At 70.9% G+C, this 57,027-nt stretch carries 48 protein-coding genes and 1 riboswitch (1 of these 49 only partly in view); of the genes, 13 read left to right on the top strand and 35 right to left on the bottom strand.

From position 1 onward, the window contains the following. Nucleotides 1-161, top strand: the 3' portion of a protein-coding gene (locus ACFW5B_RS12800; RefSeq protein WP_386437574.1) for a dihydrofolate reductase family protein. The gene continues 484 nt to the left of window position 1, outside the view; the window shows 161 of its 645 coding nt (coding positions 485-645); its start codon lies beyond the left edge, outside the window; its stop codon occupies nt 159-161. 57 nt (nt 162-218) lie between these two features. On the opposite strand, the gene tsaD is transcribed toward ACFW5B_RS12800, so the two are convergent. From tsaD to ACFW5B_RS12785, 3 genes are all read right to left on the bottom strand, one after another. Next, nucleotides 219-1,295, bottom strand: a complete 1,077-nt coding sequence (gene tsaD / locus ACFW5B_RS12795) for a tRNA (adenosine(37)-N6)-threonylcarbamoyltransferase complex transferase subunit TsaD (protein ID WP_386437571.1) — start codon at nt 1,293-1,295, stop codon at nt 219-221. Between the two features lie 57 nt (nt 1,296-1,352). Then, nucleotides 1,353-1,490: a hypothetical protein gene (locus ACFW5B_RS12790; protein ID WP_386437568.1), complete on the bottom strand. Its 138-nt coding sequence runs from the start codon at nt 1,488-1,490 to the stop codon at nt 1,353-1,355. 82 nt (nt 1,491-1,572) lie between these two features. Then, entirely contained in the window at nt 1,573-2,157 is a 585-nt protein-coding gene (locus ACFW5B_RS12785; RefSeq protein WP_386437565.1) for a helix-turn-helix domain-containing protein, read from the bottom strand. Between the two features lie 115 nt (nt 2,158-2,272). Here ACFW5B_RS12785 and def point away from each other — a divergent pair, with 115 nt between their 5' ends. After that, nucleotides 2,273-2,935, top strand: coding sequence for a peptide deformylase (gene def, locus ACFW5B_RS12780; protein WP_386437562.1), 663 nt, complete (start codon nt 2,273-2,275; stop codon nt 2,933-2,935). A gap of 122 nt (nt 2,936-3,057) precedes the next feature. On the opposite strand, the gene ACFW5B_RS12775 is transcribed toward def, so the two are convergent. From ACFW5B_RS12775 to ACFW5B_RS12760, 4 genes are all read right to left on the bottom strand, one after another. Then, the gene (locus ACFW5B_RS12775; RefSeq protein ID WP_386437815.1) at nt 3,058-3,756 is read right to left on the bottom strand and encodes a pyridoxamine 5'-phosphate oxidase family protein; all 699 of its coding nucleotides are present in this window, start codon (nt 3,754-3,756) and stop codon (nt 3,058-3,060) included. A gap of 264 nt (nt 3,757-4,020) precedes the next feature. After that, nucleotides 4,021-4,254 carry a hypothetical protein gene (locus tag ACFW5B_RS12770; protein ID WP_386437560.1) on the bottom strand — a complete coding sequence of 78 codons (234 nt, stop codon included), beginning with the start codon at nt 4,252-4,254 and terminating at the stop codon, nt 4,021-4,023. A gap of 154 nt (nt 4,255-4,408) precedes the next feature. Continuing rightward, nucleotides 4,409-5,971, bottom strand: coding sequence for an FAD-dependent monooxygenase (locus ACFW5B_RS12765; RefSeq protein ID WP_386437557.1), 1,563 nt, complete (start codon nt 5,969-5,971; stop codon nt 4,409-4,411). Between the two features lie 291 nt (nt 5,972-6,262). After that, nucleotides 6,263-6,883, bottom strand: coding sequence for a TetR/AcrR family transcriptional regulator C-terminal domain-containing protein (locus ACFW5B_RS12760; protein WP_386437554.1), 621 nt, complete (start codon nt 6,881-6,883; stop codon nt 6,263-6,265). A 203-nt stretch (nt 6,884-7,086) separates the two neighbouring features. On the opposite strand from ACFW5B_RS12760, the gene ACFW5B_RS12755 reads away from it, so the two are divergent. Continuing rightward, nucleotides 7,087-7,629, top strand: coding sequence for a YciI family protein (locus tag ACFW5B_RS12755; protein ID WP_386437551.1), 543 nt, complete (start codon nt 7,087-7,089; stop codon nt 7,627-7,629). A 58-nt stretch (nt 7,630-7,687) separates the two neighbouring features. Here the strand turns inward: ACFW5B_RS12755 and ACFW5B_RS12750 are convergent, their stop codons facing one another. Next, nucleotides 7,688-9,145 (bottom strand): amidase, encoded by a 1,458-nt coding sequence (locus tag ACFW5B_RS12750; RefSeq protein WP_386437548.1) that lies wholly within the window; start codon nt 9,143-9,145, stop codon nt 7,688-7,690. A 156-nt stretch (nt 9,146-9,301) separates the two neighbouring features. On the opposite strand from ACFW5B_RS12750, the gene ACFW5B_RS12745 reads away from it, so the two are divergent. Continuing rightward, nucleotides 9,302-9,946 carry a TetR/AcrR family transcriptional regulator gene (locus ACFW5B_RS12745; RefSeq protein ID WP_386437545.1) on the top strand — a complete coding sequence of 215 codons (645 nt, stop codon included), beginning with the start codon at nt 9,302-9,304 and terminating at the stop codon, nt 9,944-9,946. 49 nt (nt 9,947-9,995) lie between these two features. Continuing rightward, the gene (locus ACFW5B_RS12740; protein ID WP_386437542.1) at nt 9,996-10,430 is read left to right on the top strand and encodes a hypothetical protein; all 435 of its coding nucleotides are present in this window, start codon (nt 9,996-9,998) and stop codon (nt 10,428-10,430) included. Nucleotides 10,431-10,491: 61 nt separating this feature from the next. Here the strand turns inward: ACFW5B_RS12740 and ACFW5B_RS12735 are convergent, their stop codons facing one another. Continuing rightward, a complete protein-coding gene (locus ACFW5B_RS12735; protein WP_386437539.1) occupies nt 10,492-11,166 on the bottom strand; it encodes a class I SAM-dependent methyltransferase in 675 nt (224 codons plus the stop codon). A gap of 710 nt (nt 11,167-11,876) precedes the next feature. Beyond that, nucleotides 11,877-12,105, top strand: a riboswitch (cobalamin riboswitch). Between the two features lie 162 nt (nt 12,106-12,267). Between ACFW5B_RS12735 and metE the strand changes: the two genes are divergently transcribed. Then, nucleotides 12,268-14,586, top strand: coding sequence for a 5-methyltetrahydropteroyltriglutamate--homocysteine S-methyltransferase (gene metE / locus ACFW5B_RS12730; protein WP_386437536.1), 2,319 nt, complete (start codon nt 12,268-12,270; stop codon nt 14,584-14,586). A gap of 221 nt (nt 14,587-14,807) precedes the next feature. Continuing rightward, entirely contained in the window at nt 14,808-15,782 is a 975-nt protein-coding gene (locus ACFW5B_RS12725; protein ID WP_386437533.1) for a DMT family transporter, read from the top strand. A gap of 257 nt (nt 15,783-16,039) precedes the next feature. Here the strand turns inward: ACFW5B_RS12725 and ACFW5B_RS12720 are convergent, their stop codons facing one another. The 12 genes from ACFW5B_RS12720 to ACFW5B_RS12665 form a co-directional block, all read right to left on the bottom strand. After that, entirely contained in the window at nt 16,040-16,711 is a 672-nt protein-coding gene (locus ACFW5B_RS12720) for a DUF5825 family protein (protein ID WP_386437530.1), read from the bottom strand. A gap of 49 nt (nt 16,712-16,760) precedes the next feature. Further along, nucleotides 16,761-18,695 carry a RiPP maturation radical SAM C-methyltransferase gene (locus ACFW5B_RS12715; RefSeq protein ID WP_386437528.1) on the bottom strand — a complete coding sequence of 645 codons (1,935 nt, stop codon included), beginning with the start codon at nt 18,693-18,695 and terminating at the stop codon, nt 16,761-16,763. Nucleotides 18,696-18,951: 256 nt separating this feature from the next. Further along, nucleotides 18,952-20,787 carry a S9 family peptidase gene (locus ACFW5B_RS12710; RefSeq protein WP_386437526.1) on the bottom strand — a complete coding sequence of 612 codons (1,836 nt, stop codon included), beginning with the start codon at nt 20,785-20,787 and terminating at the stop codon, nt 18,952-18,954. After that, the gene (locus ACFW5B_RS12705) at nt 20,784-22,055 is read right to left on the bottom strand and encodes an MFS transporter (protein WP_386437523.1); all 1,272 of its coding nucleotides are present in this window, start codon (nt 22,053-22,055) and stop codon (nt 20,784-20,786) included. The genes ACFW5B_RS12710 and ACFW5B_RS12705 overlap by 4 nt, the downstream gene beginning before the upstream one ends. Nucleotides 22,056-22,548: 493 nt before the next feature. After that, a complete protein-coding gene (locus tag ACFW5B_RS12700) occupies nt 22,549-22,926 on the bottom strand; it encodes a DUF2267 domain-containing protein (RefSeq protein WP_386437520.1) in 378 nt (125 codons plus the stop codon). A 165-nt stretch (nt 22,927-23,091) separates the two neighbouring features. After that, nucleotides 23,092-24,297, bottom strand: coding sequence for a Rieske 2Fe-2S domain-containing protein (locus ACFW5B_RS12695; protein ID WP_386437517.1), 1,206 nt, complete (start codon nt 24,295-24,297; stop codon nt 23,092-23,094). A gap of 162 nt (nt 24,298-24,459) precedes the next feature. Further along, on the bottom strand, nt 24,460-25,665 hold the full coding sequence (locus tag ACFW5B_RS12690; RefSeq protein ID WP_386437514.1) for a cytochrome P450: 1,206 nt from the start codon (nt 25,663-25,665) through the stop codon (nt 24,460-24,462). A 208-nt stretch (nt 25,666-25,873) separates the two neighbouring features. Continuing rightward, nucleotides 25,874-26,026 (bottom strand): hypothetical protein, encoded by a 153-nt coding sequence (locus ACFW5B_RS12685; RefSeq protein WP_386437511.1) that lies wholly within the window; start codon nt 26,024-26,026, stop codon nt 25,874-25,876. Between the two features lie 106 nt (nt 26,027-26,132). Next, nucleotides 26,133-26,861 carry a hypothetical protein gene (locus ACFW5B_RS12680; RefSeq protein ID WP_386437508.1) on the bottom strand — a complete coding sequence of 243 codons (729 nt, stop codon included), beginning with the start codon at nt 26,859-26,861 and terminating at the stop codon, nt 26,133-26,135. Next, nucleotides 26,858-27,436 carry an RNA polymerase sigma factor gene (locus ACFW5B_RS12675; protein ID WP_386437505.1) on the bottom strand — a complete coding sequence of 193 codons (579 nt, stop codon included), beginning with the start codon at nt 27,434-27,436 and terminating at the stop codon, nt 26,858-26,860. The genes ACFW5B_RS12680 and ACFW5B_RS12675 overlap by 4 nt, the downstream gene beginning before the upstream one ends. Nucleotides 27,437-28,205: 769 nt before the next feature. Continuing rightward, nucleotides 28,206-29,321, bottom strand: a complete 1,116-nt coding sequence (locus ACFW5B_RS12670; protein ID WP_386437502.1) for an IPT/TIG domain-containing protein — start codon at nt 29,319-29,321, stop codon at nt 28,206-28,208. 406 nt (nt 29,322-29,727) lie between these two features. After that, entirely contained in the window at nt 29,728-30,207 is a 480-nt protein-coding gene (locus tag ACFW5B_RS12665; protein WP_386437499.1) for a hypothetical protein, read from the bottom strand. 652 nt (nt 30,208-30,859) lie between these two features. Here ACFW5B_RS12665 and ACFW5B_RS12660 point away from each other — a divergent pair. Genes ACFW5B_RS12660 through ACFW5B_RS12650 form a run of 3 tightly spaced genes read left to right on the top strand, consistent with a single transcriptional unit; the run spans nt 30,860 to nt 36,351 of the window. Further along, nucleotides 30,860-32,332: a Dyp-type peroxidase gene (locus ACFW5B_RS12660; RefSeq protein ID WP_386437496.1), complete on the top strand. Its 1,473-nt coding sequence runs from the start codon at nt 30,860-30,862 to the stop codon at nt 32,330-32,332. A 6-nt stretch (nt 32,333-32,338) separates the two neighbouring features. Then, the gene (locus ACFW5B_RS12655) at nt 32,339-34,468 is read left to right on the top strand and encodes an FAD-dependent oxidoreductase (protein WP_386437493.1); all 2,130 of its coding nucleotides are present in this window, start codon (nt 32,339-32,341) and stop codon (nt 34,466-34,468) included. Beyond that, nucleotides 34,465-36,351: an alpha-keto acid decarboxylase family protein gene (locus ACFW5B_RS12650; RefSeq protein ID WP_386437490.1), complete on the top strand. Its 1,887-nt coding sequence runs from the start codon at nt 34,465-34,467 to the stop codon at nt 36,349-36,351. The genes ACFW5B_RS12655 and ACFW5B_RS12650 overlap by 4 nt, the downstream gene beginning before the upstream one ends. Nucleotides 36,352-36,524: 173 nt before the next feature. Here the strand turns inward: ACFW5B_RS12650 and ACFW5B_RS12645 are convergent, their stop codons facing one another. From ACFW5B_RS12645 to ACFW5B_RS12595, 11 genes are all read right to left on the bottom strand, one after another. Beyond that, nucleotides 36,525-37,838, bottom strand: coding sequence for an ATP-binding protein (locus tag ACFW5B_RS12645; RefSeq protein ID WP_386437487.1), 1,314 nt, complete (start codon nt 37,836-37,838; stop codon nt 36,525-36,527). Continuing rightward, on the bottom strand, nt 37,835-38,506 hold the full coding sequence (locus ACFW5B_RS12640) for a hypothetical protein (protein WP_386437484.1): 672 nt from the start codon (nt 38,504-38,506) through the stop codon (nt 37,835-37,837). The genes ACFW5B_RS12645 and ACFW5B_RS12640 overlap by 4 nt, the downstream gene beginning before the upstream one ends. A 174-nt stretch (nt 38,507-38,680) precedes the next feature. Further along, entirely contained in the window at nt 38,681-41,479 is a 2,799-nt protein-coding gene (locus ACFW5B_RS12635) for an ABC transporter substrate-binding protein (protein WP_386437481.1), read from the bottom strand. A 367-nt stretch (nt 41,480-41,846) separates the two neighbouring features. Further along, the gene (locus tag ACFW5B_RS12630) at nt 41,847-43,568 is read right to left on the bottom strand and encodes an acyl-CoA dehydrogenase family protein (protein ID WP_386437478.1); all 1,722 of its coding nucleotides are present in this window, start codon (nt 43,566-43,568) and stop codon (nt 41,847-41,849) included. Nucleotides 43,569-43,698: 130 nt separating this feature from the next. Beyond that, complete coding sequence (locus ACFW5B_RS12625; protein ID WP_386437475.1) at nt 43,699-44,256, bottom strand: PadR family transcriptional regulator; 558 nt, start codon at nt 44,254-44,256, stop codon at nt 43,699-43,701. Nucleotides 44,257-44,318: 62 nt separating this feature from the next. Continuing rightward, nucleotides 44,319-44,870 carry a DinB family protein gene (locus ACFW5B_RS12620; protein WP_386437472.1) on the bottom strand — a complete coding sequence of 184 codons (552 nt, stop codon included), beginning with the start codon at nt 44,868-44,870 and terminating at the stop codon, nt 44,319-44,321. A 111-nt stretch (nt 44,871-44,981) separates the two neighbouring features. Then, nucleotides 44,982-45,401 carry a hypothetical protein gene (locus ACFW5B_RS12615; RefSeq protein WP_386437469.1) on the bottom strand — a complete coding sequence of 140 codons (420 nt, stop codon included), beginning with the start codon at nt 45,399-45,401 and terminating at the stop codon, nt 44,982-44,984. A gap of 3 nt (nt 45,402-45,404) precedes the next feature. Next, complete coding sequence (locus ACFW5B_RS12610; protein WP_386437466.1) at nt 45,405-45,791, bottom strand: hypothetical protein; 387 nt, start codon at nt 45,789-45,791, stop codon at nt 45,405-45,407. Nucleotides 45,792-45,832: 41 nt separating this feature from the next. Next, complete coding sequence (locus ACFW5B_RS12605) at nt 45,833-46,534, bottom strand: hypothetical protein (RefSeq protein WP_386437463.1); 702 nt, start codon at nt 46,532-46,534, stop codon at nt 45,833-45,835. Nucleotides 46,535-46,611: 77 nt separating this feature from the next. Beyond that, complete coding sequence (locus ACFW5B_RS12600) at nt 46,612-46,992, bottom strand: hypothetical protein (protein WP_386437460.1); 381 nt, start codon at nt 46,990-46,992, stop codon at nt 46,612-46,614. A 344-nt stretch (nt 46,993-47,336) separates the two neighbouring features. Beyond that, nucleotides 47,337-50,246 (bottom strand): AAA family ATPase, encoded by a 2,910-nt coding sequence (locus tag ACFW5B_RS12595; RefSeq protein WP_386437457.1) that lies wholly within the window; start codon nt 50,244-50,246, stop codon nt 47,337-47,339. A 417-nt stretch (nt 50,247-50,663) separates the two neighbouring features. Between ACFW5B_RS12595 and ACFW5B_RS12590 the strand changes: the two genes are divergently transcribed. Further along, nucleotides 50,664-51,092 carry a DUF779 domain-containing protein gene (locus tag ACFW5B_RS12590; protein ID WP_386437455.1) on the top strand — a complete coding sequence of 143 codons (429 nt, stop codon included), beginning with the start codon at nt 50,664-50,666 and terminating at the stop codon, nt 51,090-51,092. Nucleotides 51,093-51,259: 167 nt separating this feature from the next. Here the strand turns inward: ACFW5B_RS12590 and ACFW5B_RS12585 are convergent, their stop codons facing one another. The 3 genes from ACFW5B_RS12585 to ACFW5B_RS12575 all read right to left on the bottom strand — a co-directional run bounded on the left by ACFW5B_RS12585 (nt 51,260) and on the right by ACFW5B_RS12575 (nt 54,163). Beyond that, nucleotides 51,260-52,207 carry a hypothetical protein gene (locus ACFW5B_RS12585; protein ID WP_386437812.1) on the bottom strand — a complete coding sequence of 316 codons (948 nt, stop codon included), beginning with the start codon at nt 52,205-52,207 and terminating at the stop codon, nt 51,260-51,262. A gap of 195 nt (nt 52,208-52,402) precedes the next feature. Next, nucleotides 52,403-52,921, bottom strand: a complete 519-nt coding sequence (locus ACFW5B_RS12580) for a lytic polysaccharide monooxygenase auxiliary activity family 9 protein (RefSeq protein WP_386437452.1) — start codon at nt 52,919-52,921, stop codon at nt 52,403-52,405. Between the two features lie 225 nt (nt 52,922-53,146). After that, nucleotides 53,147-54,163 carry a LacI family DNA-binding transcriptional regulator gene (locus tag ACFW5B_RS12575; protein WP_386437449.1) on the bottom strand — a complete coding sequence of 339 codons (1,017 nt, stop codon included), beginning with the start codon at nt 54,161-54,163 and terminating at the stop codon, nt 53,147-53,149. Between the two features lie 365 nt (nt 54,164-54,528). On the opposite strand from ACFW5B_RS12575, the gene ACFW5B_RS12570 reads away from it, so the two are divergent. Together ACFW5B_RS12570 and ACFW5B_RS12565 are read left to right on the top strand one after the other, a co-directional pair. Then, on the top strand, nt 54,529-55,476 hold the full coding sequence (locus tag ACFW5B_RS12570) for a nucleoside hydrolase (RefSeq protein WP_386437447.1): 948 nt from the start codon (nt 54,529-54,531) through the stop codon (nt 55,474-55,476). Next, nucleotides 55,473-56,966, top strand: a complete 1,494-nt coding sequence (locus tag ACFW5B_RS12565) for an MFS transporter (RefSeq protein WP_386437444.1) — start codon at nt 55,473-55,475, stop codon at nt 56,964-56,966. Before ACFW5B_RS12570 ends, ACFW5B_RS12565 begins: the two co-directional genes overlap by 4 nt. Nucleotides 56,967-57,027: the final 61 nt, after the last annotated feature.

Genomic DNA, 57,027 nt, shown 5'->3' with positions numbered 1-57,027 from the left:
ACGCAGATCTCGTCGACACCCTGCATGTGGTGGTCTCGCCGCTGGAGCTGGGCTCCGGAGTACGGCTCTGGGAGTCACCCGATGAGCTGCTCGACCGTTTCCACCTGGACGTCGTGCCCAGCCCTAGCGGCGTGACACATCACCTGTTCTGGCGAAGGTGATCCGAGAGCCACCCCACACGGTCCGACGTACCGATAACGTGCCGGCCGGCGCCCGAGTCACCTTTGCACGGCGTGCACCGCGGCCCCTCGCGCGACCGGGTGCAGCGCCGCGTACTCCAGAGGCGCCGAGGGATCGATGGAGACATCGAGCGGCGCCGGCTCGGCTCCCGCCCGTACCAGCAGGTCCCCGATGGCGGCGATCATCGCGCCGTTGTCCGTGCACAGCCGCAGCGGCGGCACCCGCAGTGTGAGGCCCGCCGCCGCGCAGCGCTCCTCCGCCAGGGCCCGCACCCGGGAGTTGGCGGCCACCCCGCCCACCACCACGAGCGTGCCGACACCGTGATCGACGCAGGCGGCCACGGCCTTACGCGTCAGCACATCGGCGATCGCCTCCTGCAACGACGCCGCCCCGTCCGCCACCGGAAGCGGCTGGCCCTGATGCCGCTCGGCCCACCGCGCCGCGGCGGTCTTCAGCCCGGAGAAGGAGAAGCCGTAGGGATCGTCTCGCGGCCCGGTGAGCGGGCGCGGAAGCCCGACGGCACGGGAATCGCCCTCGCGCGCGGCCCGGTCGACGGCCGGACCGCCCGGATACGGCAGTCCGAAGACCCGCGCCACCTTGTCGAAGCACTCGCCGGCCGCGTCGTCCCACGTGTCACCGAGGTGCACGATCGGCTCACCGGCCAGGTCCCGCACGAGCAGCAGCGAGGTGTGCCCGCCGGAGACGATCAGCACCACACACGGGTCGGGCAACGGGCCGTGTTCCAGCGTGTCCGCGGCGACGTGCCCGGCAAGGTGGTGCACGCCGTACAGCGGAACACCCAGCGCGTACGCCAGCCCCTTGGCGCCGGCCAGCCCGACCTGCAGCGCACCGGACAGCCCCGGCCCGGTCGTCACCGCGACCGCCCCGATGTCGGACATCCGCAGCCCGGCGTCCTCCAGGGCCCGGTCCACGACCGGGCGGAAGGACTGGACATGGGCCCGCGCCGCGATCTCCGGCACCACCCCGCCGAACCGCGCATGCTCGTCCATGCTCGACGCGACCGCCTGCCCCAACAGCCGCCCGCCGCGCACCAGCCCGGCGCCGGTCTCATCGCAGGACGACTCGATCCCCAGCACCACGGGGGTCCCGGCCACGACGCTCTCCTCTCGCACAGCGGAGCCTTAATACTCCTCAATCCGCAACTGCACAGTCTATGCAATAAGGATGCCGGCGCTGCTCCGCAGGGCGAAGGCCGACTCCGGGCGGCGCAGGCACGCGAACAACACCCCGGCGCTCGGTCGGATCGCGCTGCCCATGCGGATCTGCTCGAACTTCTCCGAGATCATCATCTGGCCGTTGTGGGTGGGGTTCCCAGTGGCCGACGCCCCGTGGCCGACGAGTACGGGGCGTTCCGCGGGGCACGCGCCTGTCTCAGCCCTGGTCCTCCTCGTCCGTCCCGTGGGGAAGCAGGGGGAACAGGCGGGTGATGAGGGCCACCGGCCGAGCATCGGCCGGCCGGGCCAGGGGGCGTTGTTCGCGGTCTCCGTAGGGGGCGAGCGCGCGGCGGATGACGTCCGCTACCCGGCTCATCTCTTCGGGGGTCAAGTAGGCGACGGCGCTGAAGGCTTCGTCGTGACGCCATTCGGCCGGTGCTTGGTCGCGCCGGGCGAGCCATCGCTGCCAGCTCTCATCCTCCAGCCCCCGGGCCAAGTCACCGAACTTTCCCTCCGCCGGGGCAACGGTGGCGGGGGTGGTGGGGCTGTGCCGGCTGAGGCGCCAGGGGCGTGCGCGGCCCCCTCGGTGCGGGGCTTCCTCGATGTGGCCGTGGCGTGCGAGCTGCCGCAGATGGAACGAGCAGAGCCCGGAGCTGTAGCCCAGTTCGGCGGCGGCTTCGGTCGCCGTGACGGTGCCGACCTCGGCGAGCAGGTCCAGCAGGGCCGTGCGGACCTCGTGCGCACGCAGTTCGTCGCCGGCGCCCCGTGTCCGGGGCCGGGAGTTGAGATCATTCTCAGTCACTTTGCAAAGTCTGCTACTTTGCAAAGGCCTTGGCAAGCGGTTGGTTCTCGCTGAGGGGCAGCAGGCCGCGGTGACGTCCGCGGCGTTCGCGGCATGTGCAGAAGGGGAGACAGCGATGCCTGTTCGTCACGACCGGACGCATCCCATGGACCGGCGAGTCCGTGTCCAGGGCCAACCCGTCGACTCATATCCCGCTCTCTCGCCGGAGGCGGAACGGGGTTCGGTGCGCCGGGTCACGGTGGTGGGTGAGGAGGTGCTGAGCCGACCCTGCCGCGAGGTGACCGAGTTCGGGACTCCGGAGCTGTCGACGCTGATCGACGACATGTTTCTGACGATGTACGTGGCCGACGGCGCCGGCCTGGCCGCCAACCAAGTGGGCGTCGGTCTGAGGCTGTTCGTGTACGACTGCCCGGACGACCACGGCATCCGGCATCTCGGCCACATCATCAACCCTGTGCTGGACCTGCCAGAACCCGGTAGCCGCCGGCTGGTTGACGACTTCGAGGGCTGCCTGTCCGTGCCCGGCGCCACCGTGACGGTTCCCCGTACCGATCGTGCCGTGGTCCGCGGATTGGACAAGGACGGCAACCCGCTCGTCATCGAGGGGACGGGTTACTTCGCCCGATGCCTGCAGCACGAGACGGATCACCTCCTGGGCCACACCTATCTCGACCGGCTCTCCAAGCGGGACCGCAAGGACGCATGGCGGCAGATGGAAGACCGCCGGGATGACGTGTTCGCACAACGCGCGGTCAAAGCTGCCAGCTTGGGGCGATGAGACGCGGCGATTGCCGCGACGGTCAAGCACAGCCCTCCCCCACCCCACCTGCACTCGCACGCACGCTCACGCCCACACTCAGACTCAGACTTCAGATCAGCCTGCCCCCACGCTCACGGGCATCAGGACGGGAAAGCAGAAACACCCTGTCGGTTCGTGAGGTGGGGTGGTGCCGTGATGTGGGCGGGGAGGGTTGGATCGGGCTCCAGGTCACCCCAATGAGCTCGGAGGGGGAGGACGCCTGCCCATAGCCCGAGTTCGGCGTCGGGGGTGTCCGCGTCGTCCGGGGCTCCGGTACGGATCTTCACGGAGGCCTCGTCGAGGGAGAGGGCCAGCAATGCCGTGGCAGCGAGTTCCTTGCGGGTGGGCTGCCGGGCATAGTCCCACTGGCCCGGAGTTGCCTGTTCGGTGAGGCAGCGGAGACCGGCCCACTTCTCCTCGGGGTCCGTGACCAGCCGGGGAATGCCGAAGATCATGGCGCTGCGGTAGTTGACGCCGTGCTCGAAGACGGAGCGGGCCAGGACCAGGCCGTCGATGTGCGTCACGGTGACACATACCTCGGCGGTGGGCGAGGCGACCAGACTGCGGCCGGCCACGGAGCCGTGGAAGTACAGCGAGGTGCCGTCGGAGCCGAAGACGGTGGGTATGACCAGCGGGTTGCCGTCGACGGTCACCCCGAGGTGGCAGACAAAGCCGGCCGCCAGGATGGTGTCGAGGTCGCTCCGGTCGAGACTGCCCTGCTCTCGCAGGCGGCGGTGGCGCGTACGGTCCGTCTGTGAGAGGGGCCGGGCGGGCGGCCGACCGGGCGCGGAGTGACTCATGGCCTTGGCCTCGCAATGGCGTTGAGGGGTGACGACGTCTGCGGAGAGCAACGTCGACTCCTTGCCCCTGCCACGCGACGGTGATCAACCGGCCCGGGCGTCGTCGGCCACTCACCACCCCAAAATCCTACCGATTCGATTGCGAGGAGGGTACCCTTCGGTGAAATTGGTTGCCAGGCGCCGATCATTCAACGAATTCCGCACCCGCCACCCAACCGGCGCTTCCGCATGAGGGAATCGGCGTGAGCCCTGAGCGCCGATCCACTACGACGCGTACGTGCAGCCTTGCCCGCCGTAATACCACTCGTACTGACCCATCACCCATGGGTCCGCCGTGATCGTGAAGGTGCCGCGCGGGGCGGGACAGTGGAACGTCGTGGTCACGCCGCCAGGGCCTGACGCGGCTCCGGGCGACGCCGTGGCCGCGGAGGCGATACCGGCGCCTCCGGCGCTGAGCAGTGCGGTAACGAACGCTATCGCGATGATCTTCTTCATCATGTCTCCCGATCCCATCGCGTGCGGGAACTGCCTCTGGGGACGATACACGCAACCCCCCAATTCGGAACAAGGCGGGATTTTCTCTGATATCCGGGTGGGTGTGGCGGGCCGGCGACCGCCGACCGGGGAGCCGGGCCACCGGGGATTGCACAGCTCACCCTCCCAGGATGTCGCGCACGACGGCCGCGTACCCCTTGGCGCGACGGTGTGGATCGTGGTCCGTGCTGGCCCAGGCGATGCGGGCGTCCGGTCGGATCAGGACGCTGGTGATGTGGTGCCACGGCTCGGCCGCGAAGTCGCGGTCGACGACGGCGGCATGGTGCGCGATGTCGTCGGGCGCCGCGGTTTCGGTGCGCGGCGTGTGCCTGCCGTCGAGGTCGAGCAGCACCATCTTGCCGTCGTGCAGCAGGGAGTGCGGGGCCGTTGCCGTGGTCGCGTCCATGGCCTTGTCCCTGGTCATGTCCGCGCACAGCGTGAGTCCGGCGAGGCGGGTGCCGGCCATGGGGTGGGCGGGGGTGCCGTCGGCTTCGGGGGAGGTGGCGTAGCGCGGGTCGCCGAAGCCGGCTACGCGCTGGGCCCACAGCCGGTTGGTCTCCGGTTGCGCCAAGGCTTCGGAGAAGGCGTCGCGCAGGGCCACCGCCTCCAGGGTGTCGGCGGCGAACAGTGCGGTCTGAGCGCGGGTGTTCTCCATGACGGCGGCCGCCGCGGGGCGCCGTTCGGTGTCGTAGCTGTCGAGCAGGGTGGCCGAGGCGCGTCCGCGGACCGCCGCGGCGAGTTTCCAGCCGAGGTTGGTGGCGTCCTGGATGCCGACGTTCATGCCCTGCCCGCCGGCCGGGAAGAACATATGGGCCGCGTCTCCGGCGAGCAGAACCCGTCCGGAGCGGTAAGTAGCCGCCTGCCGGGTGGCATTGCCGTACCGGGAGAGCCACTGGGGCGCATGCATGCCCAGGTCGTGACCGACCACCGCGCGCGTCTGCGCCCGCGCCTCCTCCAGCGTCAGAGGCTCGCCGGCGCCACGGTGCATGGTGGCCGTGGAGACTCCCGCGATCCGGTACAGCCCGTTGTCCAGCGGGGCCGAGAGCACCACACCCGCCGGGCCGCGCGCCATGAGCGGCTCCTCGGGAGGGTTCTCCAGGGCGACGTCGGCCAGCCAGCCGGTCAGTGTGGCACCGGAGCCGGGGAAGTCGATTCCGGCGGCGGCACGGACGATGCTGCGGGTTCCGTCGCACCCCACCACCCAGCCGGCCCGCAGAGTCCCTTGCCACCCATCGGCGCGGACGACGAGATCGACGCCCTCGCCGTCCTGGGTCAGCGAGATCAGTTCCTGACCGCGTCGCACCTCCGCCCCCATCGACGTGGCCCGCTCTTCGAGGAGTTGCTCGGTGACGTACTGGCCCAGCGCCAGCGAGAACGGGTGAACGGCTCCCACGCGGCGGAAGTCCAACCTGGTACCGGCGGCACCGAAGTGTCCGGTGGGCGCCGGGGTCCCGTGCTCGATGAAGCGCTCGGCGACACCGCGCGTCGCGAAGGTGTCCAACGTGCCCGCCTGCATACCGACGGCGCGGGAGCGGGGATCGCGCGCCACGGCCTTCTCCAGAACGAGTACCGAGACGCCGTGCAGCCGTAGTTCGGCGGCGAGCCAGAGTCCGACCGGCCCTGCGCCCACCACGATCACGTCGGCGTCCGTCCGGGCTGCGATGCGTATGGCATGACTCATTGCGTCGCCTCACTCCTCTTGTCCAGTGGATAAGAAGAGCCTGGCACTTCACGACGCTCCTTGTCCAGTGGACAAGGGGAAGGGTCTGGGGCCGGTGGCGCGCATCCGGGAACACCCTTGGGGCAAACCCAACTCCCCGCGACGAACCGCCCTTTGGGGTTGGGTATGCGGACACGGCGGCTCTCTGCCGTCCCGGCCGGCCGGACAGAGGCAGCGGAACGGCAGCTGTACGACAGGGGGTTCACGACCGGGCCCACGTTGCGCAGGGGTCGATGCGCACCAACACCCGCCTCAGTCAGCCGCGTTGAGCAAAGAACGAAGCCCGAAAGCAAATCGCTCGTCGAAGTCGGCAGCCATCAGGTGTGCCGAGATCTCGGCGTCGGAAAGGGTGGGGTACGCGCCGTCGGCGATCGTGTCCCGCAGAACGTCGGACCGTACGGGCTCGTGGGCCTGCTGCTCAATGGTCAGGCCGAGCACGAAATAGAAGAGGGACCAGTGCAGCCAGACCGCTTTCTGCGGGGTCCTGCCGAGTTCCTTCAGGGCGCCGATGGAGGCATCGGCGAAGGTCAGCGCCTGCGGTCCGGTGTTGACGAGGCCGCTGAGCAGGCGGGCGCCATCACGATGTGCGAGCAGGGACTGCCGCAGGCACCCCCACAGTGCGGCCAGCCGCTCACAGGGCTCGGCCGGCAGCTGCGTTTCGGCGCCGGAATCGGTAACGGACGCGATGGCGGAGCCGATGATGCGCTCGGCCAGCAGCCCGAGAAGCCCCTGCTTGTTGCCGATGTGCCAGCGCACGGAGTTGTGCCGGACGCCCAGGCGGTCAGCGACGGCTCGCAGGCTGAGCGCCTCCAGGCCGTCGTCGTGGAGTACGGCCAAGGCGGCGTCGGTGATTGATTCCTTGGTGACGACCATGCACTCGACTCCTGTACGAAATGACCGTTGTCCACTGTACAGCTGACTGGCCCTCCGGGCCGGGCGAGCGGACCGGACGCGGGCAGACCGGGTGGGCCGGGGCGGAAGGCCGCCCGAAGCCCCCACCAACCTCCGCAACCTTCCGCCGACCTCCGCAGCAAAACCCACTCGACCTGACCGCCCCCTCAGGAAATCCTGTAGGCATGGAGTTCTTCTGCTACCACCGCGACCGGTCCGGCTCCGAAGCGCTGCGCGACGAGCTACTGGAAGAGCACTGGTCCTATATGGACCGGTACACCGAAGAGTTGATCGCCCGGGGCCCGACCCTCGACGGCGAGACGGCCACCGGCAGCGTGCACCTCGTCAACCTGCCCGGTCCGGTCGCCGCCCGCGCGTTCGCCTTCGACGAGCCGAATTACCAGGCCGGTGTCTACCGGGACGTCATGCTGCGGCGGTGGCGCAACATACTCGGGCGCACCATGTGGGACTTCCCCGGCGGCCGGACGGGCGGCAACCGGTATCTGGTGCTGGGCCTCGGGTCGGGCCAGGCCGCCGACCTCACGGTGCCGCCCGGCCGGGACGACCTGATCGCCTACGGGCCCCTGCTGTCGGACAACGGCGCCGCCTGGCTGGGCACGGCGGCGCTGCTCCGGGCGCCGGACCCGGACGCGGCGCGCGCCGTACTCACCCAGGACCGGTACGCCGGCATCGAGGTGCACCACTGGGAATTCGGCGGGCGGCGGTGAGGGCGCGGGGGCGTCCGGGCCGAGGCCAGGGCGAGTTCGGCCCGCGACCAGCGCACGTTCAGCAGGAGCCGGCCCAGACGGCGGGGGTGCGGTGGGACCACGGAGCGGCCTGTTCGAGCTGGGCGGCGAGGCGGAAGAGCGTGTCCTCGCGGCCGTAGGCGGCGGCGAATTGCATGCCGATGGGGAGGCCGGTGACGGGGTCGGCCGCCAGCGGTACGGACATGGCCGGGGTTCCGGCGACGTTGAAGCCGGCGGTGAAGGGGGACCGGTCGAAGAGGCGGTCGACCCAGCCGAGGCCGTCGAGCTCCTCGACCCCCTCGGCGTAGACGCCCAGGCGCGGCGGCAGTTCGGGGAGTGTGGGGGTGAGCAGCACGTCGTAGCGGGTGAAGTGAGCCCCGATGCTGCGGGCGACGGTGTTGCGTACGCCGAGCGCGCTGACGAAGTCGGCGCCGGTGACCCGGCGGCCCCAGGCGTAGCTGGCGAGCATCTCGGTCTGGACGGTGGACGGGTCTATCGGCCGGCCGGAGGCGGCGGCCAGGGCGTCGGCCCAGGGGACCAGGTTGGCCGTCCAGAGCCGGGCATTGGCCAGCACGAACTGCTCCCAGCTCACCCCCAGGTCGAGCGTGGCCTCCTGCACGTGGTGGCCGAGCGAGGCGAGGAGTTCCGCGGCGCGGGACAGGGCGTCGAGCACCGGGCCCTCGGTGTGGCGTCGGCCGCCGCCCTGGGCGATGACGCCGACGCGCAGGCTGCCCGGGTCGCGGGTGATCTCCTCGGCGTAGGGGCGGCAAGGCGGTGCGGCGAAGTACGGGTCACCACTCTCCGGGCCCTGTATCCGGTCGAGCAGCGCCGCACTGTCGCGCACCGTACGGCTGACGCCGCCCTGCACGGCCAGGCCGTTGAAGATCTCGTCGGCGTCGGGCCCCATGGACACCCGCCCCCGGGTGGGCTTCAGCCCGAACAGACCGGTGCCGGCGGCCGGGATACGGATCGAGCCCGCCGCGTCCGTGCCGTGCGCGATCGGCACGACGCCGGCCGCGACCGCGGCCGCTGAACCGCCACTGGAGCCGCCCGGCGAGCGGTCGAGGTCCCAGGGGTTGCGGGTCGGCCCGTACAGCACGGCCTCGGTGGTGATGCCGTAGGCGAACTCCGGGGTCGTGGTGCGGCCGATGGTCGCCAGCCCGCTCTCCCGGAAGCGCCGCATCAGGTGCGAGTCCGCCGGTGCGACAGTGCCCTCGGCGAGCCTGCTGCCCAGCTCCACCCGCTTGCCGGCCACGGTCACGCCCAGGTCCTTGACCAGAAAGGGCACCCCGGCCAACGACGCCGAGCCGGCGGGCGTCTCCCCCGCCCCCTCCCCACGCTCCGCGGGCCAGGTCTCCACGACCGCGTTGATCAGCGGATTGACGGCGTCGACCGCCTCCAGCGCGGCCGTCTCCAGCTCGGCGCCGGTCACCTCACCACGGGCGACCAGCTCGGCCAGCCCCACGGCGTCATGGGTCACGTACTCCGACAACTTCATGAGAACTCCTCTGCCTTGCGGCACATGCCATGCGTCAGCGGCATGCGGTACCGGACGGTCTCATGCGATACCGATCGGTATCGCACAGGACTGTCCGGTACCGTAGCGTGAGAGCGGCGCAGCCGAAAGACGGGGAGCCAGGCGGGAGGGTCGGGCATGGCGGACACGGTGCGGCCGGGCCGCGCGGAGCGGGTGGCCAAACTGCCGCCCCGCGAGCGCATCCTCGATGCGGCCGAGGAGTTGTTCCACTCCGAGGGGATCAGGGGCGTCGGCGTCCAGGCCGTCGCGGAGAAGGCGGGGACCACCAAAGCCGCGCTGTACCGGCACTTCGGCACCAAGGACGAACTGGTGGCGCAGTGGCTGCGCATCGTCGCGGCCGACTACAGCTCGGCGTTCGACACGATCGAGGAACGGTGGCCGGACGATCCCCGGGCGCAGATCAAGGGCGTGGCCGCATTCGTCGCCGACACCCTGTCGGCGCTCTCGCACCGCGGCTGCCCCTTCGTCAACTCCATTGCCGAACTGCCCGATCGCTCCCACCCCGCGCGTCAGGTGATCGAGGCACACAAGGCGCGGCAACTCCGCCGCCTCACCGCCATGTGCGCCGCCGCCGGCCTCACCGACCCCGAAGGGGCCGCGGCGGAACTCACCTTCGCCCTGGAGGGAGCCCAGGTCAGCGCGCAGAACGGCAGCGTGGCCCACATCGGCGAACGGCTCACCACCTTCGTCGAGTCGGTCCTGACCTGGCACGGGGCGAAGGATGCACCACGCCCCTCCGGATCTCGGCCGCGCCGAAGTTGAGCGGCGCCTTTCAATACCCTCGCCCGCCGCGGCACGTACGGTACCGGCGATGACCGACACACCGACCGCTGCACTCCCGCGCGCCGTACGGGGAGTGAGGGTGCACTCCCGGCAGACGATCGGGGCGTGCGCACCCACCTACGGACGCGTGGAGCTGGACTTCGAGCCGGTACCGGCGGGCGTCTCCTCGTCCGTCGAGTTCACGTGCACCGCTGAGCCCGAACCGTCACCGGAGTACGAACGGGCCCTCATCCAGGGCGTGTTGCGCGAGCTGGCCGCCGCGGGCTCCGGCGCGCCCGACCCCCACCCGGGTGCTCCGGTGCGCGCCCGGGTCCTCGTGCGCGCCATGTCCTGGCACTGGGTCGACAGCTGCGAGACGACCTTCACACGCCTCGGCGCCCTCGCGGTCCGGGAAGCCTTGAGCTGTGTGGCTGAGGACCGCGAACCGCGACTGGTGGACACCAGGGCCAGACTCACCTCCTGACCCCCTCGGCCGAGATGAGGAACGTACGCTCCTCAGGCCCCGGGCGAGGAACGCACGCTCCTCAAGCCCCCGACGCAAAAGGGCGCCGCCACACGAGCGTGTACCGCCAGAACAGCCGACGGCGCAGCCGCACACCGGGCAGGGCTTCTCGGGCCCCATCGGCGATCTCGGCGAAGGTCATATCCGCCGGGCGGGTCAGGGCCGTCATCGAGACCGGGCGGCAGGGCTCCCGGCGACCCCTGTTCTTGAGCAGGCCCGTGACGGCGTTCAGCGGGGCGGCGACGCCGCCGAGCAGATAGTCGGCGGCGGTTTGCGCTCGGCAGAGACCCAGGACAACCAGAGTTCCCCCAGGCGCCAGGTGCCGGCCGAAGACGCCGAGCGCCTCGGTGAAGGGCAGATGATGGAGGGTGGCGACGCAGGTGATGACGTCGTAGGAGCGTGCGGGGATGCCGGTCAGGGCGTCCGCGACCGTGAACGTCACCGGGGTCACCGGCGGGGTCAGCTGCTGCGCGCGGGAGACGATCACCGGGTCGGAGTCGATCGCCTGGACCTCATGGGCGCGGACGGCCAGGCGCCGGGCCAGATCGCCGCTGCCGCAGCCGACATCCAGGGCGCAGTCGTAGCGCTTGGGGAGTTGCCGCAGGATCCACCGGTGGTAGTGAGCGTTGTGGTCCCAGGGGTGGGCGGCATTGAACCGGTCGAGCGCGCGGATGACTCGCTGCGGTAAGGGCGTCATGCGCCCAGTCCACCAAACTTCACGCCTTCTGCGGGCTGCGCGCTCAACCTCACGCGCCCGGACGCACTCCGCAGGAGGCGGCAGCCTTCACCGCGGAACTCGGTGAGGGGGGCCAGCCGAACCCCGGTCGCCGGCCACGCCCACCTGGCCGAGGAACACAGCCACTGCCTTCCCCTTCTGCTGCGCCTGGTGGAGCCCCGATTCCTGCAACTCATGCAACGGGTGGTGCCGTTGGCCCTCGACCGCTACGGCCTCGACCAGGCTGTCGGGCATCCCCGCCTGCTGGAGCTGGGTGTGCATCGCGTCGTCGCTGATCTACTCGACGGTGATCTGTCGACCGGTGGCAGCGGTCAGGATGGCGCCGACCTGGCGCCAGGTCAGGTCGGCCGGCCCATGAACCGCTTGCACACAGCGTCCGGACCAGGTGGGCGACAGCAGACGGGGGGATCGCGCAGCAGGACACGCGGCCGGACCCCGGCGCGGAGCAGAGTGGCGACAACATGGCGGCCGACGTTTCCCGTGGGGGTGGTGACAGCGGTCTGCACGGCCTTCTTCCTCTCGTCGGTGACACGACTGCAGGTTAGGAACCAAAGGGGCCGGAGCCTGTCCTACTCTCCGGACACCTGCGGGCGTCGCTCTCGACCGGAAGCCCGTGTCCCATCTCACACCCCGTCACGCCCCCGAAGCCGCCCGACACCCACGTCGCGTTCTACGCTGGCCGGGTAACTGGTTCGCCCCGTCTGCCAGGCGGGTTGCGTCGTAAGAGGGAACCCGGTGGGAATCCGGGACTGCCCCGCAGCGGTGAGTGGGAACGACCGCCGTCATACGCACTGGATCCGGGTCGCGGATCTGGGAAGCGACGGTCAGTAGGTGTCCGCCGGAAGAGACCGGCAGGCGTGCTCACGAGTCCGAAGACCTGCCCGTTGCCCGTGCGCGCCCATGCGTGGACGGAGATCCCGGTGACCTCGAGGGCGGGTCGGCGTACATATCAGGTGGACACGTGCGTCGTGAGCGCGCCGTGGTTCCGCCCGGTCGTCATCCCTTCGCGCTTCTCGTTCCGTTCCCGGGACCTGCAGGAAACACTTCGCGAAGGAGAGTTCCGTGACAGCAAAGCCCGCAGCCGCGGCAGCCCTGGCCACCGTGTACGGCTATCCCCGCCAGGGGCAGAACCGGGAACTGAAGAAGGCCGTGGAGGGGTACTGGAAGGGCACGGTCAGTGCCGATGTCCTTGAGGGGACCGCCCGCGCGCTCCGTCGGTCGCACTGGCGGCAGTTGGCCGGCGCCGGTATCCAGGAGGTACCCACCGGGGACTTCTCGTACTACGACCATGTGCTGGACACCAGTGTCATGGTCGGGGCCGTGCCGCACCGGCACCGGGATGCGGTCGCGGCCGACGCCCTGGACGGCTATTTCGCGATGGCGCGGGGGACGCAGGACCTGGCGCCGCTGGAGATGACCAAGTGGTTCAACACCAACTACCACTACTTGGTACCGGAGTTGGGTCCCGATGTCGTCTTCGGTGCGCATTCCGGGAAGCAGGTGGCGGAGCTCAGGGAAGCGCTGGCGCTCGGTCTCGACGCGCGGCCGGTTCTGGTCGGGCCGGTCACCTATCTGCTGCTGGCGAAGCCCGCTCCGGGCGTGGCCGCGGACTTCGAGCCGCTGACGCTGCTCGACCGGTTGCTGCCGGTCTACGCCGAGGTCCTCGCGGATCTGCGGGCCGCCGGCGCCGAGTGGGTGCAGCTCGATGAGCCCGCTCTCGTCCAGGACCGCAGTCCGGCCGAGCTGAACGCCGCCGGGCGGGCCTATCGCGACCTGGCCGCTCTCACCGACCGCCCGAAGCTCCTGGTCGCCTCGTACTTCGACCGGCTCGGCGAGGCCCTGCCCGTTCTGGCCAAGGCTCCGGTGGACGGGCTGGCGCTGGACTTCACCGATGCCGCCGCGGCCAACCTCGACGCGCTGGCGGCCGTCGGCGGACTGCCGGGGAAGCGCCTGGTGGCGGGTGTGGTCGACGGCCGCAACATCTGGATCAACGATCTGGAGAAGTCGCTGGCCACCCTCGGCACCCTGCTCGGTCTCGCCGGCCGGGTCGATGTGGCCGCGTCCTGCTCGCTGCTGCACGTACCGCTGGACGCCGCCGTCGAGCGTGACATCGATCCGCAGATCCTCCGCTGGCTGGCCTTCGCCAAGCAGAAGACCACCGAGCTGGTGACGCTGGCACGGGGCCTGGCTCAGGGCACCGACACCATCGCCGCCGAACTCGCCGCGAACCGCGCCGATCTGGCCTCCCGGGCGAACTCCGGGCTCACCCACGACCCGGCCGTACGCGCACGGGCCGCCGCCGTCACCGACGCCGACGGCCGCCGCGCCCAGCCGTACGCCGACCGCGCGGCCGCCCAGCGGGCCCACCTCGGGCTGCCGCTGCTGCCGACGACGACCATCGGTTCCTTTCCGCAGACCGGCGAACTGCGGTCCGCGCGCGCCGATCTGCGGGCCGGGCGGACCGACACGGCCGGGTACGAGGAACGCATCGAGGCCGAGATCCGTGAGGTGCTCGCCTTCCAGGAGAAGGCCGGTCTGGATGTTTTGGTGCACGGCGAGCCCGAGCGCAACGACATGGTGCAGTACTTCGCCGAGCAGCTCACCGGCTACCTCGCCACCCGGCACGGCTGGGTGCAGTCCTACGGCACCCGTTATGTCCGCCCGCCGGTCCTGGCCGGTGACATCTCCCGGCCCGAGCCGATGACGGTCCGCTGGACCTCCTACGCCCAGGCGCGGACCACCCGCCCCGTCAAGGGCATGCTCACCGGACCGGTCACCATGCTCGCCTGGTCGTTCGTGCGCGACGACCAGCCGCTCGGGGACACCGCCCGCCAGGTGGCGCTGGCACTGCGCGAGGAGGTCAACGACCTGGAGGCGGCGGGGACTTCGGTCATCCAGGTCGATGAGCCCGCGCTGCGTGAGACGCTGCCGCTGCGGGCGGCCGACCATGGCGCGTATCTGGCCTGGGCCACCGAGGCGTTCCGGCTGACCACCAGCGGGGTGCGGGACCGTACCCAGATCCATACGCATATGTGCTACGCCGAGTTCGGTGACATCGTGCAGGCCATCGACGACCTGGACGCGGATGTCATCAGCCTGGAGGCCGCCCGCTCCCGTATGCAGGTGGCCCGGGAGCTGGCCGCACACGGCTATCCGCGCGAGGCCGGGCCCGGTGTCTACGACATCCACTCGCCGCGCGTCCCGAGCGCGGACGAGGCAGCCGCCTTGCTGCGCAAGGGACTTGAGGCGATTCCCGCCGCACGTCTGTGGGTCAATCCGGACTGCGGCCTGAAGACCCGCGGCTGGCCCGAGACGCGTGCCTCGCTGGAGCATCTGGTGGCCGCTGCGCGTACCGTCCGCGCGGAGCTGTCGGGCTCCTGATGCCGTCGGCGGCCGGGTGGGCGAGTGGCCGCGCGCCCACCCGGCCGTATCGGGCACACCCCCTCCTGACCAGCCTCCACTATTCGTTTGTCAGTGTGGTACCGGCTCTTGGAGGCTGACAGTTGACGTGTGCGCGGCGGGCGTGCGCGAAGAGCACCAGGGAGGGCACAAGAGTGAGCCGGCAGGTGGGAACTGGAGCGGCGGACGGCGATGCCGGGTCCGTGAGCAAACCGGATGGCCGCGCGCTCGCCGCGGCGTCCGTCACCGTCGTGCTGTGGGCGTCGTCGTTCATCGCCATCCGCAGCTCCGCCGACTACTTCGGGCCCGGTGCGCTCGCCCTGGGCAGACTGGTGGTGGCCTCCGTCGTGCTCGGTGTCCTGCTGTTGGTCCGGCGTGAGGGGCTCCCGCCCCGCGAGGCCCGGCTCGGCATCGTCACGTCGGGGGTGCTGTGGTTCGGCGCCTACATGGTCGCGCTCAACTGGGGTGAGCGGCATGTGGATGCCGGGACGGCTTCGCTGGTCGTCAATGTCGGGCCGATCCTGATGGCGCTGCTGGGCGGGTGGCTGCTGAAGGAGGGGTTCCCGCCCAAGCTGATGGCGGGCATGGCGGTGTCGTTCGCCGGGGCCGTGGTGGTCGGACTGTCGATGTCCGGCGGCGGCACCTCGTCGCTTCTCGGTGTGCTGCTGTGTCTGTTAGCGGCGCTGGCGTACGCGGTGGGGGTGGTGCTGCAGAAGCCGACGCTGCTGCATGCCACGCCGACGCAGGTGACGACGTTCGGCGCGCTCGCCGGAGCGGTGGCCTGTCTGCCGTTCGCCGGTGAGCTGGTGTCGCAGGTGAGCCGGGCCCCGCTGCCGGCGACGCTGCAGATGGTGTACCTGGGTGTCTTCCCGACCGCCCTGGCGTTCACCACGTGGGCCTATGCGGTGTCCCGTACGACGGTCGGGAAGATGGGCGCCACGACCTACGCGGTGCCGGTCATCGTGGTCTTCCTGTCGTGGCTGCTGCTCGGCGAGGTTCCCGGCCGGCTGACCCTCCTCGGCGGTCTGCTCTGCCTCTCCGGAGTCGCGGTGTCGCGGATGCGGGGGAAGGCGCGGGCGCGGGTCCCGGAGGGTCCGGGCGAGGACCGTGCGGCCGGGCGGGGCGATGCCGAGGTGTCCGCGGCCGGGGCGGACACCCCCAGGGGCACACGGACTTGAAGGTTCGGCGTCGCTCTCCCACTCGTCCACCGCGGAGCTGAAGGCGTTCTTGTACGTCTCCGCTTCGGAGCTGTCCTTGCGGTCGATCGCGGACCGGCCTCGCCCTTCGTGGCGCCGCCGGGGCCGCTCCTGGAGATCTTCACGGTGGCGGCCGCGCCGCCCGTGCCCGGCTTTTTGGCGGTGGGCGCATACGGCTTGGTGTCCGGATGCCCTCCGCACGTACCGGGACCGCGGGGCCGGCCGCTCCGCCGCGGGCCTCAGATGGCCATCGCCTCCTGTATCCACCGGTTCACCCGGTACGGCAGCCACCACAGCAGGGGGCCGGTTCGGGCCGCCAGGCGCTCCGTCAGGAAGTCGGCGGCGATGGCCTTCGGCACGGTGCGGAGCGGCGCTCCGTAGGAGAGCCGGGTGATCGCCTCCTGGTATTCGGGCTCCTCGGCGGTGAAACGGCGCAGTTCGCCCCAGCGGCGGTCGCGGATCTGGACGAAGCCGGGTCCCTGGCGCCAGAGGCATTTGCAGAGATAGTGCTCATTGCGCCACTGGGCGAGCGCGGCCTCGGGGTCGGCGGGGCCGGCGAGGGTCCGGGGCGGCTGGAGGTGGCTGAGGTCGCGCCAGCCGTCGTCGGGCTCCGGGGGGAGCCGCAGCTGCCAGTGCACCAGTACGGCACGGGCCGTCAGATCGCGGATCAGGCACAGCCGCCGGACGGCGTGGGCGGCGTCAGCGGGGTCGTCGACCGCGGTCAGATCGATCTCGCCGGTGAACTCGACCCGGCGGGCCCCGAGTTCCCACAGCCGGGTGGCCTGCTCGTCCGGCGGGGCGGTCACCTCGACGGCTCCCAGGCTCATGCCGGGGAGGGCGCAGGCGTCCTCGTCGTAGTCCCGCCAGGCGTGGAGGGTCAGGGTCCGGGCAGCGGCAACGGTGCTGGTCATGGCGTTCTCCTGCGGGGCATGGACGGCCTGCGGGCGGGCCGGTCGGATGTCAGACGTGGGCGACGAGGGTGCGGGCGTCGCCGTCCGGGCGCTCCTGCGGGGCCGTCGCGGCGTGGGTGTGGCGCATGAAGTCGAGCCGCAGCAGGTCCTCGTTGACGGCGGCCGGCGCCAGGTGGACGTACTGACCGCCGTCGGTGAAGACCAGCCCGAGCGTCACCCAGTGCTGGAGGAGGGCGTGCACGGCGGCGGCGTCGACGGTGTGCTCGGGCAGGCGGGCGGCGAGCTTGCGGGTCAGTGCGGCGGGGGCGTGTGGCTGGTCGAGCAGCCGGAAGGCGGCGATCTCGGTGGGCTCGGTGAGTTCCATGGCGCCCCAGTCGAAGGCGCGCCGGCGACTGACGAGCACGATGCGGTCGCCGAGGTCGGCATGGGTGAGCCGGCTGTCGACGTGGTGCTTCTTCCAGTCGCCGAGGACGTCGTTGAGCGCGGTGACGGTGGGCTTGGCGATACCGCGTTCCGGGGCCTCGAAGACGTAGGCCATGTCGAGGAGTTCGGACTCGGGCAGGTCGTAGGTGAAGCGGTAGTGCTCTTCGGGGCGCAGTCCGGTGAAGCCGAGTTCCGGCCGGTTGAAGTACGGACTGAAGCGTTCGATGGCGATGCGGGCGGACAGGTCGACGGGCGGGTCGAGGTGTTCCAGGGCCGGTATCTGGGCGATGACGGGTTCGTAGTCCGCGGCGCTCTCACCGGGGAAACCGTGCAGGTAGTTCCAGGAGACGGAGAGCCCGGTCTCGGCTCCGTCGCGGAGCATCCGGACGTTCTGGCAGCCGCTCACGCCCTTGTCCATCAGGTCGAGCACCCGGCTGTTGAGGCTTTCGATACCGGGCTGGACGTAGATCATTCCGGCCTCGGCGAGCAGGCGCAGCTGGGGCCGGCGCATGTTCGCCTTGATCTCGATGTGCATCCGCAGGTCGTGGCCGCTGTCGATGATGCGCGGCAGGACGGTGCCGAGGTAGCCCATGTCGAGGATGTTGTCGACGAGGTACATGTCCAGCACCCGGTGCCGGCGGGCCAGGTCCATGATCTCGTCGTAGAAGGTGTCCGGGCTCTTGCTGCGGAACTGCATGAAGGACCCGTTCAGGCCGCAGAAGGTGCAGTGGTGTTTCTCTCCCCACCAGCAGCCGCGGGCCCCCTCGACGACGAGCTTGGGCTCCACCCAGTTGCGGGCGACGGAGGACGCCAGCCGCTCGAAGTAGCCGGTGTAGTCGGGCGGCAGAATGGTCGCGGGCGGCAGCGGTGTGGTGCTCATCGGGTTGGCGACGCTTTCGCCGTCGGCGCCGCGGTGGCACAGCCCGGGGACGGCGGACAGGTCGCCGCCCCCGTCGAGGGCGTTGAGCAGCTGGGGGAAGGCGGCCTCGCCCTCTCCGCGGACCACGAAGTCCAGGAACGGGAAGTTGCGGTGGACGGCATGGCCCTGTTCGGCATCGCAGTTGGCGCCGCCCATGACGGTTCTGATGTGCGGGGCGAGGCGTTTGACGTACTTGGCGGCGGCGAGCGCGGCGGTGTTCTGCTGGAAGGTCGAGGTGAAGCCGACGACGTCGGGGGCGGCCGCGACGATCCGCTCGGCGATCTCCTGGACGAACTCCGGTACCACGCGGTGGAGTTCCTTGGACATCTCCAGCCGCTCCTCGCGCAGTTTTCCGCGCATCGAGACGCTGAACTCCGTCACGCGCCACTCGGGATCGTCGTACAGGGCCGAGGAGAACACCCAGTCGCCGCAGCCCATGAAGTACGAGGAGAGCGCGTAGAACTGGTAGTCGTCCGCGGTGAACGTGGTCCGCCGGGTGATCCAGTCGGTGAACTCCAGGTTCGCGTGCAGGACTTCGGCCCGCCCGGGGGTGCGTTCGTCGACGCTGCGCCGCAGGATGCCGAGCGCGAGGGACGGCAGGTCGATCGGGGACCAGGGCATGTTGACCAGCAGGACGCGCATGGCGGCTCCTCGTGTGGCGGTGAGTGGGAGGTGGCCGACGGCCGGCCGGTGACGTGCGGGGTCCGGCCGGCCCGGCGGGCACCGGGCCGGCCGGGGAGGGTCAGTCCTCCTCGGTGTCCTCGGCGTTACGGAACGGGACGGTCACCGTGACACCGATGCTCGGCCGGCGGTTCTCCTCGTCACCCGCGAGCGGGTCGTTGTGGATGATGTCCTTCTGCATGTCCTTGCTCCTCTTCTGGCGGTTGTGGAACGGTTCTCACGCTCCGGGGGTACCGGCCGGGCCGGTGCCTCCGGCGGCCCCGTCCTCCGTGGGACGGGGGGTTCGGTGGGCCGCGGGTGCGCGGCGCAGATGCTGGTCCAGGAAGCCCATGGCGCGCTGCAGCACGGCCACGTGGTGGGCGCCGGTGTAGCCGTCGTGACCGGTCTCCAGCCACATCGACTCGTGTGCCGCGCCGGCCCGTTGCAGCGCGGTGAGGTAGCCGCGCACCTGGCCGGGCGGGCATTTGGCGTCGAGGGTGGCGGCGATGACCAGCAGCGGGGCCCGGACGGCGGCGGCGTAGTGGAGGGGTGAGCTGCGGGCGTAGCGCTCGGGCACGTCGTCGGGCGTGCCGCCGAACAGCCGCTCGTCCAGGGCGCGCAGGGCGGGGGTGCCGGTGCGGTACGCCGCCGCGCAGTCGGCGACCGGTTTGACCGCGACACCCGCCTGCCAGAGGTCCGGCCGGGTGCCGAGCGCCAGCAGGGTCAGATAGCCGCCCCAGGAGCTGCCCCACAGGCCGGTCGCGTCCGGGCGGGCCAGGCCGCGGCGGAGCAGATCGGTGCGGACCGCGACGAGGTCGGCGACCTGGGTGAGCCCGACGCCCGCGCCGTACGCGGCGCGCCAGCGGGGGCCGTATCCGGTGGAGCCGCGGTAGTTGACCCGGGCGACCGCGAACCCGGAGGCGACCAGGGAGTGCACCTCCGGGTCGTAGGCGTCGCGGTCGTGGTCGGCGGGGCCGCCGTGCACGAGGAACACCAGGGGCGGCCGCCGCCCGGTCACCAGGTCCGGTTCGCTGAGCAGGGTGTGCACGGGACCGTCCGGCCCGGGGGTCCACAGTTCGCGGTGCCGGCCGGGCGCGGGGGCGGGCAGGGTGGCGAGTGCGGGCAGCCGGGTGCCGGCGGTGGAGCGCATCCGGGGCGGGGTGGCGGTGTCGGTCCAGAGGTGGTGGACGTCGTCGCCCGGGTGCGGAACGGCGTCGAGGAGGGTGCCGGGCGGGGTCGGCACCGGGGTCAGGGTGTGCCGGTCGAGGTCGGCCGCGGTGAGCGTGGAACGGCCGTGACGGTCCTGGCGGATGAGGACGCGGCGGCCGTCGGGGTACCAGCGCGCGGTGATCTCGGTGTCGAAGCAGCACCAGTCCTGGGGCAGCAGCCCGCGGCCGGGCCGCCAGGTCGCGAGCCGGTAGCGGTCCTGGTGCTCCTGGACCAGCAGGAGTTCGGTGCCCGCCGGGGACGGCGCGAAGCCGAGCGCCCAGAGCCGGCCGTGCCGTCCGGAGAGCCGGTCGAGCACCGCCCCGGAGCAGCTGATCAGGGTGACCGCCCGGTCGGAGCCGGCCGCCCCGGACAGTGCCAGCAGCCCTCCCGAGGGCGAGCTGCCCACCAGCAGCGCCTGGCCGTCGACGCGGCACACCTGCCGGGCCGGCCCCCCGGGTCTTCCGAGGTGGACGCTCATCCCGCGGCCGTTCCCGAGACCGATGGCCACGGTCCCGGCGTCGCTGACGGCGAGGCCGTGCGGGAGACCCGTCCGCAGGCCGGTGAGACCGGGCCGCCGCGCGCCGCCCGCGAAGTCCTGGAAGTACCAGCGCCCTCGGCCGTCGCGGTCCTCGGCGAACCACCACACCCGGGCGTCTGCGTCGAGGGCGCAGTGCAGGGTGCCGTGCGGGCTGTCGGTGACCTGGCGCGCGGTGCCGGTGGTGGCGTTCCAGGTGAAGATCTCACAGCGGCCGTCGGCGTCCGCGGCCAGCGCCATCCGCGCCGGGTCGCGCGGGCAGACCTCGGGGAGCGCCGGGTGGTAGACGCGGAAGCCGGTGCCGGCGGGGTGCGCCGCGGTCGTGCTCATGCCGGCTCCGGAAGGGCGCCGCGGGTGCGGGCCGGTGCCACGCACGCCGTGTAGAGCGCGAGCCCGGCCAGCAGTACGGCGCAGCCCGTGAGGGTGGCGGCGGCACCGAACCGGTCGGCCGACAGCCCGGCCAGCGCGGGCGCCGCGGCCGCGGCCGCGCCCGACACGGTGGCCAGCACGGTGCCCGTACGTGCCTGGAGTCCGAGCGGGACGACCTGGATGATCCGGGCCTGCAGCGCCACCGTGGCCACCGGCGTCAGCAGGCACAGCAGGCCGAAGAGCAGGCCGAAGTGCCAGGCGTCCCGGGCCGCCGCCAGGGCCGCGGCGGGCGGCACCATCAGCCAGGACACCGCCACCAGGGCACGGCCCGCGGAGCGCCGGCCGGCGATCCGGGGCGCGGCGAGCGCACCGGCCAGACCGGCCGCTCCGGCCAGCGCGAGGACCAGACCGAGCGGTGCCGCGCCCCGGCCGTGGTTCTGCAGCGCGAAAACGGTCGTGTAATACAGCGCGACGAGCAAGGCGTTGACGGCCGCGATCCACACCAGTGCCAGCCGCAGGAAGGGCTCCCGGCGGACCAGCGCCAGCCCGGCCCCGGCTTCGGCGAGGCGGGAACGCCGGCCGCGGTGCGCCGCGCCGTCCGGAGCGCCTTCTGTGCGGTGCGCGGCGAGCGGCGAGCGGATGGCGCTTATACAGCCCGCCGCGACGGCGTACGAGAGGGCGTCGGCCAGGAACGGCAGCCATCGTTCGGCGTGGAAGAGCAGCCCGCCCAGCGCAGGCCCGAGCACCAGGGCGCCCCGCTCCCCCGCCTGTAATCGCGACAGGACGCGCCGGTGCTCCTCGGGCGGGCAGACCAGGGCGACGGTGCCCAGCGCCGCCGCCTCGTAGCAGGAGGTCGCGCACCGCTCGACGAGAACGGCGGCGATGAGCACGGCCAGCGGGACGCGGCCCGCCGCGACGGCGACGGTGACACCGGTCATCGCGGCGGCGGAGACCAGTGCGGAGCCCACCATCAGCCGCTTGCGCGCCCCGCGGTCGGCGGGGACGGCGGCGAACGGGCCGAGCAGCAGCGTCGCCACCGCGGAGAGTCCGGCGAGCGCCCCGACCTCGGCGGGAGACCTGCCGAGGGTCAGCAGCAGCAGCGGCAGGACGAGCCCGGACGTCTGGCTGCCCAGGGCGTCGCAGGTGCCCGCGCACCAGAACAGCCGGACGTCGCGGCGGACTTGGGGCAGCGGAGCGGCCGGTGCCACCGCCGGGGCGGGCCCGGTCATCAGGGACGGCCCGGGGCGGGTCTCGCGGTGCCGCGGCGGGCCCCGTGGTGCGGTGCCCGTGCCGGGCGGTCCGCGGCGCAGGATGTGCGGCCGGTCGCGCGGCCGTACGCACTGCCGCGTGTCGGGCCGTCCGCCAACACGGCTCGCGAGGCGACGCACGATAAGCCGTACGGTGCTTCGCCTGCCGGGGATGCCGCTGACCGTGCCATGCGAAGCCACCTCACGTATGTGGGCGGATCGTGAAGATCGCCGCACTAATAGGTCAACTTGCGGAGGAAATGTGCCCGAATCGTGCCGGAGCTTAGCCAGATAGTGACGTGAGCCACAAGGTGCGTGCGAAGAACAGCTTCGAGCGGGGCAGCCGGGCAGACCGGCCGCGCCGACCAGCGCTCCGGCACCCTCAACTCGCCGCGTCGACCGCTGTGAGGCGTGGGACGGGCGTTGCCTTCGATGCGGCATCACCCGGCCCCAGGTGAGTCGGAAAAAACCCGCGTCAGGGCCTGGTCTCAACCAACTGCGCGTATTCCTTGCCGAGTTGCGACATGGCGTGGTCGAACTCCTTGCGGGATACCGCCTCTTGCAGCGTGCCGAGGACCGCCCGTACACCGCGGTCGGCCTCCGGCCCGGACAGACCGGTGCGCTCACGGACCCTGCGGATCGACTCCTCCGGCCCGAAGATCTTCATCTCGCCCCGCCCCAGTTCGAGCGGGACACGCAGCGGCTCGGGAAGTTCGAGGGCGAGATCGCGGGCTTCACCATCGCTCAGCCGCTGGGCGAGCGTCTCGAGAGTGGCGCGGGTGAGATCGGCCGCTTCCTGCCGCGAGAGCCCCGCGCGGACCGCCACCGCCTGGAAGAACTCCTTGTCGTCCATGCGAGCCTCCACATCGGAATCGAAGGACGGGCGAGGGAGGCAACCTCACTCACCACCTTGCCACGATCCCGGCACCACCACGCCCGGAAGACGCCTGACCTGCGGTGATCCCAGATCAGACGCCTTCCGCGCGCGTCAGAGCCCGCCCCCGCACAGCCTCGCCGGTCAGCCCGGCCGGCGCGCTCCGGTGTCCGGTGCCGTGCCGGTCCGCGGTGCGCCGTCGCAGAGCGCGGCGGCGCCGCACAGGGCGGATTCGGGACGGACGGGGACGCCGTTGGTGCGCAGCACGTCCCGGACATCGAGGATCAGCGGGAAGACTTCCTGGTTCCAGTCCTCGCCCTGCTCGTCCCAGGCCCGCTGCTCGGCCTCGACCGCCATCCGGTCCTCGGCGAACACCCGCTCGGTGAAGCGCCGGATGAACGGCCAGGCGAGGTGGAGGGCGCCCGGGACCGGCGGCTTGGCGATCATGAGCAGGCCGTAGGCGTGATTGACGCGCTGCTCCGCGTCCTCCGGTACATAGGCCGCCCAGAGGGAGAAGGCCGGGAGGTCGGAGTTCTCGGGAACCGCCTGCAGGGTCTGGTAGGGGTACCCGGTACGGACCGTGATGACGTCGGGTGAATCGCCCCCGCCGAAGCCCTCACCGGACAGCAGACCGGCGCCGCGGTCCTTCTTTCCACCGGCCGGAACGAACAGATACCGGGCCTCCACGAATTCCGGACCGGTTTCGTATCCGAGCAGCTTGGGGTGGATCTTGCCGAGGACCCCGCGGTGCAGGAACTGGTGGTTCATGTCCAGCAGATTTTCGTGCATGAACGAGTAGTGGCAGTGCACCGTACGCGAAAACGTCATGGTCTTGTGCCTGGCGGAATGGAATTCCGGCAGCTCGGGCAGCGGGGTCGTGTCCGCCTTCTCCGGGTCACCCGGAAAGACGAATACCAGCCCGTACAATTCCCGCACCGGATAGCTGCGCACCCCGCGCGGCGGCCGGTCGGCGCCCTTGGGCAGATACGGGATCTGCGAGATCCGGCCGTTCCCGCGGTACGCCCAGGCGTGGTAGCAGCAGCGCAGCGTCTCGCCCTCCACGACGCCCATGCTCAGCGGCACCTGGCGGTGGGCACAGCGGTCCTCCAGCGCGAAGACCGTGCCGCTCGCACCGCGGTAGAGCACGATCCGCTCCCCCGCGAACACGGCGGCGAAGGTCTTGTTCCTCGGCACGCTGCCGGACACCGCGACCGGGTACCAGAAATTCGGGTTGATGCCCGTACGCCGAAGGTCTGCCGTCGTTCCGGAACGGAATTCACGCAAATGGCCCGGCCCCTCGGCCGCCCCGGCGGAATTCGCCCCGTCCCTGGCGGGCTGAGCCTTGGTCATACGTTTCTCCCTCGCACGCGGGTCGGTGATACGGAACGGGGAGAACATCGGGTGTCCGGCGGGCAGCGCGCCGTATCAGTCCTCCGCAATCACCTTGTGCGTTTCCCCCGGTACGACGCCAATCAGGCTCGCCCCGGAGGGTGACGGAGACGGGCAGGGAGGTCACGACCAGCGGACGGGGAGATGGCGGGGGCCGCGGAGCAGGGCGCCCAGCCGCCAGCGCAGGTCGGCCGGGTGGGCGTCCAGCGCCAGCTCCGGGCAGCGTTCCAGGAGGGTACGTACCGCGATCCGGGCCTCCAGGCGGGCGAGCGGGGCCCCGAGGCAGAAGTGGATGCCGTGACCGAAGGCCACATGACCGCGGGCGTCGCGGGTGAGGTCGAAGCGGTCGGGGTCGGTGAAGCGGAGGGGGTCGCGCCCCGAGTCGGCGATCACCGGGAGCACGACTTCGCCACCGCCGGGGATGACCGTGCCCGCGATCTCGGTCGGTTCGAGGGTGAAGCGGAAGGTGGAGGTCTCCAGCGGGCCGTCGTAGCGCAGCATCTCCTCCACCGCGCCGTCGATGAGGGAGAGATCGGCGCGCAGTGCGGCGAGCTGGTCCGGATGGGTGAGCAGCGCCAGGACGCCGTTGGCGATGAGGTTGCCGGTGGTCTCGTAGCCGGCGATCAGCAACAGCTGTGCCATGCCGAGGAGTTCCTCCTGGCTGAGCCGGTCGCCGTCCTCGTCGCTCACCGCGACCAGATCGCTCAGCAGATCGTCGCCGGGGCGGGCGCGCTTGGTCGCCACCAGCGTGTCGAGGTAGCCGGTCATGGCCGTCAGGGCTTCCCGGGTCTCCGGCGTGGGAGCGCCGACCATCAGGATGTCGGTCCAGGTGCGGAAGGTGTCCCGCTCCAGGAAGGGCACGCCGAGGAGTTCGCAGATGACGGTGATCGGGAGCGGGAAGGCCAGCGCGTCGACGAGATCGGCGCGGCCGTCGGGGGCGGCGAGCATCGCGTCCAGCAGCCCATCGGTCAGCTCCTGGACGCGCGGTGCGAGGGCCGCCACGCGGCGTGCGGTGAAGGCGCGGGCCACCAGACCGCGTAACCGGGTGTGTTGCGGCGCGTTGGCGCGGAGCATCGACACGCCGCTGGACACCGGCTGCATCGGCTGCGCGGACGAGGCGTGCCGCCACTCCTTCGACAGCCGGGGATCGCTGAGCGTCGCACGCACCTCGTCGTAGCCGACGACCAGCCAGACGACCGTGCCGTCCGGGAGGCGTACGCGGTGCACCGGTCCTTGTTCCCGCAGTCGTGCGTATACCTCATAGGGGTCGCGGACGAAATCCTCGCCCATCGCCGCCAGTTCCACCGTCTGCATCGGTTCCGTGGTCATCCGGCCTCCTGTCCGTCATGACGCTGCCTCGGTGACGACTGGGTACGGGGGAACCCTCCCCGGCCGTGGGGGCGATAACCGCGAGCCGGACCGAAATGCCTTACGGGGCGGTCTTGTTGCCAGGGTTCGGCCGTGCACAGGCGCGGGAAACGACGCTGCCGCCGGACCATTCGGCGCCGGCGGCAGGTCGCAGCGTCCGGGGCCCCGGCTACCGCTGGGTCAGGTACAGCAGCAGACCGGAGATGACGGCTCCGGCCACCCCCTCGATGGCATGGGCGGCGGTGAAGCGGGCGTACTTCCTCAGCCACGGGCGGCGCGACGTGCGCGGTGGGGGTTGCCGGTCCTCCGCTCGGTCCTTCATGGGCGTCTCCTTGCTCGGTGGTGGGTGGTGCGTGCCCGCCCCTCCCCGTCCGGCCGGGGCGTGCGCCGGGGTGCCGGGGCGGGGTGGGGACGCCTGGCCGGTGTCGTCAGCGCCCCGCGCACCCCACGTGCAGAGGGGCTTGCGGCTCGGCGAACTGCTGTAGCTCGGGCCCGGAACGCGCCAGCAGCCGGCCGAGGTCCGGGAGCGGGGCGCCGGGCGCCGGGTTGGGCAGATGCCGGCGCGGTGAGTAGCCCAGGGCGGTGGCGATGGTGCGCCACAGTCGCGCGTCGATGAGGTTGTCGTCGGCCGCGTGGTGGATCGCCAGGCAGTGGGCGGAGAGCTGATCCTCGGCCCCGGCCGCGAACTGCCACCAGAAGACCGCCGCCTCGGGCCGGTCGATGGAGTAGAGCAGACAGGCGAACGTCCGGGCGCCGGCCGCGTCGTAGTTCCGGGCGAACTTCTCCAGACGCCCCCGGTGCCCCCCGCGCAGCACCGACTCGCACAGGGTGTGCAGATGCCGGCGCAGTTCCTCCGGGCCTGCCGTGGCGCTGGGCACGCGTCGGGGCCGGGGCCGTCTGGGCAGCGGCCGGGCGCGGCCGGGGCGCGCCGGGGACGGGCCGCGGTCGGGCCGGCCGTCGGCCACCGGCCGCGCCGCGAGGATCTGCCGCTCGGCCTCGGCGAGGCGCTCCGTCTCAGCGAGGCGCTCGGTCTCGGCGCTGCGCTCCGCCTCGGCGATCCGCTCGGCGAGCCGGCGGGTGAAGGCTTCAGGATCGTGGTCGGCCAGTACGCTTCCCACCTCATCGGCTTCGGCCTGCAGAATGTCTTCGATGGTCACGACGGTTCTCCTTCCTGATCGTTCCGGAGACAGCCGGCCGCGAGTTCCTTGGCGAGCTTGCGGCCGCGGGAGTAGTAGGTGCGCGCCGTGCCCGGGGTGATGCCGAGGATCTCGGCGATCTCCTCGTAACTCAGCTGTGCGACGCGGAGCCGGACGCACTCGGCCTGCAGCGGCTCCCGCCGGGCCAGTTCGTCCATGGCGCGGTCCAGGGCGTCGTAGGTGCCCAGGTGCCAGATCTGGTCCACGCAGGACTGGTGGAGTCCGGCTTCGGTGGCCGCGGCGCGGTCGCGGCGGTTCGCCCGGTAGCGCGAGCGGAGGTAGTCCTTGATGGCGTCGCGCAGGACGCGCAGGCCCAGGGCCCGGAGGTTGGGGTGCGAGGCGAATTCGTCCCACTTCGCATGGATCTTCATCCCGGCTATCTGGACCGCGTCCTCGGCGTCCTGACGATTGCGCAGCAGCTGCATCGCATAGCCGAGGTAGGGGTACTGCACCTCCTTGAAGAAGGTGGTGAAGTCGGCGCGAAGCCGGTCCATCGGGTCGGGGTGCCACTCCTGTCCGTCTCCGTAGCCGCTCACCGGGCGGCCACCCCTCGGCCCGCCGCGGGTGGGCGGACCGCTCCGGGGTGGACCTGCACCTGGAGTTCCCGTTCGGCACCGCACCGGCTTCCCCGGTACGGGTCATGCACAATGCGGCAGTCCGACGGGCCGCAGGTCCGCGAGGCGGTGTGGGTGCTCTCGCGCGCACGGGCGCGGCGCACGGCCGGGGTCGTCCTGGCCGCGCCGCCCATGGCTGGCGTGTCCCAGGGCCTCTGGTGATCCACTGCCTCTCCTTTCGAGGTTCGCGGTGCACGCCCAGCGTCCGGATGACGCCGGGGAACCGCTCTGTTGCCTGTAGACCGCCCGCGAGGCCGCGATTGTTAATCGGATCCATGGACCAAAAATGACGATCCGCAGTCAAATGCTTACGTTGAGCTTCTGACCTGCGGCGTTGAGGAACGATCAAGCGAGAGAGTGGCACGGATCACACTCCCGTGCGGAGGGCGGGGGCCGGCGGAGAGGTGCGCCGGCGCCTGACTGCTCGTCAACAAGAGCAAGGGCCTTCCGACTCCGGCGCGGATGTCGCCATCCACACCGGGCCGGAAGGCCCTCACCTCGTCGGAGTGCCACCTGAGCGTGTCGCCCGTCACCCACATCCGGAACGACACGCCCGGTCCGTGTTCACCGGGAACGGAAGGGGACGACCCCTGCCGAGGCACGGCACAGTGGCACTGCGCGCCGGGTCATCGTGGGAGCGGACACTCCCGGGCCGCCGCTGCGCCGGGGGCGCCGACGGAGGAGCGGCCGCTCACACGTAGGTGTATCCGCCGGCGACGATGGTGCTGCCGGCCGAAGTCGTGACCACGACGGGGACGTTGCCGACGGGTCCGGCCGGGGTGAAACCGATCAGCGCCGTACCCGACGCATTCACCGAAACCCCGGACGCCGCAACCCCGTTGAACGTCACCGACGCCCCACCCAGATTGCTCCCGGTGATCACGAACGCCGTACCACCCGCGGTGGTCCCCGACGACGGCACCAGCGAGGTCACCACCGGCAGCGGCGGTGCGGTGTACGTGTATCCGCCGGCGACGGTGGCGCTCCCCGCCGGGGTGGTGACCACGACCGGGACGTTGCCGACGGGTCCGGCCGGGGTGAAACCGATCAGCGCCGTACCCGACGCATTCACCGAAACCCCGGACGCCGCAACCCCGTTGAACGTCACCGACGCCCCACCCAGATTGCTCCCGGTGATCACGAACGCCGTACCACCCGCGGCGCTGCCCGATGCCGGGATCAGCGAGGTGACCGTGGGCGGCGGTGCCGTGTAGGTGAACCCGCCGGGGACCGTGGCGCTGCCGCCCGGTGTGGTGACCACCACCGGGACGTTGCCGGCGGGGCCGGCCGGGGTGGTGCCGGTGAGCACCGTGCCGGTGCCGTTGATGGACACTCCGGTGGCCGGGACGCCGTTGAAGGTGACCGTGCCGCCGGTGAGGTTGGCCCCGACGATGGCGAACGCGGTGCCGCCGGTGGTGGGCCCGCTGGTGGGCACGAGCGTGGTGACGGTCGGGCCGGTCGGCCCGGTGACGGTGTAGGTGTAGCTCACCGCATTGCTGTTGCCCCGCGAGGTGATGGCGATGACCTGGACGGTGCCCGCGGCGTGCGCCGGCGCGGTGACGGTGACCGAGTTACCGGAAGGGTCCTGGGTGACGATGATGGCGGGGACACCGCCGAAGAGCACCTGGCTCGTGCCCAGGAGGCCCGCTCCGGTGAGCAGAACGGTGTTCCCTCCGGTGGTCGGTCCCGATGCCGGAATGGCCTCGTAAATTCTCGGATATCTGGGCCAGTCTCCACTGCCTCCGTCCCCGCCCGGCCAGGAGCCCGGGGCCTGCGGATTTCCTTGCTGCTGTATGGCGTCGGACATGACTTCTCCCTGGGCAGCCGCCGCTCCGTCACCCTTTCACGAGTCCATTCGTGAAAGGGGCATCGCGGAGCGGTAGTTGCCGCTTCGAATGTTGGGTGCCTGCGACGGTAAGGTTCCCGACGGGCCGGAAGAAGGCGTGTGCGGGACAGCAATGGTGCGTTCGGCCATCAAAATGACAATACGTAGATGAGCATCACTCCCGCGCCGCGGACTGGCGTACGCCGTTGTTCCGCCGCCGCTTTTCCGCGCCGCGGGTGTGGGCGGCGGGCGTGCGGGATACGGCTGCGGCCCCCGTCGCGTACGCAGGGCGCTCCGCTCGTGTCACGCGTAAGGGCCCGGGGACGTATCTCGCTCGCCCCGGGCCCGTTTCCGCCCTCAGCCCCCTGTCCGAGGGAACAGCCGGCTATTACAGGTGGTAGATGGTGGCGGACCAGCCGGCCTTCCAATTTCCGTCGCCGTACTGGAGGTTGACGGAACACCTGCCGACGTTCCCGTCACAGTTCAGGCTGTGCGCCGGGACGGGAGCCGCGAGCCGTGCGCGGTTGGTGGAGGGGAACGCCTGGTGGTAGATGCCGGCGGACCAGCTCGCCCGCCAGTAGCCGTCGCCGAATTGCAGGTTGGCGATGCACTTTCCGGTGTCGCCGTCGCAATTGAGGGCGGTCACCGGTACCGGAGCGCGCTGGGCGGACCGGAGCGTCTGGTGATAGATGCTCGCGCCCCAACTGGCCTTCCAGTTGTCGTCGCCGAAGCGGAGGTTGGCCGTGCACTGATGGGTGTCGCCATCGCAGTTCAGCGCCGTCACGGGAACGGGTGCGGCGGTGGCCGGGCCGGCCCCGATGGCCAGCGCCGCGAGGGCGGCGCAGGCACCGACGATAGTGCGTCGCATAACCGTGTCCTTCCGTCATGGGCGGGCAGCGCGCCCGACCAGAGAGCAGGATCTGCTGAATTCCGCTCGCGCCGGGCCCGCGCTTGTCGCCCTTCAACAGAAGGTGTGAAGGCCCGTACCCACGCCCGAACCCCTCGCCGCCCCGCCTCGCCGCATGGGTGGTGAACAGCGCGAATGTTGTGCATTCAGGGGCGCGAAAAGGGGCGCACTCGCGGTCTCCCCGGCATTCTGTGACCGATGTCCCGGGCGCGGTGCGGCATTCCCGCGGCAGCCCCGGTGGGCAGGTGCTTCCGTGCGGACCGGCCGTGAGGGTGCGGAGTGCCACCCGGCGGGTAGGTTCCCGGATTCGCGAGCGCGGCGGTCCGGCGGTGGAGCGCCGCTGCGGGGTGACCGGGGCCCGTCCGGGCGCCACGGGCCTCGTCGGCAAGGCGGGCTCACCGGTACGGGTGAGCCTTTGCTCCATTTGGCTTCGGTGCCTCTGCGGGGTGGCAGGTTCGGTGCTGGGCTGGCCGCACAAGCCGTGCACCGGCTGTTTGGTGTGCCCTTGTACCCCTTCCGTATCGACCTCTGCATCTGCGTGCCGGGAGCCGGTTTTCGCCTGCGCGCTCATTCCCGACGCCCCGGATCATGCGCAGTTCCCTGAAGGAGAGACGTGACCACTACCTCTTTGCGCCCGACCGGCGCCCCGGAAATCGAGCAGCTTCCGGAACCGCCACTGCGCAGATCCATGGAAATCCAGGGAAACATTCTTTCCGGTTTCAACAAGGACTATACGGCGTTCCGCTACGTGCGTTTCCCCGACGGCGCGGGCGGCCGTGGCTGGCTGTCCGTCATGCTGAACAGCGTCTCGGTGACCGCCACCGTCGAGGACTTCAATGAGGAGTTCTCGCTCTCCCGCCGGGCGTACGGCCAGGACCCGGCCCTCATCGCGACCTGGGTCGGGGTGTCTTTGACGTATCAGGGCCTGCTCCAGGTCGCCCGGGAACCCGACAAGGTGAAGCAGGATCTGGCGCCCTTCGAATCGTTTGTGAAGGGCGCCGAGGGACGGGCGGCGGACCTCGGTGACGACGGTACGAGCGCGCCCGGACACTGGCTTTTCGGCTCGGAGCGGACCGGCGTGCACGCCGTGCTGATCGTCGCGGCGGACACCGAGGAGGCGCTGAACGAGAAGCTCAGGAATATCGCCGCAGCGGATTCGGCGCACGGGGTGACCCTGGTCCACCAGGACGACGGCCGCACCCTGACCGGGGACCTGCGCGGGCATGAGCACTTCGGGTACAAGGACGGCATTTCGCAGCCGGGGGTCAAGGATTTCCACCGCGAGGACCGGGAGAATCCCGGATTCCGGGACCACCGCCCGGGGTCCGTGCTGGTCGAGCCCGGCGAGTTCGTCTTCGGTCACCGGAGCGAGAGCGGACAGCCGCCCGAGGCTCCGAAGTGGCTGGACAACGGTTCTCTCCAGGTGGTGCGCCGGCTTGCGCAGGACGTGCCCGGCTGGAACGAGGCCGTGAAGCGCGAGGCGGCAAAGTTCCAGCCGCACGGCATCTCCCCCGATCTGCTGGGCGCCTGTCTGGTCGGCCGGAAGAAGGACGGCACTCCGCTCGCGCAAGGCGAGAACCCGGTGACCGGGGTCGGTCCGGAGCGCAACGACTTCACCTACGAGAACGACGGCAAGGGCAAGCAGACCCCGTGCGCCGCACACATCCGCAGGTCGCACCCCCGGCATTTCGAGCCCACCCAGCGGCACCGGGTCATGCGCCGCGGCATTCCGTACGGCCCCGCGTACACCGGCGGCAACCCGGACGCGGAGCGCGGCCTGATGTTCGTGTGCTACGGCACGTCGCTGGAGCGGCAGTTCGAGTTCCTGCAGCGTGCCTGGTCGAACAACCCCAACTTCCTGCCGGGTGAGAGCGGTGCCCCCAACGGCATCGACAAGGTGACCGGCACCATCCCCCAGGGCGGTTCCGGCAGCCCGGACGCCCATATCGAGCTGGCCGACGGCCAGAAGGGCACCGTCACGATGGACCGGTTCGTGCGGACCACCGGTGCGGTGTACGCCTTCACCCCCTCCATCAGCACCCTGCGGCGACTCTCCGCGAACGAACCCCTGGACGGGAAGGGCTGAGCCTCGATGAGCGACATCCGTCATGACAGCCGCGGTGAGCGCCCCGGCGCCGACCGCGCCACCGAGAAGACCTACCAGCAGCTCGCCCGGGAACTCCTGCTGGTCGGCCCCGAGCCGGCCAACGAGGACCTCAAGCTGCGCTACCTCGACGTACTGATCGACAAGGGGCTGGAGCGGACGGCCACCCCCAAGCGCATCCTGATCGTCGGTGCGGGCATCGCCGGTCTGGTGGCCGGTGATCTGCTGACCCGCGCCGGGCACGATGTGACGATCCTGGAGGCCAACGCCAACCGGGTCGGCGGCCGGATCAAGACGTTCCACACCAAGAAGGGTGAGCCACCGCCCTTCACCGACCCCGCCCAGTACGCGGAGGCCGGTGCGATGCGCCTGCCCAGCTTCCACCCGCTGACCCTGGCGCTGATCGACAAACTCGGCCTGAAGCGGCGGCTGTTCTTCAACGTCGACATCGATCCGTCGACGGGCAATCAGACCGCGCCCGTCCCGCCGGTGGTCTACAAGTCGTTCAAGGACGGCAAGATCTGGACGAACGGCCAGCCCAGCCCGGAGTTCCGGGAGCCGGACAAGCGCAACCACACCTGGATCCGCACCAACCGCGCCCAAGTACGCCGCGCCCACTACGCCGCGGACCCGTCGCAGATCAACGAGGGCTTCCATCTGACCGGCTGTGAATCGCGGCTGACCGTGTCGGAGATGGTCAACCAGGCGCTGGAGCCGGTGCGCGACTACTATTCCGTGCTGCAGAGCGACGGAAAGCGCATCAACAAGCCCTTCAAGGAGTGGCTGGACGGCTGGGCCGGCGTCGTCCGTGACTTCGACGGCTTCTCGATGGGCCGCTTCCTGCGCGAGTACGCCGGGTTCAGCGACGAGGCCATCGAGGCGATCGGCACGATCGAGAACATGACCTCGCGGCTGCACCTCGCCTTCTTCCACAGCTTCCTGGGCCGCAGCGACATCGATCCCACCGCCACGTACTGGGAGATCGAGGGCGGCAGCCGCAAGCTCCCGGAGGCGCTCGCGAAGGATCTGCGGGACCAGATCGTGATGGGCCAGCGGATGGTGCGGCTGGAGTACTACGACCCGGGACGCGACGGCCACCATGGCGGACTCGCCGGGCCGGGCGGCCCCGCGGTCGCCATCCAGACCGTGCCCGAGGGCGATCCGTCCGGGCCGGTCGAGACCTGGACCGGGGACCTGGCGATCGTCACCATCCCGTTCTCCAGCCTGCGGTTCACCGCTGTGACCCCGCCGTTCTCCTACAAGAAGCGCCGGGCCGTCATCGAGACGCACTACGACCAGGCGACCAAGGTGCTGCTGGAATTCTCCCGCCGCTGGTGGGAGTTCACCGAGGAGGACTGGAAGCGGGAGCTGGACGCCATCGCGCCGGGGCTGTACGAGTACTACCAGCAGCGGGGCGAGGACGAGGCCGAGGCCGCGCTGGCCGTTCCGCAGAGCCTGCGGGAGCTGCCCACCGGGCTGCTCGGCGCCCACCCGAGCGTGGACGAGAAGGGGATCAGCGCACAGCAGGTGGAGTACTACCGCAACTCCCCGCTGCGCGGCGGGGTACGGCCGGCCACGCATGCCTACGGCGGCGGTTCCACCACCGACAACCCCAACCGCTTCATGTACTACCCCTCGCACCCCGTCCCCGGCAGTCAGGGCGGCGTGGTGCTGGCGGGCTACTCCTGGTCGGACGACGCGGCGCGCTGGGACTCCTTCGAGGAGGCCGAGCGCTACAGCTACGCCCTGCTCAACCTCCAGACCGTGCACGGCCGCCGGATCGAGGTCTTCTACACCGGTGCCGGCCAGACCCAGAGCTGGCTGCGCGACCCGTACGCCTGCGGTGAGGCCGCCGTCTACACCCCGCACCAGATGACCAGCTTCCACCTCGATGTGGTGCGGCCCGAGGGGCCGGTGCACTTCGCCGGTGAGCATGTGTCGCTCAAGCACGCCTGGATCGAGGGCGCGGTGGAGACGGCCGTACGCGCCGCCATCGCCGTCAACGAGGCTCCCCCGGCCGACGAGAGCGCCGTCGGCGGGCGGACCACGGAAGCCCGCGAGCGCCGGACCGCCACCGGGTCGTCGGACCAGCCGCGCGAGGGGGTACTGACGTCATGACCAGCTCCACGACGTGCACCGTGGCCGAGTATCTGGCCCGCCGGCTGGAACAGCTCGGCATCACCCATCTGTTCGGCGTTCCGGGCGACCACCTGGGGCCGTTCCTGTCGACCCTGCACGAGACGACCTCGGTGCGCTGGGTGGGCACCCCCACGGAGGGCGGCGGCGGTCAGGCCGCGGACGCCTATGCCCGGGTGAAGTCCGCCGACGCGGAGATCGCGCTCGGCGAGCAGGGCATCGGCGCGGTCGCTGTCACCTACAGCGTGGGCGCGTTCAACCTGCTCAACGCGATCGGCGGGGCCTTCGCCGAGTACGTACCGCTGATCGCGATCAATGCCGCGCCGTCCTACGAGCAGTGGCTCAACCAGCAGGCGATCGGCCTGCTCACCTCGCACATGTCGCAGCGCCCGGAGAGCAACCTGGAGGTCTACCGCCAGGTGACCGTGGATGCCCAGGCCATCTCCAACCCCGGTCTGGCGCCCACCCAGATCGACAGCGCGATCACCGCCTGCCTCTCCCACCGCCGGCCGGTCTATCTGGAGGTGATGGACGACGTCTGGGGGGCCGAGTGTCCCGCACCGCAGGGCCGGCTGACCCGGCGCGAGCGGCCGGTCACCGCGAAGAAGCAGCAGATGCTCGACCGTGCGGTCGAGGCGTGTGTGGAACTGGTCCGGCAGTACGGCAACCCGATCCTGTGGGCCGGTGAGGAGATCGACCGCTTCCGGCTGTCCGACGAGTTCGAGCAGCTGGTGCGGGAGACCCGTATCCCGTTCTGCACCACCGTCGGCGCCAAGTCCGTGGTGTCCGAGTACACCCCGGGATTCTCCGGCGTCTACAACGGCAAGGCCAGCAATCCGCATGTCGCCGAGGTCTTCCGGAGCGCGGGCTGCCGCATCGGGCTGGGCACCTGGGCGACCTCGAAGAACCTCGGCGGTGAGCGGTCGATCGGCTCCGACTGGGCGGTCGCGGCCCACGACGGGGTGCATGTCGGCGCCTCGTACTTCCCCGATGTGCAGCTTGCCCGGTTCCTGCCCGCACTGCGGGAGCGCCTGGTGGCCGAGTTCGGGGACGGTGCCTTCGACGCGGACTACTTCACCCGCGCCTACGACGAGGGCCACGCGGTCCCCGACAGCACCCACGCCTACCTGGCGTCCCAGACCGGCGGACCGTACCCGGAGAGCCTGACGTACGACAGTCTCTTCCGGCACCTCAACGCCTTCCTGGAAGCGCAGACCAGCGAGTCGGCGGGCGAGCCCCGCAACCCCTTCACCGTGGTGTGCGACGCCGCGTTCGCGCTGATCGGCTCGATGAACCTGCGGATGGCCGAGCGCGCCTCGTACGTGGCGCAGAACAGCTGGCTGTCCATCGGCTACTCGGTCGGCGCGGCCACCGGGGTGGAGATCGGCCGGAGCCGTGCGGGCAAGCGGGCGATGGTCTTCGTCGGCGACGGCTCGTTCCAGGAGACGTGCCAGGAGATGTCCACCCACGTGCGGATGGGTCTGCGCCCGGTGGTCTTCGTCCTGGACAACGAGGCCTTCTACGGCATCGAGCAGATGCTCGTCCACCCCTGCTACTACCAGGACGGCACCCCGCGCTCCGACGGCGCCGACTTCTACAACGAACTGCACCCCTGGCGCTACGAGAAGCTCGCGGACGTCTTCGGCTCCACGAAGCATCCGATGCACGGCTTCGCCATCCGCCGGCACGAGGAACTCACCACTCTGCTCGACCGGATCGCCGACCCCCACGACGCGATCAACGAGGGCCCGGTCGTCGTACGGGTGCAACTGGAGCGCCACGACTACCCGGAGGCGCTCAAGTACAAGATCGCCGAAAACTGCCCGCCGGACGCGGGGGCGGGGTCGGGAGGGAGCGGGCGATAGCGGGAGCCATACGGCCTGCCGGAACCCCGGGCGGCGGCGCGAAGGTGCCGTCCGGGGTCCCCCGGCGTGGCAGGCCGGACAGCGGCCTGCCCGCTGGACCTTCCAGGCACCTGCACGTCCACCGCCGGGCGGTGCGGCGTGCGACCGCAACTCCGGGGCGTTGAGCACATCCCCTAGGAACCATCGCCCCCCGCCGCCTGCCGGAGTCCCCGCTCCGGAGGCGGCGGGGGGAGGACAAGTTCGGCGACGGCGCCCGCGTCGGGGGCGTTGGAAAAACGGAGGGTGGCGCCCAGGACACGGGACTGGCCCAGGGCGATGGTGAGGCCGAGGCCGTGGCCGGTCTTCTTGGCGGTTCCGGGGTGGCTGCGGAAGCGCTGGGGGCCGTGGTCCAGGAGGCCGGTGGGGTAGCCGTCGCCGTGGTCCCGGACCGTAAGGGTGAGGCCGTTGACGGTCAGGAGCACCGGCGGGCGACCGTGCCTGTGGGCGTTGGAGACGAGGTTGCTCAGCACGCGCTGGAGCCTGCGCTGGTCGGTCGCCACCCGGGCGTCCCGCTCGATGCGGACCTCCACATCCAGACCGGTGGCCTGCACCGCGCGTTCGGCCAGCGGTCCCAGCTGATGCACGTCGATGTCGGCCCGCTCCACCTCCGCGTCGAGGCGGGAGATCTCCAGCAGGTCCTCGGTGAGCCGGCTCATGGACCGGATGCGGTCCTGCACCATCTCGGCCGGGCGGCCGGGCGGCAGCAGGTCGGCCGCCACGCGCAGGCCGGTCAGCGGGGTGCGCAGCTCATGCGCCACATCGGCGGTGAACCGCTGCTCGCTGTGCAGCTTGGCCTGGAGGGCGGCGGCCATCGCATCGAGTGCGGCCGCCACCGCGGCGGCCTCGTCCTGGGCATGGTCGGGGCGCAGGACGCGGGGATCGTCCACCCGGGCGTCGAGATCGCCGGTGCTGATGCGGCGGGCCACCTGGGCCGTGTGCTGGAGCCGGCGGGTGATGCGGGAGACGGCGAACAGCCCGACGACCAGGGTGAGGCCGATCGCGAACGCCGAGGAGCCGATGATGGTCCGGTCCAGTCCGCGCAGCGCGTCGGCTCGCTGGGTGTAGTCGAGGTGGACGGCCAGCGCCTTGCCGTCAGCGGGAGTCACGGCCCACATCGCCGGGCGCCCGCGGTGGTCGGCGAGCTGGGTGCCGCGCTCGCCCCGCCGCGCCATGGCGCGCAGCGAGGCGGGGAGGTCGGCGGGGTTCACTGCGGCCTTGTGGCTGAGGGGCTCCCCGGCGACGTACGCCGCCGCGACGGTGTCCAGTTCGGCCAGGGCGGCCGTGCGGGCCTGGTCCTCGGTCTGCCTGCCGACGAGGACATGCACCAGGACGCCGACGACGGTGGCGAGGACACAGCACATGACGATGACGAAGACCGCGAACTTCCAGTAGAGCGTCGCCGTCCAGGCGGGCAGGCGCAGCCGCGCACGGGGCCGGCCGGCGCTCATGACGTCCGCTTCGGGGCAGGGGTGGCGGGGTCCGCCTGGTCGAACTCCATGGCGCGCAGTGCCATGGTCCGGGTCCGGGCGTCCCACGCGTAGACGGTGCGGGTGGCGTACCCGGGGGTGCCGGTGGGCTCCCGCAGGATCAGATCACCGTTCGCGATCTCCACCGAGAGCGGCGTCGCGCCGGCGTCCATGATCCGGGTCACCACCCCGTGGTCGAGCGTGAAGACCCACAGCGCCAGGGAGTCGTCCGAGGACTCGATGCCCACGATCAGTTCGGCCTTTCCGTCGCCGGTCAGATCCTGGTACTGCGGTTTCCGCACCGGACAGTGCGCCGGTTCGTCGGCGCAGGCATCGATCTTCCTCGTGGTCGCGGCGTCGAACTGCGGCCCACCGCCGAGGGCGGAACCCGCGCGCACCTGCTTCCTGACGACGGTGAGCAGCGGCGCCTTACGGATGTCCCCGGACGGCACCCGGGGCACGCCGGGCACGGCGGCGGGCAGGTTCTCCCCGGTGCCCGGCTCGGGTTGCGGCGCGGGCTTGCGATCCGGCCACAGCCGCACCGGGGCGGACGCGGCCATGGTGTGACCGGCGCTCAGCGGCTCCCCGGTCCCCTTGCAGCCACCCAACAGCGCCACGATGCCCGTCGCCGCGAGCGCGAACGACGTCATGCGTACCGGCCCCGGGGAATTCGGGCAACGGAGAAGACGCACATCTCTTCCAGTCATGGTGCGGGCTGAGCCTGCCCGGATCATAATCCTCGCCGCGCGCCACGGAGTAGGGCGATATGCCCGGAATTGCCTGGATGTGCATGATGCCGAGGAAATCCGCGGTATTCGTGGTGCTCAGGTTCCGTTGACGCCCAACTGCGCATAGTCGTAGCCGCCATAGGCTGCGGAAACATGCACATTGGTCAGCCGCGGGCTGCGCCAGGTGACGTCCTTGTCGTAAATGAGCGGCAGGTAGTAGGCATTGTCGGCGACCTTGTGATTGATCTCCTCATAGGTCGCACCGGCCTTGTCCGGGTCGGTTTCGGCGATGGCGCGGTCGAGGAGTCTGTCGATGGCCGGGGAGTCGACCTCGGCGACGTTGGTGTTGCCGTGCGACGGGCGCTGCCGGCTGTCGACGAGCGGGCGCCAGAAGGTCTGTCCGGTCGGGAAGTCGGCGCTCCAGTGCGCGATGACGATGCCGTAGCCCCGCTGCTTCACCACGGACGGCGCCCCTACGATGTCGGGCGCCTGCTTCCAGTCGACCTGGTCGACCTCCGCCTTGATGCCGATCCTGGCCAGCGAGCTCTGCAGCGCTTCGGCGGCGCCGACCTCCGGCGGCCGGTTGTTGCTCACCGCGATCGTGGTCGGGAAACCGTTCGGCCGGCCGCACTTCTTCAGCTCGTCCCTGGCCTTGCTCAGATTCGGCTCGCCACCGTGCTTGAGCACGCGGTACGGGTCGAACGCCGGGTCGGCGCCCTTGATACCGGGCGGGGACAGGTTCGGTGCGAGGTCGCCGCCTGCGACGATGCCGCCGAGTGCGGTCTGCAGATTGCGGCGGTCGGCGGCGTACACCACCGCCCGGCGGCAGTTGACGTTGTCCATCGGTTCGACGGTCTGCGGAAAGGCCGCGTAGTGGACGGCGCCGGACTGTGGGCTGTCCAGGTACCTGTTGCGGTCGCTGTCGGACAACACCCTGGCGCGGGCGAGCGGGCCCAGCTCGGTGGGGGTCAGCGCCAGGTCGTAGTCGCCCTTGATCAGCTCGGCATCGACGACGTTCGCATTGTCGGTGATCTTGACTGTGATCCGGTCCGGGAGCGCATGACGGATCGGGTCGGACGACTGCTTCCAGTGGGAATTGCGCACCAGCTCCAGCGACTTTCCCGGGGAATACGACTGGAACTTGTACGGGCCGCTGGAGTACGGGCGGTTACGGTATGCGGTCTTGGTGTCCCGGCTCTTCTTCACGGGCGAGGCGGCCGGCATGGCCAGCATCTGCTCGAAGTCGCCGTTGGGCTTGGGAAGTTTGAAGACGATGGTCCGGGCATCGGGGGTCGTGATGGCCGGCAGACCCCGTTCCGAGGTGTCCTTGTACGGGCCCCGGTAAGTTCCGATCGGGTCGAGCGTGTCCTTGAGGTGGGTCGGCCCCCCGGAGATGACATCCGTGGCCCAGAGCCGCTCGATGCCGTACTTGATGTCCTGGGAGGTGACGGGCGAACCGTCCTCCCAGGTGGCGCCCTTGCGCAGGGTGTAGCGGTAGGTCCGGCCGTCGCCGGTGACCTTGGCGCGGCTCGTGGCCAGGTCCGGGGTGAGGGTGGCGCTCTTCGACTTCGGGTCGTAGGTGACCAGTTGGCGTGTGTAGTAGCGGGCGAAGTTCGCCACATAGCCGTAGTAGCTGCCCTGCGGGTCCCAGGAGTCGGCATCACTGGAGCTGATGAACTTCAGTGTGTTGCCCGTGGCACTGCCCGGATTGAGGATGTGGTCGACGGCGGCGTTGTATGTGGGCGCGGTGACACCGCCCTTGGCGTTCCCGTCGGCTTTGTCTCCGTCGGAACCCTTCAGCAGCACGACGAAGGTGGAGGCGCCCCCGATCACAGCCGCCGCCAACACCAGGGCAAGGGTTTTGTTCCGGGTGGACGCGGCGGTTTCGGCGGGGCGCCCCGGTCCGGTGGTGCCCGGAGCTTGTGGCGTCGTGTGGTGTCGGGGCTCGGCGGCCGGCTCCGGCGACCGGGAGGCGGGCTCGGCCTCGGGGGCGGGGGGAGACGCAGGCTCGGGCGCGGGGTCAGCCGCTACGTCGGACTCGGGGACGTGCGCGGGAACGGCCTCCGGAACGGCCTCAGGAACGGCCTCGGCCCCGGCAACGGAAAGGGGCTCGGGAGACGGCTGCGGCTCCGACGGCGGCTGCGGGCGGTGGGCCGGGTGGTTCCGGTTCCGGGCCAGGGCGATCAGCCCGCCCGTGTTGCGGTTGCGCTGCTGGGGCAGCGGCCTGGCCTTGGCCGCCAGGGCTGTGTAGAGGTGCCGGTACAGCGTCTGCATGTCCAGCAAAGGCGGGGCGCCGTCGATGCCCTCGGTCAGTGCGGTGATCAATTCGCCGGTGAACGCGGTGAATTCCTCGCCGGGCGGGGACAGCGCCTTCCGGGTCTCCGCGGAGGCCGCCAACAGGGACGTGCCGTCGATGAGTGCGTGGTCGGCCACCTGGGAGCCGCCGCTCATCCCGCCCAGCAGGGCCCGTCCGCTGTAGCAGCAGTCCAGAATCACCACCTTGTTGCGGGCCCCGATCCGCGGGTCCAGAATCGCCCGGCGCACCCAGTCGAAGGGCAGCGCGCTGTACAGCCGCTCCTGATCCGAGCCGGGCAGCGCCAGATACAGCTCGTCACTCAGCGGGTCGACGAGTCCGTGCCCGGCGTAGTAGACGACCAGGGTGTCGGTGGCGCGCAGGGCGACGCCGCTGAGGGTGTCGAGCACGTCCTGCGCGCTCGCCGGCTGGGACAGTGCCACGCAGTGCGACGGCGGCAGCCCCCAGAGGTCCGGGTCGGTGAACGCCCGGGTGAGCCCGGCGAGATTGCGCTCGACGGCGGGTAGCGACGCCAGGTTCTCGTAGTCATGGACGCCGATGAGCAGGGCCTGTGAGGCAGCGGGGTCGGGGAGCGTCGTCACGGTGACTGCCGGCCCGTTCCGTCTCCCGCTCCGGGGCCGGCTCCGCGGGCTGCGTCCGCCGGCCGGCGGGACCGGGACGCCGGGAACCGGTCGTCGCTCGCCCCGTGGGCACCCCCGTCGTCGACGATGTCGACCTGCACCCTCGCGTACCTCTCTCCCGGGCCGGTGCCCGCTGTGCGAACCCTTCCAGCATGCCGATCCTAGCCGCCCGTGGCGGCGGCTGCCGGGCAGTCACGATTGCTCCGGGGACCCGGCGGGAGAGGGTTGGCTCCCACGCGGCGGCGCCCGGCGCGGCAGGCCCGGCCGGTCCGTGCGGACGTGGCCGAGCCTGCCGGCCGGGGCGCGGGCGGGCCGGGTCATGCCATGGCTACGGGGCCATCTCGTACGCCCCGGACAGGTCCTCCACACGCTGCCAGACGCGCGTCGAGCGGGCCTCGTCGACGACCGGGCGGCGGACCGCGCCCAGCGCCCAGCTCTGCTGTTCCGCGGTGGCGGAATCCTTGCCGTGCAGCTCGACGGCGTGCGCGGAGAAGTCCCGGACAAGGACGGCGAACAGCTCGTCGAGGACATCCTCGTCGAGGCCGGTGAGCTGCGCCTGCTCCAGGATCAGCTGGCCGTGCACCACCAGCGCGAACAGCTGGCCGATGGCGAGCAGCAGGTCGAGGTCGCGGCTCTGTGCCTCGTCCGGGGCGGCGGTGGTGACGAACTCGCAGAGGGCGTCGGCCTGTTCGCGGAAGCGGGCGACGTTCGGGACCGCCGCGAAGGCGTCGTAGGCGGTGCGCCAGTCGTGGAAGCGTACGCCGCCCAGGCCGCGGGCCGGTCCCTGCCGGAAGAGGAAGGCGTCGTCGGCCGCGTCGAGGCGGGTCGGCACGGGCTCGTACTCGGCCGGGTTCAGCAGGTGGTTGCCCATGAACTTGAGGATCAGGGCGAGGTTGACGTGGACCGTGCCCTCCAGCTTCGGCAGGCCGCGGATCTCGGTGGCGGCCTGGGCGAAGTAGGTGTCCTTCTCGAAGCCCTTGGCCGCGATGACATCCCACATCAGGTCGATGACCTTCTCGCCCTCGGTGGTCACCTTCATCTTCGTCATCGGGTTGAAGAGGAGGTAGCGGCGGTCGTCGGGGCCCGCGGACCGGAAGTAGTCGACGGCGCGGTCACTGAAGAGCTTCATGCCGACGAGGCGGACGTAGGCGTCGGTCAGCTCGCGGCGGACGTGCGGGAAGGCGGTGACGGGGCGGCCGTAGAGGATGCGGTTCTGCGCGTGGGTGACGGCCTCGTACATCGCGTGCTCGCAGATGCCGATGGCGCCGGTGCAGAGGTTGAACTTGCCGACGTTGACGGTGTTGAGGGCGGCGTCGAAGGCGGCGCGGCCGGTGTGCAGGATGTCGCCCTCGCCGACCGGGTAGTCCTCGAGGCGGAATTCGCTGACGTATTTCGAGGAGTCGACGACGTTCTTCACGAGGTGGTAGGCCGGGTGACGGCTGTCGGCGGCGAAGAAGACATAGCCGTCGGGGCCCTCTATGTCGGTGCGGCGGCCGAAGACGGAGACGAGTCCGGCGGCGTTGCCGTTGCCGATGTAGTACTTGGAGCCGGTGGCGCGGAAGCCGCCGTCGCCGTCCGGCTCCAGCAGCATGTCGGTGGAGTAGATGTCGGCGCCGTGCGCCTTCTCGGAGAGGCCGAAGGCGAACACCTCACCCTGGGCGAGGAGTTCGGCGGCGCGGCTGCGGACGGCGGCGTTGTCGCTCTGCCAGACCGGGCCGAGGCCGAGGATGGTGACCTGCCAGGCGTACCAGTAGTCGAGCCCGTAGAAGCCGAAGATCTCGTTGAGGGCGGCTATCCGGGCGGTGTCCCAGCGCTTGTCCTGGTTCCCGTCGGCGGCGGAGGCCGGGGTGAGGAAGGTGGCGAACAGCCCTTCCTTGCTGGAGAAATCGAGGAACTCCGACAGCCAGGCGCGCGAGCGGTAGTCCTCGATCAGCCGGCGCTTGCCGCGCTCCTCGAACCAGGCGACGGTGGCGCGCAGCAGCCGGCGGGTCTCGGGGTCGAAGTGCGCCGGGTCGTAGGTGCGGGGGTTGAACAGCAGCGGGTCGGCCATGGGTGGTCGCCTTTCCGGCTCGGGGTTGCGGATCACGGATTGCTGATGCGGACAGCTGATGACGGACGGGAAGCTCGTGCCGGCCCGAACGCGAGTGCTGGACAGGCGTGTTGCCCGCCCGGCGGTCCGTTCAGTGCTCGGGGCGGAGTCGGTGGAGGGTGGCGAGTACGTCGTCGAGCCAGGCGAGCGTCATCCGCTCGTAGGAGATGCCGCCGCGCAGCACGACGTGCTGGAGTTCCCGGCCCGCGTCCGGTGTGGCGGGGGCCTCGGGGCCGGTGAAGTCACGCCGCTCGCCCGCCAGATAGTGCGCGAGGCGGTCGGTGTGGATCTGGTGGTGCCGCTCGACCTCACGGATCAGCGCGGCGGGATCGTCGAAGGCCGCACCGCGGATCTTCACGGCGAGGTCGTGCCGGACGCTCTCGGGTTCGATCGGCTCGTGCAGCCACTCGGCGAGCGCGGCCCGGCCGAGAGCGGCGACGGAGTACTCCTTCTTGTCCGGCCTGGCCTGCTGCGGCACCTCGCGGACATCGACCCAGCCGTCGCTCTCCATGCGCTTGAGCACGCGGTAGATCTGCTGGTGGGTGGCGGTCCAGAAGTATCCGATGGACCGCTCGAAACGCCGGGCCAGCTCATAGCCGGAGCCCGGCTTCTCCAGCAGAGAGACAAGGATCGCGTGTTCGAGCGCCATACCCCGATCCTTCTATGCAACGAGTTGCATAAACAAGAGGCCCCGCCCGGGTGAGACACGGCTCACCCGGGCGGGGCGGGGGCCTGCTCCCCCACGGCTCCGTCGGCCAGCTCGCGTGCGATGTCGAGGTGGCCCACGTGCCGGGCGTACTCCTGGAGCAGATGGAAGAGGATCCAGATCAAGGTGGGGCGGTCCTCGTCGGCCGGGACCTTGCCGCCGAGGGTGGCCGCCCGGTCCTCCAGGCGGGCCGCGGCGACGATGGTGCGGGAGCGTGCGCACTGCTCCTGGAAGAACTCCTCGACATCCTCGAAGCTCTCTCCGGGGTCGACGTGCCACACCCGGGAATCCGCTGTGAAGTCGGCCCACGGCTCCTCGACGCTTTCGCCGTTGAACCCCCATTGCAGCCACCGCAATTCCACACAGGCCAGGTGCTTGAACAATCCCAGCGGGGACCATCCGGAAGGCAGCCGGCTGTTTCGCAGCTCCTCGTCCGACATTCCCGCCAGCTTGCGCGGCACGGCCTCCCGGTAGAAATCGAGGTAGCCGGTCAGCAGGTCGTAAGGGCTGGTCAGGGTCACCGGAGGCGCTGCGGAAGGCTCGATCTTGTGGACCATGGTGAGGACCTTAAGGAGGAGGGGGTGAGCTGTCCAGGGGATCGGCCGGTGGATTCGCACGCGGAAAAGGGCCCGTCGGCGGATAGCGCCGACGGGCCCAGGGACGTGTGCTCAGCAGTTCCCGCGGAGGACGTGGATGCCGGAAACCAGCGTGCCCTCAATGCTGAAGCAGTGGTTCTTGTCCGCTTCGTTGATGTAGAGCGGCTGTGAGCCTCCCGACCAGTACACGGTCACCGTGGCGCCGGTCGCTTCCGCGGGGAAATACCCCTTCCAGTTGGTGCCGATCGGCCGGTCGTGCTGGCAGTAGTTCTTGCTCTCTATGCCCTGCGGGCCCTTCCACTCGTAGCAGGTGTCGATGAGCGAACCCGCCTTGTGGTCGAACGCGATGTAGTTGTCCGGGGCGGCATGGGCGGCCGGTGCCGTCATGACCGCGCCGGCCAGGGCGATGCCCAGGGTGGCGGCGCCGCAGACCAGGGAGCGCTTCTTGCTTCGCACGCCGGAATTCCCCTCTCGCTGCACTTCTGCGGACATGCCTCAGCACTCCTTCTCGGTGATCTTCGGGTCGAAGGTGTAGCCGCTGAGGTCATAGCAATGGCCCCGGCTCAGGTCGGTGATCTGCGGCGATATGTTTTTGCCGCCGATCTGCGCGGCCACCGACACCTCGACCTTGACGCCCTGGGCGTCATCGGGGATTTCCACCCGCCAGTCGGTGCCCTTGGGCTTCGCGTAATCGCAGGTGTCCGGAGTGGTCGAGGACTTCCAGTGGTAGCAGGTGTCGACGAGATACCAGCCGTTGTTGGTGAATCCGATGTACTTGCCCGATCCCGCGGCCGCGGCGGACGGAGCCGTCATCGCTCCACCGGCCAGCACGAGCCCGAGGGCGGCGGCCCCGTAGGCCACCGACTTCTTGATGTTCCGCACAGGATGATCCTTCGTGAGTTTTTCGCGCGTGGAGCGGTGGCTCAGCGCCCGTTCATGAGCGTGGCGCCGCACGCGACCACATCGGTGTCCGCACGTGCCGTGGTGTTGAGCGGGATTTCGGTGCGCAGCCCGGAGATCTTCGCACCGCCGAACTCGCCGCCCTGGATGGTCACATCGGAGACGCGCTGTTCCATGTCATGGCCCATCTTCAGCATCCCCTTCTGCCCAGGCTTGATGGTGATCCGGATGTCACCGCTCTTCGCCTCGGTGTTGGTCTGGCTGTACTGCGCGGAGGCACCCACGCCCAGCTTGTCCTTGACCAGGGTGATGTCGACGCTGGCGCCGACATTCCAGCCCCAGCTGAAGGTGCGGGTTCCGCTGAGCGTCTGGTTTATCTCCGCGGCGCCGGCACTGCAGTTCTGAATGGGACCGACGCCCATACCGGCGTTGTCCACGTCGTACCACTTGGTCACCTGCTTGGATTCCAGCGTGGTCGACGCGCATGACACGCTGCTGTCATTGCACTGTGCCAGTGCGCGCTTGACCTCTTCCGCGGAATTCACCTGGTAGCCGTTGTCATAGGTGACGGAAGGACTGCCTTCCTCCACCCACTTGTCGGAGTGGCCATTGACGTCGGGGAGGCTGGATCCCTGTGCGGCGGAGGCCGTGGGCACCGTCAGGGCGAGTGCGGCGGTGACGGCACCGAGGACGAGCGTTATACGGGAGGTGGATGTGGAAATCAACGTTCCTCACTCTGTTCCGGAGAGATTGCGGTGCGCAGGAAGGCGGGTCGGCGGCGCTCCTGCCATAACTGCGTGGTTCAGCAGCCGACTTCCTGGAGCTTCGGCCGGTCGACGAGTCCGGTGATCTCGAAGCAGTGATTTCTGTTGGTGTCGGTCACCGCGGCGGTGTCCACCGTGGCGTAATCGACGATGCTGGTACTGAGATCGATCTTTGCGCCGGTCGCTTCGGCGGGGAAATACGCCTTCCAGGTGTCGTTCACCGGCCGGACGTTGTGGCAGTAGTTCCGGCCCTCGGCATCACGCCACTTGTAGCAGGTGTTGGCGAGAACGCCGGCGTGATTGGTGATCTGGATGTAGTTGTCGGATCCCGCGTAAGCGGCGGGCGCGGAGAGAACGGTGGAGAAGCACGCGGCGCCCACCGCGAGCAGACCGAATACAGCCCGATGGTTGACCTTCACGGTTGTTACTCCCTCTTGCATGTCCGATGACATCGGAAGAATGTGACGTCCAGGAGAACGTGACGCCGTGAGTTCTGAGTAAGTCATGCACGGGCGGCCGAATCAATTGATTCCGGCTAAGTCTTCGGTACCCGGAGAACACCGCTCTGGGCAACCACGAGAAGCGCCGCAGCACCACTCCGACCACGGTTTCGGAGCGCGGCTGACCACGATTTCCGGTAGCCGCGGACCACGGGAAACGGGTACGGCCACAGACATACCGAAAGCCCCTCACCGGTAGGCGGGTGAGAGGCTTTCGGGGTCGGGCGGGACAGCGGCACCCCCGGTCGGGGAACGCGCCGGTCTCAGGACTCGGTCGCCTCGCTCCCCCGGCGGAGCCCGGCCGCCTCGGCCATCGCCGCCGCCAGATGCGGGCGTCCGGAGATCCCGAGCTTGCGGTAGGCGCCGGTGAGGTGGGTTTCCACGGTCCGCAGTGAGACGACGAGCAGTTCGGCGATCTGCTTGTTGCTGTGGCCCTGGGCGGCCAAGGTGCAGACGCGTGCCTCGCCTGCCGTCAGCCCCCGTATCCCCTGGTTTCCGGGCCGGGCGCGCCCGCCGGCCAGGTGCAGCCCCTCCTCCAGGCGCGCGACGAGCACCGTGGCACCGCAGCCGACGGCCAGCTCCAGGCCCTCGCGCAGGGTCCGGCGGGCGCCGCGCTTGTCGTCGCGGCGCAGCAGCGCGATCCCGAAGTCGTGGCAGGTGAGGGCGAGTTCGCGCCGTGCGGGGGTGGGCCGGAGCACGGTCACGGCCTCGGCCAGCAGGTCGAGGCCGCGGGAGCCCTCCGCAGTGCTCCCCGCCGCCCGCAGCGCCACCCCGACGGCCCGTGGGAGCCCGGAGCGCCGGGCCAGTTCCAGCTCCTGCTCGACCAGGGCACGGGCCGACGCGGCGTCCCCCAGGGCGAGATGGACGGCGGCCGCGCGCGAGCGCCACGGGGACATCGCCGGGCTGACCGTTCCCAGGGCCTCGCAGTGGTGACCGCACTCGCGGAGCAATGAGAGCCCCGATCGCAGCTCGCCCTGGGCGATCCGCAGGGCGGCCAGGCTCATCAGGAACCGGGGCCGTTCCCACGCCAGTTCCGTCTGCCCTGCCAGCGCGTGGGTGACCGCGATCCGCTCGGCGGCCTCGACCCGGCCCCGGGCGAGCAGGGCGTCGATCCTGATCGCGTCCGCGGTCAGCGCGTAGGGCCGCCGGCCGGCCGGGGACGCGTGGTCCGCGGCTTCCCGGGTCGCGCCGAGCGCCTCGGTGACGTTCCCTCGGCGCAGCGCCAGCACCGCCCGGTAGACCGTCAGGGAGGAGATCAGCAGGTCCATGCCCCGCCCGGCGATCTGCTGGGTCAGCCGGCGGTTGAGCCGTTCGGCCGCATCGAGATCGTCGAGGTACAGCAGCGTCTGGGCGACGAAGTAGTGCAGCGGGAACAGGTCGTGGGAGAACGCCGGCAGGTTGACCGACGCCCGCTCGATGAGGGCGGTGACGTACGGGGCGGGCAGCGCGGCCCGCAGGGCGTGGAAGGCGCGGATGGCGAGGAGTTGGCGCTCCCCCGCGGTGCGGTCGGGCAGGTCGTCGTCGTCCGCGCCGGGGGGCGGCGCCGGACCGGTGACCGACGGCCGCTCGAACTCCATCCATGCACGCAGGGCGTTCATCCGCAGCGTCAGCTCGCGGTCGGCGGCGCAGGGGTTCGCCGTGGGCCGTTCGCCTAATGCCGCGATCTTCCGGTCCACGCTCGACAGGTCCGTACGGGGCCCCTGCGACAGGAGCAGGGAGTAGACCAGCACGCCCAGGGCGTCGCTGCGGGCCGCCTCCTCGGTGAGCCCTTCGAGCGCGCCGGTGACGCAGGAGATGGCCAGCGCGGCATCGTAATGGCTGGCCGCGGTGCCCAGTTCCAGCAGCACCCGGGCGCGTTCGGGCTCGTCGAGCGGCTGGTGCAGCGCGGACCGCAGATAGGTCACCGCGGTCTCCGGCGCGCCGCGGCGCAGCGCCTCGGTGGCCGCCCGGCGCAGCGCCGGCAGGACCCAGGAGCCGTGGACCGGCCCGGCCGCCAGCAGATGGGCCGCGACTTCCTCGTCCGGGCGCCCGCTCAGAGAGGACACCTGGGCCGCCCGCGCATGGCCGGCCCCCCGTTCCTCGGGCGTCAGCGTGGCCAGCACGGTGTCGCGGACGACGGGGTGGGTGAAGCGGGGGTCGCCGTCCGCCCGCAGCAGGCCGAGCGACCGCAGCTCCTCGGCCGCGGACTGCACGACGGCCCGCCCGGTTCCGCAGTACGCGGCGAGCAGCTCCGGTGGTTTGCGGTCGCCGAGGAAGGCCAGTGCCCGGGTCAGCGCCACGACCTCGTCGGACGCGTGGCACAGCCGGTGCGAGATCTCCCCGCCGAGCGTGGAGAGGGTGACCGTCGGGATCCGGTCCCGGAATTCCGTGGTCGGCTTCACACCGCTGCGCTGGGCCTGGTGCAGCAGGGCACGGACGAACAGCGGGTGTCCGCCGGTGGCGGCGTGGCAGGCGGCGCAGAAGGCCGCGTCGGGCTCGTCCGCGCCCCAGAGGGTCCGCACCAGCTGTCCCACGCCGCCCTCGTCGAGCGGTTCCACGACGATGGTGTGGCAGTTCGCGGGCCGGACCAGCTCGGCGAAGAGCGGATCGAGCCGCCGGCCCTCGGCGCTGCGGGTGGTCACGGCGATCAGCACGGGGTGGCTGTCCGCCCGCCCGACGAAATGGACCAGCCAGCGCAGGGACGGCTGGTCGATCCACTGCAGCGCGTCCACGGCCAGGAGCAGCGGCTGCCGGTCGGACAGCCGGGCGACCAGGGCGTCCAGCTCCCGCAGCGTCGCGGCCGTCACATCGGCGGCCTCCGGCGGCGGTTCCGTGACAGCGGCGTCGTCCAGGGCCCGCAGCGTGGCCGCCGCGGACCCTTCGAGGAGGCGTGCCCGGTCGGTCCCGGAGGCAGCCGCCAGCAGTGGCTTGAACAGCTGCCGTACGGCACCGAAGGCGAAATCGCGCTCCAGGGGATGGCAGCGGGCCCGTAGTACTCGGAACTGCCCGTTGCGCTCCCACCAGGTGCTCAGCAGGGCCGATTTGCCGATACCGGCCGACCCTTCGAGCTGCACGACGCGCGGACGGCCGGAGAGTACGTCGGCGGCCACGGCATCCATGGCGGCGAGTTCGCGTTCACGCCCCACCAGGGGCCAGTCGTCGCCACAGGCATCGCGGGAATGTGCGAACGTCACCAGTTGCTCAACTCTCATCGCTCTCTACTGGCTTTCGAGACGTTCCGACACGCACCGCGGTTGCCTGGGCCGGGCGCCCAGATGTCGCCCACGGCCCGCGGCCGCACGGGCCGCCACCGTGCGACAGGCCGGTGCGACAGGTGTGCGTACCGGCGGTTACCCGCATGTCCCGGCGACGGATGCAACGATGGCGCAACCTTGCGGGGCGTTGACTGGACCGTCGCCGCCGTGGCGACGGCTCGTGGGGCGTGACCCGGCGGGGCCCGGACGGCCCGTCCAGCGTCCCGCGGAACGGCATCCGGCATCCGTTTCCGCCGACCGGAAGCGGAAGGATCAGAAAAGGAAGCACCACATGTACCCACTGGGGACCACGAACCCTCCGGTCGGCCGCAGTGCACGGAAGCCGGGCCGTCTCTGATGGGCGGCGGCGACGGATGGGAGCCGGCCGCTCCGGGCACCGCGGGCCCGGAGGGCGTCGCGCGCATCGCGCTCACCGCGGCGGCGACCGAACTGCTGCGGCTGCTGCGGGAGCAGCACGGCCCGCTGATGTTCCACCAGTCCGGCGGCTGCTGCGACGGCAGCGCCCCCATGTGCTACCCGGCCGGGGAGTTCCGTACGGGATCGTCGGATGCGCTGCTGGCCCGGCTGGACGTGGAGGGCGTACGGGAGCCGGTGGACTTCTGGATGTCGGCGGACCAGTTCGCCCGCTGGCAGCACACCCATCTGACGGTGGACGTCGTACCGGGGCGGGGCAGCGGGTTCTCGCTGGAGGCGCCGGAGGGGGTGCGCTTTCTGATCCGCTCGCGGCTGCTCACCGAGGAGGAACGCGCGGCTCTCGGCGGCTGAACCGGCACGAGCGGGCGGCCGGAGAGCCGGGGCCGGGCGGACGCCGGCGCGACACGTGGTGAGGCCCCACGCACGGGGGAGAGCGTGGGGCCTCACTTGTAGAAACGGGTGGACGGCGCTTCAGGTTCCACATCGGCGGGAATTCCCCGAGAAATTCTTCCGCGGCCTCACGACTCGCCCTGGACCAGCCGTTCCAGCATCTCCTGGAAGTCCGCGTCCGCCACCACCCGCAGCCCGTCACCGTCCGGTTCGCTCAGCGGCGTCATCACGCCCCGGCGCCACCAGAACACCCTGGGGCTGATGGCGCCCGCCGCGTCCTCGTGACCGGCCGCCGCGAACTGCGCCATGGCCTGCAGCGCCGGGATGACCTGGGCGTCATGGATACGGTGGAACGCCAGTTGGTGCCGGAAGGGCAGGGCGACGAGCGCACCGTCCGGGGTGAGTTCGGTGCCCACCAGCCGCTGCACCAGCTCGTCCAGGACCAGCACCCGGCTCGCGGTGAAGAACGAGTCGCCGAGCAGCACCTCGAACGCCGAACCGTCGCCGCGCCGTACGGTCTCATGCCCCTCGACCGGCAGCGACCGCAGATTGTTCATCGCCCGGATCCGCAGCTCGGCCACGTCCCCGAGATCCGTCAGGGAGTCCTCGCTGAGCATCTGCACCGCCTCGGGCAGATCGAGAGCGAGCACCTCCCGCAGCCCCGGCGCCGGCGCCCGGCCGTAGCGGAAGGAGTCCGAGGCGGGCAGCGTCTCCTGGGCCACCACCCGGGGGTAGAGACAGGCCCGGATCTCGTCCTCGCTGAGGGTCTCCAGCGGCTGCGGGCCGTCCATCGTACGGAGCACCTTGCCGACGTGATCCCGGATCAGCACCGGCCAGCTGCGCTCCCCGCGCCGGTCGCGGTGGCACACCGCGGCGAGGTTGCCGAGGCCGAACTGCCGGCCGGCGGAGTCGGTGACCACGCCCGCATACGCGGTGACTTCGAGCCCCTGCTCCGCGAAGGCCTGCCGGACCTGCGATCTGAAGACACCGCCCTCCCGCTCGGAAAAGAAGCTGAACTCCCCGTCACGTACCAGATCGCGGGAATCCCGCTTCGGTCCTCGGCGGAACAGGCCCATCTCTTCCTCCCGGCAGCGGCCACGCACAACGGCCATGAATGGGCCGATCGTAACGGGTGCGTCCCCGTCCCCGTCGCCCTGCTCGTCACCACTCACGGAGGCGGCCGGCGGAGGGAAACGGGGCGACGGGGACGGGGCGAGGGCCGGATGAGGGAGTGGAACGAGAGGGGGCGAGAGGTTGGCGGAAGACCGCCGTTACCCGCCGATGGTGACGTCGATGCAGGCGTAGAAGGCATTCGCGGTGTCGGCGACGTTCCAGACCGCGAGGATCTTCTGTTTGCCGGTGAGGTCGCCGAAGTTGACGGTGTGGGAGACCGTCTCCGGCGGCCGGGCACCTCCGTCGTTGAACTCGGCGACCTTCTTGCCGCCGACGAAGTACTGCCAGGTGCTGGTCGAATGGCGGGCGGTCAGCCGCCAGTTGAAGGTCTGGGAGCTGCCGATCGGGGTGGCCTTCCAGCCCTTGCCGTCGTCGTCGAGCTCCGCGAACTGGCTGTTGCCGCCGCTGCAGCTGGTCAGCCCCTTGGGGCCCTCGACGCTCTGCGGCTCCCACTTGATCGCACCGCACTCGACGGTGCCCGCGGCGCACTGCGCCTGCCGGCTGGGCGGGGAGGACACATAGCCGTGCGCGCTCGCCGGGCTGACCGGCAGGGTGACGACGAGCAGCGGAGCGATGGCCGCACCAATGGCGAGGGCCAGCCTTCGATTTTTGTGCATGTCAACCCTTTCGCGAGGGAGGCCGCCACGCGAGAACAGGGGACCGACGCCCGCCGCGGCGCCGTATGTCCGCCCGGAGGCAGCCTCGTTGGGGGGGGTGGATGACGCGAAGGTGCACATCAATTGGTCTAGACTTTATCTACTGACCGCGTACAGTCAAGAGGGCGGGCGCCTCTCGGCGTATTGCCGCTTCCGCTCCCCGCACCGCCCCGACGGTCTCCCCGTTCAGCGAACCGCCCGCCCGACAGGCGCGCTGGAGCCCCGTACGACCAATTGCGGTGCGAGCCGGACCGTGCGCCGCGGGCCGGAATCTCCGGCGGACGGCCGGTGGGTCAGCAGGCGGGCGGCCTCGGCGGCCAGTTCGGTCACCGGCTGACGGACGGTGGTCAGCGCGGGGTCGGCGAGGCCGGCGAGCGGGATGTCGTCGAAGCCGGTGACCGCGACCTCACCCGGAACGTCCGCACCGAGCTGGCGCAGACGCTGCAGGGCACCGGCCGCGATGAGGTCATTGGCGCAGATCAGGGCGTCCGGCCGGGACGGCAGGACGCGGTCGACGGCGGCGCGTCCCCACTCCACCGAGAAGTCGCCGAGTTCGACGCGGCCCACGGCCGTGGGGTCCAGTGCCGCGGCCCCCGCCTCGTACGCCGCGCGCCGCTCGACCGCCGCGGACGCGGTCCCGGCGGCGCCGACGAAGCAGGGCCGGCGGCGGCCGGTGGCGGCCAGATGATCGAGTACGAGGGCCATCCCGGCCGCGTTGTCGACGGCGACGGAGTCGGCGACGCCGGGGCCACAGCCGCGGTCGAGCAGCACCAGCGGCACCCGGGCGGCCGCGGCAGCCACCGCCTCCCGGCTGCGCCGTTCATCGACCGGTATCAGCAGCAGGGCGTCGACCTGCCGCCCGAGAAGCGCGGCGATCCGGGCCGCCTCGGTCTCCGGGTCGTCGTCGCAGTCGGCGAGCAGCACCGCCCGCCCCTGGGCGTGCAGCGCATGCTCCAGCTCCCGGACGAGTGAGGGGAAGAACGGGTTGGTGATCTGTGGCAGGACGAGACCGACGGTCCCGGTGGAGCGGCTGCGCAGCGCGCGGGCCACCTGGTTGGGCCGGTAACCCAGCCGCTCGGCCGCCTCGCGTACCGTACGGGCGGTCTCGACGCCGACCGGGCGGGTGCCCGCCAGCACGCGGGAGACCGTGGCGACGGAGCAGCCGGACGCCAGCGCGACGTCCTTCAGCGTGACTTCGGCCACCGTCTGCCGGCTCCCTTCGCTCGGTCCGCCCGGACTTCCCTCCGGTCTGCCCGGACCGGAGGGAGCATACGCCGCGCTGCGCGCAGGGCAAACGTTGTCCCGTGAGAGGTGGATCTCCCCTGTGCGGTCGCTGTCATACGTCCCGAAAGCGCCCGGTACGACAGAGATTGAACCGTTGACAACCGGCAGGTCCATGCGTCAAGTTTCCGGAGAACGTTTTCCCATGCCGCTCGCTCGTTGCTGACCTCCCGCCGGGCTCGCCATGGGTGACCGCCGGGCGCGTGGTGCGCCGGAGCCCATACGGCCCGCACCCACCACCCCTTCCGCACCACATTTCCGAGCAGCAGAGCAAAGGGGCTCTTCCGTTGGCCAGAAAGATCATCCTCGACTGCGACCCGGGGCATGACGATGCGATCGCCATGCTCCTGGCACATGGCAATCCCGATGTCGAACTGGTCGCCGTGACGACCGTGGTCGGGAACCAGACGCTGGAGAAGGTGACCCGCAACGCCCTGTCCGTGGCGCGGATCGCCGGGATCACCGGTGTGCCCTTCGCCGCCGGCTGCCCGCGTCCGCTGGTGCGTGAAATCGAGACGGCGCCCGACATCCACGGCGAGACCGGACTCGACGGCCCCGAGCTGCCCGAGCCGGACATCGAGCTGGACCACCGGCACGCGGTGGACCTGATCATCGACACCGTGATGTCCCACGAGCCCGGTGAGATCACCATCGTCCCGACCGCGGGCCTGACGAACATAGCGCTGGCGGTGCGCAAGGAGCCGCGGATCGCGGAGCGGGTCCGTGAGGTCGTGCTGATGGGCGGCGGCTACCACGAGGGCAACTGGAGCGCGGTCGCCGAGTTCAACATCATCATCGACCCCGAGGCCGCGCACATCGTCTTCAACGAGCGCTGGCCGGTCACCATGGTCGGCCTCGATCTGACGCACCAGGCGCTGGCGACCCCCGAGGTCGATGCGAAGATCGCCGCGGTCGGCACCCGCCCCGCCCGGTTCGTCGGTGAGCTGCTGGACTTCTTCCGCGAGGCCTACCGCGAGAACCAGGGCTTCCCGTACCCCCCGGTGCACGACCCGTGCGCGGTCGCCTATGTCATCGACCCGGACGTCATGACCGTACGCAAGGCCCCGGTCGACATCGAGCTGCGCGGCGCGCTGACCGTCGGGATGACGGTCACGGACTTCCGGGCGCCCGCGCCGGAGGACTGCACCACCCAGGTCGCCGTCACGCTCGACCACGAGCGGTTCTGGAACCTGGTCGTGGACGCGCTGGAGCGGATCGGCGACATCGCGGCATGAACGCTCCCACCGACAGGAACACCACCGCCGGGACGGACAGCGTCACCGGGACGAACACCGCCACCGACCGGCGCCCCGCCGAGGGGACCGGCGGCGGGTCCGGGGTCCGTACGGGCGTGCTGGTCGCCGCGCTGCTCGCGGCCTGCTTCGCCTTCCAGCTCAACGCCAGCATGCTCAGCCCCGCGCTGAAGAACATCGAGGACACCCTCGGCGCCAGCTCCGCGGAGATCGGCCTCACCCAGACCGCGTTCTTCACCTCGGCGGCACTGTTCTCGCTCTTCCTGCCGCGGCTGGGCGATGTCATCGGGCGCCGCCGGGTGCTGGCCGGGATGCTCGGTCTGATGGTCGCCGGCTGTGTCGTCGCCGCGCTGGCGACCAGCGTGCCGATGCTGTTCGCCGGGCGCGTCATCCAGGGCGTCTGCGGTCCGGTCGTCCCGCTGTGTCTGATCATGCTGCGGGTGGAGGTGCAGGAGCCGAAGCGGTACGGCACCCTGCTGGGCGTGATCACCGCCGTCAACGGCGGTATCGCAGGGGTCGACTCGCTCGCGGGCGGCTACCTGGCCGACCGTCACGGCTTCTCGTCGGTCTTCTGGGCGATGGCGGTCGTCGCCGCCCTCGCCACCGTCCTGGTCGCCACCCTGACCCCGGAGTCGAAGGCGCCCGCCGCGAACCGGATGGACTGGCCCGGCGTCGCACTGCTGGTGCTCTCGGTCGGTTCGCTGCTGACCGCGCTCAACGAGGCGGGCAAGCTGGCCGCCGCCGACTGGCCGCTGATCGCCGTGCTGCTCGTGGTGGCCGCGGCCGCGTTCGCCCTGTTCTGGCGGACCGAGAACCGCAGCGGGCACCCGCTGGTCGCCACCCGGCACCTCAAGCAGCGTGCGACCTGGGCGACCCTGCTGACCACCGTGCTCACCATGACCGGTGTCTTCGCCGTGATGAACGGGCTGATCCCGGCCTTCGCCCAGGACGCCCAGGCCGGTCTGGGGCTGAGCGCCGAGCAGTCCGCGTGGTGGACGCTGTCGCCGTACGCGCTCGCCGGACTGGCCATGGGCCCGCTGGCCGGCCGTCTCGCAGCGACCTTCGGCTACGGCCGCATCCTGCGGTCCGGCCTGGTCGGGTCGGTCGTGACGGTGGCCCTGATGCTGGTCACGATGCACAGCCACTCGCAGCTCCTGCTGCTGGGCACGTCCGTCCTGGTGGGCATCGCCTACGCGGGCGTGGCGAACATCGTCCTCAACGGGCTGGGCATCGTCCTCTCCCCCAGCGAGAACCCGGGCTTCCTGCCCGGTCTGAACGCGGGCGCCTTCAACCTCGGCGCGGGACTGAGCTTCGCGCTCCTGTACGCGGTCAAGACGGCCGCGTCACCGGCGGACCCGTCGTCGGCCGGCGGGTACACGGCCGGTGTGATCGCGGGCCTGGTCATCCTGGCCGCCGCCATCGCCACGTCCTTCCTGATCCCGAAGCCGGTGGCCGCCGAAGCACAGCGCTGACGCCCCGCCGCACACAACGGACCGCCCGCCGACCGGATTTCCCGGGCGGCGGGCGGTCCCG

Origin of the sequence: Streptomyces sp. NPDC058773 (assembly GCF_042746015.1) — a bacterium.
Taxonomy (GTDB): Bacteria; Actinomycetota; Actinomycetes; order Streptomycetales; family Streptomycetaceae; genus Streptomyces.
This window is presented reverse-complemented; position numbering and strand designations above follow the sequence as displayed.

Excerpts from the sequence above, each read along its gene's own strand:
- ACFW5B_RS12790 (WP_386437568.1), bottom strand. The coding sequence starts at position 1,490 with ATGATGATCTCGGAGAAGTTCGAGCAGATCCGCATGGGCAGCGCGATC.
- def (WP_386437562.1), top strand. The coding sequence starts at position 2,273 with ATGCCTGTTCGTCACGACCGGACGCATCCCATGGACCGGCGAGTCCGT.
- ACFW5B_RS12775 (WP_386437815.1), bottom strand. The coding sequence starts at position 3,756 with ATGAGTCACTCCGCGCCCGGTCGGCCGCCCGCCCGGCCCCTCTCACAG.
- ACFW5B_RS12770 (WP_386437560.1), bottom strand. The coding sequence starts at position 4,254 with ATGATGAAGAAGATCATCGCGATAGCGTTCGTTACCGCACTGCTCAGC.
- ACFW5B_RS12765 (WP_386437557.1), bottom strand. The coding sequence starts at position 5,971 with ATGAGTCATGCCATACGCATCGCAGCCCGGACGGACGCCGACGTGATC.
- ACFW5B_RS12760 (WP_386437554.1), bottom strand. The coding sequence starts at position 6,883 with ATGGTCGTCACCAAGGAATCAATCACCGACGCCGCCTTGGCCGTACTC.
- ACFW5B_RS12755 (WP_386437551.1), top strand. The coding sequence starts at position 7,087 with ATGGAGTTCTTCTGCTACCACCGCGACCGGTCCGGCTCCGAAGCGCTG.
- ACFW5B_RS12750 (WP_386437548.1), bottom strand. The coding sequence starts at position 9,145 with ATGAAGTTGTCGGAGTACGTGACCCATGACGCCGTGGGGCTGGCCGAG.
- ACFW5B_RS12745 (WP_386437545.1), top strand. The coding sequence starts at position 9,302 with ATGGCGGACACGGTGCGGCCGGGCCGCGCGGAGCGGGTGGCCAAACTG.
- ACFW5B_RS12740 (WP_386437542.1), top strand. The coding sequence starts at position 9,996 with ATGACCGACACACCGACCGCTGCACTCCCGCGCGCCGTACGGGGAGTG.
- ACFW5B_RS12735 (WP_386437539.1), bottom strand. The coding sequence starts at position 11,166 with ATGACGCCCTTACCGCAGCGAGTCATCCGCGCGCTCGACCGGTTCAAT.
- ACFW5B_RS12720 (WP_386437530.1), bottom strand. The coding sequence starts at position 16,711 with ATGACCAGCACCGTTGCCGCTGCCCGGACCCTGACCCTCCACGCCTGG.
- ACFW5B_RS12715 (WP_386437528.1), bottom strand. The coding sequence starts at position 18,695 with ATGCGCGTCCTGCTGGTCAACATGCCCTGGTCCCCGATCGACCTGCCG.
- ACFW5B_RS12710 (WP_386437526.1), bottom strand. The coding sequence starts at position 20,787 with ATGAGCACGACCGCGGCGCACCCCGCCGGCACCGGCTTCCGCGTCTAC.
- ACFW5B_RS12705 (WP_386437523.1), bottom strand. The coding sequence starts at position 22,055 with ATGACCGGGCCCGCCCCGGCGGTGGCACCGGCCGCTCCGCTGCCCCAA.
- ACFW5B_RS12700 (WP_386437520.1), bottom strand. The coding sequence starts at position 22,926 with ATGGACGACAAGGAGTTCTTCCAGGCGGTGGCGGTCCGCGCGGGGCTC.
- ACFW5B_RS12695 (WP_386437517.1), bottom strand. The coding sequence starts at position 24,297 with ATGACCAAGGCTCAGCCCGCCAGGGACGGGGCGAATTCCGCCGGGGCG.
- ACFW5B_RS12690 (WP_386437514.1), bottom strand. The coding sequence starts at position 25,665 with ATGACCACGGAACCGATGCAGACGGTGGAACTGGCGGCGATGGGCGAG.
- ACFW5B_RS12685 (WP_386437511.1), bottom strand. The coding sequence starts at position 26,026 with ATGAAGGACCGAGCGGAGGACCGGCAACCCCCACCGCGCACGTCGCGC.
- ACFW5B_RS12670 (WP_386437502.1), bottom strand. The coding sequence starts at position 29,321 with ATGTCCGACGCCATACAGCAGCAAGGAAATCCGCAGGCCCCGGGCTCC.
- ACFW5B_RS12665 (WP_386437499.1), bottom strand. The coding sequence starts at position 30,207 with ATGCGACGCACTATCGTCGGTGCCTGCGCCGCCCTCGCGGCGCTGGCC.
- ACFW5B_RS12655 (WP_386437493.1), top strand. The coding sequence starts at position 32,339 with ATGAGCGACATCCGTCATGACAGCCGCGGTGAGCGCCCCGGCGCCGAC.
- ACFW5B_RS12650 (WP_386437490.1), top strand. The coding sequence starts at position 34,465 with ATGACCAGCTCCACGACGTGCACCGTGGCCGAGTATCTGGCCCGCCGG.
- ACFW5B_RS12645 (WP_386437487.1), bottom strand. The coding sequence starts at position 37,838 with ATGAGCGCCGGCCGGCCCCGTGCGCGGCTGCGCCTGCCCGCCTGGACG.
- ACFW5B_RS12640 (WP_386437484.1), bottom strand. The coding sequence starts at position 38,506 with ATGACGTCGTTCGCGCTCGCGGCGACGGGCATCGTGGCGCTGTTGGGT.
- ACFW5B_RS12630 (WP_386437478.1), bottom strand. The coding sequence starts at position 43,568 with ATGGCCGACCCGCTGCTGTTCAACCCCCGCACCTACGACCCGGCGCAC.
- ACFW5B_RS12625 (WP_386437475.1), bottom strand. The coding sequence starts at position 44,256 with ATGGCGCTCGAACACGCGATCCTTGTCTCTCTGCTGGAGAAGCCGGGC.
- ACFW5B_RS12620 (WP_386437472.1), bottom strand. The coding sequence starts at position 44,870 with ATGGTCCACAAGATCGAGCCTTCCGCAGCGCCTCCGGTGACCCTGACC.
- ACFW5B_RS12615 (WP_386437469.1), bottom strand. The coding sequence starts at position 45,401 with ATGTCCGCAGAAGTGCAGCGAGAGGGGAATTCCGGCGTGCGAAGCAAG.
- ACFW5B_RS12590 (WP_386437455.1), top strand. The coding sequence starts at position 50,664 with ATGGGCGGCGGCGACGGATGGGAGCCGGCCGCTCCGGGCACCGCGGGC.
- ACFW5B_RS12585 (WP_386437812.1), bottom strand. The coding sequence starts at position 52,207 with ATGGGCCTGTTCCGCCGAGGACCGAAGCGGGATTCCCGCGATCTGGTA.
- ACFW5B_RS12580 (WP_386437452.1), bottom strand. The coding sequence starts at position 52,921 with ATGCACAAAAATCGAAGGCTGGCCCTCGCCATTGGTGCGGCCATCGCT.
- ACFW5B_RS12565 (WP_386437444.1), top strand. The coding sequence starts at position 55,473 with ATGAACGCTCCCACCGACAGGAACACCACCGCCGGGACGGACAGCGTC.